The 57,671-nt window shown below is 66.7% G+C and carries 41 protein-coding genes and 1 other RNA gene (1 of these 42 running past the window's edge); 30 read left to right on the top strand and 12 right to left on the bottom strand.

Annotated elements, in window-relative coordinates; translation table 11 throughout:
* Positions 1-931 carry the 3' portion of a hypothetical protein gene (locus LNV28_RS20045; RefSeq protein WP_263520839.1) on the top strand. Its footprint begins 731 nt before the window's first position, so the window shows 931 of its 1,662 coding nt (coding positions 732-1,662); the start codon falls outside the window, past its left edge; it ends in the stop codon at positions 929-931.
* 12 nt (positions 932-943) lie between these two features.
* On the opposite strand, the gene LNV28_RS20040 is transcribed toward LNV28_RS20045, so the two are convergent.
* Both LNV28_RS20040 and LNV28_RS20035 read right to left on the bottom strand, forming a co-directional pair.
* Positions 944-1,948, bottom strand: coding sequence for a tetratricopeptide repeat protein (locus LNV28_RS20040; RefSeq protein ID WP_263520837.1), 1,005 nt, complete (start codon positions 1,946-1,948; stop codon positions 944-946).
* Positions 1,949-2,013: 65 nt separating this feature from the next.
* Positions 2,014-2,970: a LysR family transcriptional regulator gene (locus LNV28_RS20035; RefSeq protein ID WP_263520835.1), complete on the bottom strand. Its 957-nt coding sequence runs from the start codon at positions 2,968-2,970 to the stop codon at positions 2,014-2,016.
* 97 nt (positions 2,971-3,067) lie between these two features.
* Between LNV28_RS20035 and ilvD the strand changes: the two genes are divergently transcribed.
* Positions 3,068-4,768: a dihydroxy-acid dehydratase gene (gene ilvD, locus LNV28_RS20030; RefSeq protein ID WP_263520834.1), complete on the top strand. Its 1,701-nt coding sequence runs from the start codon at positions 3,068-3,070 to the stop codon at positions 4,766-4,768.
* Positions 4,769-4,808: 40 nt separating this feature from the next.
* Here the strand turns inward: ilvD and LNV28_RS20025 are convergent, their stop codons facing one another.
* A complete protein-coding gene (locus LNV28_RS20025) occupies positions 4,809-5,795 on the bottom strand; it encodes a transporter substrate-binding domain-containing protein (protein WP_263520832.1) in 987 nt (328 codons plus the stop codon).
* 180 nt (positions 5,796-5,975) lie between these two features.
* Between LNV28_RS20025 and LNV28_RS20020 the strand changes: the two genes are divergently transcribed.
* From LNV28_RS20020 to LNV28_RS20010, 3 genes are all read left to right on the top strand, one after another.
* A complete protein-coding gene (locus LNV28_RS20020; protein WP_263520830.1) occupies positions 5,976-6,641 on the top strand; it encodes a response regulator in 666 nt (221 codons plus the stop codon).
* A gap of 188 nt (positions 6,642-6,829) precedes the next feature.
* Positions 6,830-9,289, top strand: coding sequence for a response regulator (locus tag LNV28_RS20015; RefSeq protein WP_263520828.1), 2,460 nt, complete (start codon positions 6,830-6,832; stop codon positions 9,287-9,289).
* Complete coding sequence (locus tag LNV28_RS20010; RefSeq protein WP_263569035.1) at positions 9,286-10,623, top strand: diguanylate cyclase domain-containing protein; 1,338 nt, start codon at positions 9,286-9,288, stop codon at positions 10,621-10,623. The genes LNV28_RS20015 and LNV28_RS20010 overlap by 4 nt, the downstream gene beginning before the upstream one ends.
* Before the next feature lie 30 nt (positions 10,624-10,653).
* Here the strand turns inward: LNV28_RS20010 and LNV28_RS20005 are convergent, their stop codons facing one another.
* Together LNV28_RS20005 and LNV28_RS20000 are read right to left on the bottom strand one after the other, a co-directional pair.
* A complete protein-coding gene (locus LNV28_RS20005) occupies positions 10,654-11,961 on the bottom strand; it encodes a DUF1501 domain-containing protein (RefSeq protein WP_263520824.1) in 1,308 nt (435 codons plus the stop codon).
* Positions 11,962-12,016: 55 nt separating this feature from the next.
* Positions 12,017-13,474, bottom strand: a complete 1,458-nt coding sequence (locus LNV28_RS20000) for a DUF1800 domain-containing protein (protein ID WP_263520823.1) — start codon at positions 13,472-13,474, stop codon at positions 12,017-12,019.
* A 269-nt stretch (positions 13,475-13,743) separates the two neighbouring features.
* On the opposite strand from LNV28_RS20000, the gene LNV28_RS19995 reads away from it, so the two are divergent.
* Both LNV28_RS19995 and LNV28_RS19990 read left to right on the top strand, forming a co-directional pair.
* The gene (locus tag LNV28_RS19995; protein WP_263520821.1) at positions 13,744-15,489 is read left to right on the top strand and encodes a DUF885 domain-containing protein; all 1,746 of its coding nucleotides are present in this window, start codon (positions 13,744-13,746) and stop codon (positions 15,487-15,489) included.
* A gap of 119 nt (positions 15,490-15,608) precedes the next feature.
* Positions 15,609-20,438, top strand: coding sequence for an NAD-glutamate dehydrogenase (locus LNV28_RS19990; protein WP_263520820.1), 4,830 nt, complete (start codon positions 15,609-15,611; stop codon positions 20,436-20,438).
* Between the two features lie 281 nt (positions 20,439-20,719).
* On the opposite strand, the gene LNV28_RS19985 is transcribed toward LNV28_RS19990, so the two are convergent.
* The gene (locus LNV28_RS19985) at positions 20,720-21,733 is read right to left on the bottom strand and encodes a sulfate ABC transporter substrate-binding protein (protein ID WP_263520818.1); all 1,014 of its coding nucleotides are present in this window, start codon (positions 21,731-21,733) and stop codon (positions 20,720-20,722) included.
* A 165-nt stretch (positions 21,734-21,898) separates the two neighbouring features.
* The gene (locus LNV28_RS19980) at positions 21,899-22,162 is read right to left on the bottom strand and encodes a DUF1488 family protein (protein ID WP_263520817.1); all 264 of its coding nucleotides are present in this window, start codon (positions 22,160-22,162) and stop codon (positions 21,899-21,901) included.
* 127 nt (positions 22,163-22,289) lie between these two features.
* Here LNV28_RS19980 and acnA point away from each other — a divergent pair, with 127 nt between their 5' ends.
* The 23 genes from acnA to LNV28_RS19865 all read left to right on the top strand — a co-directional run bounded on the left by acnA (position 22,290) and on the right by LNV28_RS19865 (position 53,366).
* A complete protein-coding gene (acnA, locus tag LNV28_RS19975; RefSeq protein ID WP_263520816.1) occupies positions 22,290-25,082 on the top strand; it encodes an aconitate hydratase AcnA in 2,793 nt (930 codons plus the stop codon).
* 142 nt (positions 25,083-25,224) lie between these two features.
* Positions 25,225-25,854, top strand: a complete 630-nt coding sequence (locus tag LNV28_RS19970; protein WP_263520814.1) for a sensor histidine kinase — start codon at positions 25,225-25,227, stop codon at positions 25,852-25,854.
* Positions 25,851-26,534, top strand: a complete 684-nt coding sequence (locus LNV28_RS19965) for a response regulator transcription factor (protein WP_263520812.1) — start codon at positions 25,851-25,853, stop codon at positions 26,532-26,534. The genes LNV28_RS19970 and LNV28_RS19965 overlap by 4 nt, the downstream gene beginning before the upstream one ends.
* A gap of 327 nt (positions 26,535-26,861) precedes the next feature.
* Positions 26,862-28,673 carry an eCIS core domain-containing protein gene (locus tag LNV28_RS19960; RefSeq protein ID WP_263520810.1) on the top strand — a complete coding sequence of 604 codons (1,812 nt, stop codon included), beginning with the start codon at positions 26,862-26,864 and terminating at the stop codon, positions 28,671-28,673.
* Positions 28,674-29,026: 353 nt separating this feature from the next.
* Complete coding sequence (locus tag LNV28_RS19955) at positions 29,027-29,596, top strand: contractile injection system cap protein (protein ID WP_263520809.1); 570 nt, start codon at positions 29,027-29,029, stop codon at positions 29,594-29,596.
* A complete protein-coding gene (locus LNV28_RS19950) occupies positions 29,593-30,420 on the top strand; it encodes a hypothetical protein (RefSeq protein ID WP_263520807.1) in 828 nt (275 codons plus the stop codon). Before LNV28_RS19955 ends, LNV28_RS19950 begins: the two co-directional genes overlap by 4 nt.
* 22 nt (positions 30,421-30,442) lie before the next feature.
* Positions 30,443-32,482: a phage tail sheath family protein gene (locus tag LNV28_RS19945; RefSeq protein ID WP_263520805.1), complete on the top strand. Its 2,040-nt coding sequence runs from the start codon at positions 30,443-30,445 to the stop codon at positions 32,480-32,482.
* Between the two features lie 62 nt (positions 32,483-32,544).
* Positions 32,545-32,621: non-coding RNA, sX9 sRNA (locus LNV28_RS19940), on the top strand.
* 47 nt (positions 32,622-32,668) lie between these two features.
* On the top strand, positions 32,669-33,127 hold the full coding sequence (locus tag LNV28_RS19935; protein ID WP_263520804.1) for a phage tail protein: 459 nt from the start codon (positions 32,669-32,671) through the stop codon (positions 33,125-33,127).
* Positions 33,128-33,132: 5 nt separating this feature from the next.
* Positions 33,133-33,621 (top strand): phage tail protein, encoded by a 489-nt coding sequence (locus LNV28_RS19930; RefSeq protein ID WP_263520802.1) that lies wholly within the window; start codon positions 33,133-33,135, stop codon positions 33,619-33,621.
* Entirely contained in the window at positions 33,618-33,851 is a 234-nt protein-coding gene (locus LNV28_RS19925) for a DUF5908 family protein (RefSeq protein ID WP_263520801.1), read from the top strand. The genes LNV28_RS19930 and LNV28_RS19925 overlap by 4 nt, the downstream gene beginning before the upstream one ends.
* Positions 33,852-33,871: 20 nt before the next feature.
* Positions 33,872-34,588: a CIS tube protein gene (locus LNV28_RS19920; RefSeq protein ID WP_263520799.1), complete on the top strand. Its 717-nt coding sequence runs from the start codon at positions 33,872-33,874 to the stop codon at positions 34,586-34,588.
* Positions 34,589-34,598: 10 nt separating this feature from the next.
* Positions 34,599-36,380, top strand: coding sequence for a type VI secretion system tip protein VgrG (gene vgrG / locus LNV28_RS19915; protein ID WP_263520797.1), 1,782 nt, complete (start codon positions 34,599-34,601; stop codon positions 36,378-36,380).
* A gap of 24 nt (positions 36,381-36,404) precedes the next feature.
* Entirely contained in the window at positions 36,405-36,704 is a 300-nt protein-coding gene (locus LNV28_RS19910; RefSeq protein WP_263520795.1) for a PAAR domain-containing contractile injection system baseplate protein, read from the top strand.
* Between the two features lie 2 nt (positions 36,705-36,706).
* On the top strand, positions 36,707-37,114 hold the full coding sequence (locus LNV28_RS19905) for a gp25 family contractile injection system sheath assembly initiator (RefSeq protein ID WP_263520793.1): 408 nt from the start codon (positions 36,707-36,709) through the stop codon (positions 37,112-37,114).
* A gap of 16 nt (positions 37,115-37,130) precedes the next feature.
* Positions 37,131-41,261, top strand: a complete 4,131-nt coding sequence (locus LNV28_RS19900; RefSeq protein WP_263520791.1) for a baseplate J/gp47 family protein — start codon at positions 37,131-37,133, stop codon at positions 41,259-41,261.
* Positions 41,258-42,148, top strand: a complete 891-nt coding sequence (locus LNV28_RS19895) for a contractile injection system tail -fiber like adhesin (protein WP_263520790.1) — start codon at positions 41,258-41,260, stop codon at positions 42,146-42,148. Before LNV28_RS19900 ends, LNV28_RS19895 begins: the two co-directional genes overlap by 4 nt.
* Complete coding sequence (locus tag LNV28_RS19890) at positions 42,145-44,889, top strand: contractile injection system baseplate wedge protein (protein ID WP_263520789.1); 2,745 nt, start codon at positions 42,145-42,147, stop codon at positions 44,887-44,889. Before LNV28_RS19895 ends, LNV28_RS19890 begins: the two co-directional genes overlap by 4 nt.
* A gap of 17 nt (positions 44,890-44,906) precedes the next feature.
* Positions 44,907-47,915, top strand: coding sequence for a contractile injection system tape measure protein (locus LNV28_RS19885; RefSeq protein WP_263520786.1), 3,009 nt, complete (start codon positions 44,907-44,909; stop codon positions 47,913-47,915).
* Entirely contained in the window at positions 47,899-49,257 is a 1,359-nt protein-coding gene (locus LNV28_RS19880) for an ATP-binding protein (RefSeq protein WP_263520784.1), read from the top strand. The genes LNV28_RS19885 and LNV28_RS19880 overlap by 17 nt, the downstream gene beginning before the upstream one ends.
* Complete coding sequence (locus LNV28_RS19875) at positions 49,254-51,899, top strand: putative Ig domain-containing protein (protein ID WP_263520782.1); 2,646 nt, start codon at positions 49,254-49,256, stop codon at positions 51,897-51,899. Before LNV28_RS19880 ends, LNV28_RS19875 begins: the two co-directional genes overlap by 4 nt.
* Positions 51,896-52,222: a hypothetical protein gene (locus LNV28_RS19870; protein ID WP_263520780.1), complete on the top strand. Its 327-nt coding sequence runs from the start codon at positions 51,896-51,898 to the stop codon at positions 52,220-52,222. Before LNV28_RS19875 ends, LNV28_RS19870 begins: the two co-directional genes overlap by 4 nt.
* Before the next feature lie 64 nt (positions 52,223-52,286).
* Complete coding sequence (locus LNV28_RS19865) at positions 52,287-53,366, top strand: eCIS core domain-containing protein (RefSeq protein WP_263520778.1); 1,080 nt, start codon at positions 52,287-52,289, stop codon at positions 53,364-53,366.
* A gap of 85 nt (positions 53,367-53,451) precedes the next feature.
* Here LNV28_RS19865 and LNV28_RS19860 read toward each other — a convergent pair whose 3' ends face one another.
* The 5 genes from LNV28_RS19860 to LNV28_RS19840 all read right to left on the bottom strand — a co-directional run bounded on the left by LNV28_RS19860 (position 53,452) and on the right by LNV28_RS19840 (position 57,588).
* Complete coding sequence (locus LNV28_RS19860; protein WP_263520776.1) at positions 53,452-54,162, bottom strand: riboflavin synthase subunit alpha; 711 nt, start codon at positions 54,160-54,162, stop codon at positions 53,452-53,454.
* 110 nt (positions 54,163-54,272) lie between these two features.
* Positions 54,273-55,490, bottom strand: coding sequence for an ammonium transporter (locus LNV28_RS19855; RefSeq protein WP_263520775.1), 1,218 nt, complete (start codon positions 55,488-55,490; stop codon positions 54,273-54,275).
* Positions 55,491-55,905: 415 nt separating this feature from the next.
* Entirely contained in the window at positions 55,906-56,292 is a 387-nt protein-coding gene (locus LNV28_RS19850) for a hypothetical protein (protein ID WP_263520773.1), read from the bottom strand.
* Between the two features lie 275 nt (positions 56,293-56,567).
* Positions 56,568-56,969, bottom strand: coding sequence for a hypothetical protein (locus tag LNV28_RS19845; RefSeq protein ID WP_263520771.1), 402 nt, complete (start codon positions 56,967-56,969; stop codon positions 56,568-56,570).
* A 154-nt stretch (positions 56,970-57,123) separates the two neighbouring features.
* Positions 57,124-57,588, bottom strand: coding sequence for a hypothetical protein (locus tag LNV28_RS19840; RefSeq protein ID WP_263520769.1), 465 nt, complete (start codon positions 57,586-57,588; stop codon positions 57,124-57,126).
* Between the last annotated feature and the right edge of the window lie 83 nt (positions 57,589-57,671).

The following is a 57,671-nucleotide window of genomic DNA, read 5'->3' as shown; positions in this document are numbered from 1 at the left end:
CCTGAGCAGCCGCTTGCTCGAAGGCGTGGCTCTTCATCCTCAGCACACGGGACTGATCCACTACCTGAGCCATGCCGCCGACTCGAGCGCCGACGCGCCACGCGCCATCAACGCGGTGCAGAACCTGCAGCATCTGGCACCGGCCTCGCCTCATCTGCAACACATGAGCTCACATCTGCTCGTCAAGCTGGGGCGTTATGCGGAAGCCGTGCAGGCCAACCAGCGTGGGCTGGCAGCGCAGGCCCAACTGGACCAGCAGCTGCAGACGCAGGGCTTCACGGCCGGCATCAACTGGAACCCGCACAACCAACGCTTTCTGTGGATCGCTGCCCAGCTCGGCGGCGACTTCCCCACCGCCCTGGCCATGGCCGAGCAGCTGGCGGCCGAAGCGCCAGACGGCGAATGGGGTGACTTTCTGCGCGGCCTGCCCTGGTTGACCCTGGTGCATTTCGAGCGTTGGCGTGACATCCTCGCCCGCCCGAAGAGCGACGGTGTCAGCCCGCCCCTGTTGGCCCATGCCCGCGGCTTGGCTCGCCTGCGTCTGGGCCTGCTGGCGGACGCGCGCGCCGATGTGGCACTGCTGGAGCACCATCTCGAAGAGGAGTCGCGCAGCGGCCAGGAGCGCAAGCCGGCCCGAGTCGCCTTTGCCACCCTGCTGCTGGCGCCCCTGCAAGCCGAGCAGGCCTGGAGCCGCGGCGACGCCTCGGCAGCATTGGCCACGCTGCGCGAAGCGCTGCGCCTGGAAGCCGACATGAGCCCCAGCGAGCCGCCGCTCTGGGCTGCAAGCGCCCAGCGGTGGTTGGGTCAGATGCTCTTGCGCACGCGGGAGCGGGCAGCCGCCATCGCCACGTTTGAAGCCGACTTGCAGGCCTTCCCGGCCAACCAAGCAGCCAGAGCCGGCCTGGCCGCGGCGCAAGCCTTGCCGCGCTGAGAGCGGCTCAGATCAGCCGAGTTCGGCCAGGCGCTTGCGCACCTCGTCCTGGTTGCGCGGATTGGCTTTCTTGTTGCCAAGAAAACGCTCCAGCACCGTCTTGCCCTGGGCCTTGTCGCCCTTGGCCAGCAGGGCAAAGCCGAGGCGATGGTCGACGGCATAGCGGTCGGCACCTTCGGCCGTACGGGCTCGTTCCAAGGACTTGATGGCTTCGTCGATCTGGCCCGTTTCGCTGAGCAGACGGCCCATGCCGTAATGGCCGGCCGCATGAGCCGGGAAGTCGCGTTGCAGGCGCTCAAAAAGAGGCTTGGCTTTGGCGTACTGTTTCTCAGAAAACAGCTGGATGGCCAGTTGGTAGAGCCCGGCGCGCTGCCCGCTCAGCAAGTCCTTGTCCTCGCCGGCTTTGATGGCGCTGAGCTCGCGCTCGGCCTCGGCCCAGCGCTCTTCCTTGATCTCCACGCGGGCGCGCAGCAGCTTGGCATGCTCGGGCTGGCGGGCCTGAGCGGCGGCCGCCAACTCACGGGCTTTGCTGACGCTGCCACCGGCAATGCCGGGCGCCATCAGATAGAACTGCTGCAGAGCGTCGCGCGCATCAAAGAGCAGAGGATCCAGCTCGACCGCGCGGCTGAGGTTGTCCTTGATCTTGCCGCTGAGGCTGATGGCTTTCATCATGCCGCCGCTCATGGCCTGCACGCCCTGCAGCGAGCCCAGCACATACAAGCATGCGGCCTGGGCCGGCTGACGATCGGCGCAGGCTTGCACCGGCTTGATGGCCGACTCCACGCGTTTGGGGTCGCCCGCCTCCAGAGCCAGCAGGCCCAGAGCCAGCACGGCCTGGCTGTCTTCGGGCTCGGCCTTGAGCCGGGCCTGGGCGGCTTGCTCCAGTTCCGTGCTCTTGCCGGCCTCCAGCCAGTCGCGCCACTGCGGGTCTTTCAGTACTTCGGCCTGGGCAAGCCCGAGGCTGAGTCCCAGGCTCAGGGCCAGCACGCCATATCGAACAGTCTTCACACGCTTCACGGGGGTCTCTCCTGTTGGGGCCTGCGCATTAGAACGAGCGAGAGCGGCCGTGGTTGGCGGGGTATTCACCGAGGACTGAAGGTGGCTTTCGACACTTGCTGCGGCGGCAGGCCAGCGGGCAGCTGAGCCGCCACATGCTCGACAAAACGCCAGACGGCCGGCGCTGCATCGCGCCGCCAGATCAGCCGGGTCTCGCCGCGCGGCATCGGCGGCTGCAGGCCGGCCGGCGGCTGCACGGCACGATAGACCACGCCCGGGCGCTGAAAGCCCTGCATGCTGGCCGGCACCCAGGCCGCACCGATGCCGGCCGACACCAGATTGACGATGGTCTGCATCTGTATGGCCTCCTGCTCGATGCGCGGCTCGCAAGCCTGCGCTCGGTAGACCGCGACGATGGCATCGAAAAGCGAGGGCGCGATGGCGCGCGGAAACATCACCAAGGGTTGGTTCAGCACCTCGGCCAGCGGCAGCTGCTCGCGGCGGGCCAGTGGCGAATCGGCACTCAAGGCCAGCAGCAGCGGCTCGTCTGCGACCTGCAGCGACTCGAAACCCGGCGGCACTGCGCCCAACGCGTGCAGCACAAAACCGGCATCGATCTCGCCGGCCTCGAAGGCTTGCAGCTGAACATCCAGCGTGGCCTCGCGCAGGCTCAGCGCCACATCGGGCACCTGCTCGCGAAAGCCCTTGAGCCAGCGCGGCAGCTCGCCATAGCCCACGGTGGAGACGAAAGCCAGGCGCAGACGCCCGGCGCTGCCGCGAGCCGCCGCCTGGGCCAGCGCCGGTAGTTCCGCCGCCTGGACCAGCAGGCCCTGGGCCAACGGCAGCAAGGCCGCGCCGGCGGGGCTCAGGCTCACCGAGCGGCTGCTACGGATGAAAAGGCTGGCGCCCAGCTCGGCCTCCAGCTTCTGGATGGCCTGGGTCAGCGGCGGCTGGGTCATGTGCAGGCGCTCGGCGGCGCGGCCGAAATGCAGCTCTTCGGCCACGGCAACAAACTGGCGCAGGCTGCGCAGATCCAAGCTCATTGATTCATCCAGCGTATTGATTAAATCTGAATAATATATTTGAAAACCAATCGGCCGTCCGAGATACTGAAGCCACCCCAGCAGGAGACACCACACCATGAGCCAAGACAGCCAGCCCATCCGCTTTGACCGCCGCTCCAAAAACATCACGGAAGGCGTGGCCCGCGCACCCAATCGCTCCATGTACTACGGCATGGGCTATCAGGAGACGGATTTCGGCAAGCCCATGATCGGCGTGGCCAATGGCCACTCGACCATCACGCCCTGCAATTCGGGCCTGCAGAAGCTGGCCGACGCGGCCGTGATCGGCCTGAAGGAAGCCGGCGCCAACCCGCAGATCTTCGGCACGCCGACCATCTCGGACGGCATGGCCATGGGCACCGAGGGCATGAAGTACAGCCTGGTCTCACGCGAAGTGATCTCCGACTGCGTGGAAACCTGCGTGGGCGGCCAGTGGCTGGACGGCGTGATGGTGATCGGCGGCTGCGACAAGAACATGCCCGGCGGCATGATGGGCATGCTGCGTGCCAATGTGCCGGCCATCTACATCTACGGCGGCACCATCAAGCCGGGCCACTACAAGGGCCAGGACCTGAACATCGTCTCGGTCTTCGAAGCGGTGGGGCAATTCAGCGCCGGCAAGATGAGCGAGGAAGACTTCTGCCAGATCGAGAAACGCGCCATCCCCGGCAGTGGCTCCTGCGGCGGCATGTACACCGCCAACACCATGAGCTCGGCCTTTGAAGCACTGGGCATGAGCCTGCCCTACTCCTCGTCCATGTCCAACGTCGAAGACGAGGTGGTCGAGAACACCAAGAAGGCCGCCGCCGTGCTAGTGGAGGCGGTCAAGGCCGACCTGAAGCCGCGCGACATCGTCACCAAGAAGGCCATCGAGAACGCCGTGGCCGTGATCATGGCCACCGGGGGCTCCACCAACGCCGTCTTGCACTTCCTGGCGATTGCGCACGCGGCCGAGGTGGAATGGACGATCGATGACTTCGAACGCATGCGCAAGAAGATTCCGGTGCTCTGCGACCTCAAGCCCAGCGGCCGCTTTCTGGCCGTAGACCTGCACAAGGCCGGCGGCATTCCCGCTGTGATGAAGGTGCTGCTGCAAGCTGGCCTGCTGCATGGCGACTGCATCACCATTACCGGCAAGACCGTGGCCGAGAACCTGGCCGAAGTGCCCGAGCTCTCGACCACGCAAGAGGTCATCCGCCGGGTGGACCAGCCCATGTATGCGCAAGGCCACCTGGCCATCCTGCGCGGCAATCTCTCGCCCGAAGGCTGCGTGGCCAAGATCACCGGTCTGAAGAGCCCGGTGATGACCGGCCCGGCCCGCGTGTTCGAGGACGAGCAGTCGGCCCTGGCCGCCATCATGGCCGGCAAGATCGCGGCGGGCGACATCATGGTCTTGCGCTACCTCGGTCCCAAGGGCGGCCCCGGCATGCCCGAAATGCTGGCCCCCACCGGCGCCCTGATTGGCCAAGGCCTGGGCGAAAGCGTGGGCCTGATCACCGACGGCCGCTTCTCCGGCGGCACCTGGGGCATGGTGGTCGGCCACGTCGCACCCGAGGCCTACGAGGGCGGCGTGATCGCCCTGGTGCACGAGGGTGACCGCATCACCATCGACGCGCATCAGCTGAATCTGGAGCTGCATGTCGACGAGGCCGAGCTGGCCCGCCGCAAGGCCGGCTGGGTCAAGCCCGCGCCGCGCTACACCCGCGGTGTGCTGGCCAAGTTCGCCAAGAACGCCTCCAGCGCCAGCTCGGGCGCAGTGCTGGATCGTTTCGAGTGAGCAGCGCCGGCAGCAGCCGGCTCAGCTAGCCGCTGCGTGCTCAGCGCAGCAGCGGCGCAATCACCCGCTGCCTCACCAGCGGATGCCAGAGCCGGCCGTCTTGACGCAGGGCGGCCAGGGGCAATTCGGGATTGGACAGATGGAACCAGTGCCGCGACGCCAGCCGGGCCTGGGCCAATTCCGCGCCATTGACCTTTTCATGCAGGGCCTCGAAGCTGCCATCGGCCTGCACGGTGCGCCAGCCCTGGCGCAGGCGCTCGGCCAATTCGGGCCGGGCGTGGTTGACGATGAAGCTGTAGGTCGAGGGATAGGCGATCAACCAGTCGCTGAGCACCACCAGGCCCGGTAGCGCATTGACGATGCCGTAAGCCTCATCGGCCGCCAGCGCGAACAAATCAAAACGTTCCCGCTGCAACATGCCTTCGAACACGCGCAAGCGCGGGATCGGCAGCATGTTCCAGCCATTGGACTTGAGCACCGCAGCGTCGGGCCAGTGCGCGACCTGGCCGATGCGCAGGCGTCGGGCCACCTCCACATCCCGCACCGCCTCCAACTCGCGGCGCCGGCTGGCCAGAGCAATCGGCAGGCGCAAGCCATTGAGACCGCGCCGCATGCAGGTGTGAACCGGAATGCCGTCGGCGTCGCGCGCCTTGGAAGTCATGGTGGCCATGACATCGAGCGTGCCGATGCGCAGGTCCAGCATCTGCCGGCTTTGCGTGAGGTTGTCGCGCGGCGGCATGGCCTCCAGCTGGAAGGGGCCGTGGCTGGCTTCGGTCTTGCCGAGCAGCAGGTTGAGCACGGCCAGGCTGTAGGACATCGAACCGTCGCTCTCCAGCGGCAGCTCATGGCGCACCCGCAGCAGCCCCGCGGCCGAAGCCGGCCTGGCCATCCCCAGGCCGAAGCCAAGGCCCAAGCCAGCCACCGGACCGAGCTTCAGCAGCCGCCGCCGTGCCTGGTCCAAGCCTCCAAGCTGTTGAGCCGGCTCTGCCACCTCGCCCTCCGCACCCACTGCATCGCCTGCGTTCATCGTTTGCCTTGTCCTTCATGAAAGCGGCCCTGTCGCACCGCCTTTTTGGCAATTGTCACAGACGCGCCGGAGCCCACATCAGGGTTGACGCGCTAGGCAAGCCCACAGCGTGCCGGAACATAATTCCCCAGTCCCCTGCCAGCGCGGCTGGTCTTGACGGGATAGCGCAGGAGTGAAGCCATGGATTCAGACGCTTCCGCAGCCATTTCAGGGGCTTGCGTGCCCGCAGCCATCCTCATCGTTGACGACACGCCGCCCAATATCGGCTTGCTGCACGCGATGCTGCAGCCCTTGGGCCATCGCCTGTACGCAGCCAACTCAGGCTTGCAGGCCCTGGACCTGGCCGAGCGCATCCGGCCCGATCTGATCCTGCTCGACGTCATGATGCCCGGCTTGGATGGCTTTGCCACTTGCCGGCAATTGAAAGCCCGACCTCATCTGGCCGACGTGCCCGTGATTTTCATCACCGCCTGCAATGACGCTGATCAGGTCGTGACCGGTTTTCAGGCGGGCGCGGCCGACTACATCGCCAAGCCGATCCGGGTTGAAGAAGTGCTGGCCCGCGTACGCACCCAGCTGACGCTGCGCCGCTGCCGGCAGCAGGAGCAAGCCGAGCAGCTGCAGCTGCAGGCGCTGGTCGAGGGCATGCGAGAGGGGCTGCTCCTGCTCGACCCGCAGGGCTGCATACGCTACAGCAACCCCGCGCTGCAACAGCAACTGGGCCACAGTGCCGCCGAACTGCTTTGCCGGCCGCTGAGCAGCCTGCGTCTGCAGCCCGAACTCTTGACTCTGGCGCCACTTCTGAATGGCGAGCCCAGCTGCATCGCCTTGCTGCAGCAGCCCTAAGACACGACATGAGTGCCAAACCAAGCGGCTGGCGGCGCCAAACCCGGCATCGAAAGGCCAGGCCACCCTGAAATTCGGCCCACCGCCCCGGCAGTCGCGATGTCATCTCGCGCCCGCCAGGACGCACCTGCTCGCCAGGCGGCAAAGACCCAGGCGGCACATAGCAACAGCACAGGGAGTGCATGGACATGACGCGACTTTCAAGCGCAGCATCGGACGCGAGCGAACGACCCGCCGAGGCGGGCCAGCAGGGCGATGAGCTGCAAACCTTCGCCGACGACGATCTGTTCGTGACAACAGAGGCCGGCAAGAACCCTGCACCGTGTCTACATGCGCCAGCCCTGCCCCCTTGGCGGATCCTGATCGTCGATGACGATGACGGCATCCATCAGGCCACCTTGCTCGCCTTGGGCCTGCTGCGCTTTCGCGGGCGACCCTTCCAGTTTCTCAGCGCCCACAGCGCCGCCGAGGCCTGCGCAATTCTGGCCAGCACGCCGGACATCGCCCTGGTCCTGCTCGATGTGGTCATGGAAACCGATGACGCCGGCCTGCGCCTGGTACGCATCATCCGCGAGGACCTGAACAACCACCTCGCCCGCATCGTGCTGCGCACCGGCCAGCCTGGCCTGGCGCCGCAGCAGCAGGTGATCGTCGACTACGACATCGACGACTACAAGAACAAGGCCGAGCTGACTGGGCCCAAGCTGTTCTCCACCGTGGTCTGCGCCTTGCGCGCCTATGACAATCTGCACGCCATGGCCGAGCAGCAAGCCGCCCTGCGCGCCTCGCTGAAGACGGTGCAGAACCTGGAGCTGGCGCTCAACGAACATGCCATCGTCGCCGTCACCGAGCGGGACGGTCGCCTGCGCGCCGTCAACGACAAGTTCTGCCGCCTCGCCTGCGCATCGGCCGAGTCCTTGCTCAACAGCCTGCATGCCCCCCTCCTGGAGCGCGCCGCCACCGTGGGTCGCGCCGGCCTGAGTCTGGGCCAATGCCTGGCCGAAGGCCGGGTCTGGCAAGGCGAACTCAGCCATGTGCAGCCCGACGGCTCCCAGCGCTGGGCCGAGACCACGGTCGTGCCATTTCTGGATGAATTTGGCCACCACACCCACAGCGTCGCCGTGGCCACCGACGTCACCGAAGCCCGCCTGGCGCGCCAGCAGATCCTGGAGCTCAACCACGATCTGGAACTGCGCGTGCAACGTCGCACCAACGAGCTGGAAGAGGCCAAGCAGGTGGCCGAGGCGGCCAACCATGCCAAGTCCATCTTCCTGGCCAATATGTCGCATGAGATCCGCACGCCCTTGAATGCGGTGCTCGGCTACGCCCAGTTGCTGAGCCGAGATCCTCAGCTGCCCCAGAGCTTGCGCAGCATCGTCGCGCCGATCGAGAAAGCCGGCGCCCATCTGCTGACCCTCATCAATGACATCCTCGATCTGTCCAAGATCGAAGCTGGCGGCATGAGTCTCGATTCGGTCGAGATGGACCTGGGCACACTGGCCAGCGAGATGGGTGATCTGTTCGCCCTGCGCTGCGCTCAGCGCGGCATCGGCTGGCGCTGCGAACTGCAGCTGCCCACGCCTTGCGTGCTGCGCGGCGACGCCGGCAAGCTGCGCCAGGTCTTGCTCAATCTGCTCAGCAATGCCGTCAAGTTCACCGACTGCGGCGAAGTGCTGCTGCGCATTCGGGTGCTGGGCGACGCGGCGCCCGACACGCCCAGCCTGCGCCTGGAGTTCGAGGTCAGCGACACCGGCCTGGGCATTCCCGAAGCCCAACAGGCGCTGGTGTTCGCACCCTTTCACCAGGCCGAGGCCGGCGAGCAGCGCGGCGGCACCGGCCTGGGTCTCGCGATTTCCTCGCGCCAGGTCGAGTTGATGGGCGGCCGCCTGCAGCTGCAGTCCCGCGAAGGCCAGGGCTCGCGCTTCAGCTTCTGCCTGCAGCTGGCCCGCAGCGATGGCAGCAGCCTGCTGCAGGACAGCGGCTTCGGTGCCCTGCTCAGTCTCAGCGAAGGGCGGGCCCTGAGCGTGCTGGTGGTCGACGACATCGAAGCCAACCGGGATGTGCTGACGCGCATGTTGCAGGGACTGGGCGCCCAGGTCCGGCAGGCCGAGAACGGGCTGCAAGCTCTGCAGCTGCTGCAGGCCCAGCGCTTCGACATCGTGTTCCTGGACATCCGCATGCCGGTGCTGGACGGCATGGCCACCCTCAAGCGCCTGCGCAGCGAGCTGCCGCGGCCACAGCCGGTGGTCGTGGCGCTGACGGCCTCGGCACTGAGCCATGAGCGCGAGACTTTCATGGGCGCCGGTTTCGACGATTTCATCGGCAAGCCCTTTCTGTTCGAGACCGTCCACCAGCTGCTGCGCCGACATCTGGGGCCGCTGTTCGCCAGCGGCGTCACGGCCAGCGACAGTCAGCAAAAGCAAGAGCTGGCGCCTGTCTCGGTCTCTGCAGCCTTGCTGGCCCAGCTGCAAGCCGCTGTGCAGACCGGCTGGATCAGCGAACTGGAGCGAGGCATCGAATGCCTGCTGCAGGCCAGCCCGGCCGAGCAGGCTCTGGGCGAACGCCTGCTGGCTGGCCTGCGTCAATACGATATGGCCAGCCTGCAGCGTGAGTTGCAGTCCGTCCAGGCTGCCGAGCTGCCCGCATGAGCGCCCTGCCCGATCATGGCGCAGCGGCGCTGGGTGAGTCCGAGCTCTTCGGTCACTGCGCGCGCCAGCCGCAGGGCTGCTCCCTGCTGATCGTCGACGACACGCCGGCCAATATCGGCGTGCTGCGCACCCTGCTCAAGCCCAGGGGCCACCAGATTTTTGCAGCCACCTCGGGCCAGGGCGCCTTGGACATTGCCGCCCAGGTGCCGCTGGACCTGATCCTGCTCGATGTCTGCATGCCCGAGATGGACGGCTTCGAGACCTGCCGCCGATTCAAGGCAGCAGCACACAGCCGCGACATCCCCCTCATCTTTGTCAGCGCCCGCACCGACAGCTGCGATGTGGTGGAAGGCTTCAGCCTGGGCGCGGCCGACTACATCAACAAGCCCGTGCGCGTCGAGGAAGCGCTGGCCCGCATCGACGCCCAGCTGCAGCTGCGCAAGCATCTGCAGATCCAGCGCCAGCAGGCCGAACGCATGCGCGCCATCGTCAACCACATGGCCGAGGGCCTGCTGCTGATCGATGGGCACATGCTGATCCACAAGGCCAATCCGGCCGCCGAGCATCTCTTCGGCTACGGGCCCGGCCAGCTGTGCGGTCAGTCCCTGCACCAGCTGCTGCGCCAACAGCAGCAGGAGGAGCAGGGCCTGCGCTTGCAGGCGGGTCGACAGGAACTGCAGGCACTCAAGCGTGGCGGGGACTGCCTGCACATCGAGTTGAATCTGAGCCCCCTGCCCGGCCAGCCCGATTTGCAGATCGCGCTGTGCCACGACATCAGCCAGTACAAGCGCTCAGAACAGAGCTTGCGCCGCCTCGCCGAAGTCGATGCCCTGACCCATCTGGCCAACCGCCGGCATTTCGACAGCTGTCTGGAGCTGGCGTGGCGGCAGGCGACGCAGAGGCAGACGCCTCTGAGCTTGCTGCTGCTCGATGTCGACCATTTCAAGCAATACAACGACAGCCTGGGGCACCAGGCCTGCGACCACTGCCTGCAGGAGCTGGGGCAGCTGCTGCAGGCGCAGGCCGGACAGGCCGATGCACCCACAGGCACCCTGGCCGCGCGCTATGGCGGCGAGGAATTCGCCGTGATCCTGCCCGGCGATGCCGCACTGGCGGTCCGCTGGGGCGAGGCCTTGCGCACAGCGCTGCTGGCCCGCCAACTGCCCCACCCGGCGTCTTCTGCCGGGCCATGGGTGACGGTCAGCATCGGCTGTGCCAGCCGGGTGCCGCAGGCCGACAGCCGCATCGCCGATCTCTTCAAGGCCGCTGACCGGGCCATGTACGAGGCCAAGAGCCTGGGGCGCAACCGGGTCGTCCAGGCCTTGAGACCTTGAGTGTGCGGCGGGCCTTAGCCCCTCAGCGGATCAGGCCCTCAGCAAGGCCAGCGGCTTGCCGCTCTCCGTCGCAGCCCAGTTCGGAAACACCTGCGCCAGGCCGGCGTCCGACACACCGAGATGGCGCTGCAGCACGGGCGCCAGCACGGCGCGGAAATCGGTGCTCACCGCCAGATCGCGGCCCTCGGCCAGCGCCGCCGTCTCCAAGCCCGGCCATTCGCCCAGCACCTGTCCCCCCGCCACAGCACCGCCCAGCAGCCACATAACGTTGCCGCGGCCGTGGTCGGTGCCGCCGGTGCCGTTCTCCCGCACGGTGCGGCCGAATTCGCTGAGCACCACGACCACGGTGTCGCGCCAGCTCTCGCCCAGGCCTTGGGCCAGCGCCTCCAGGCCCTCGGCCAGGCTGGCCAGCTTGTTGGCCAATTGGCCCTGGGCGGCGCCCTGGTTGACATGGGTGTCCCAGCCGCCGACCGAGGTGAAGGCCAGCTGGGTCTGCGGGTCGCGGCCGACCAGCTGACCCAGGCGCCGGGCATCGGCGGCGAAGCTGCGGGCCGAAGCGGCACCGCGGTCGGCGCTCTCGGCACTGGGCGCGGGCGATGTCATGGCCGAAGCCGAGGCCGCCATGGCAGGCTCGCTATCGCTCGCCAGGCTGCGCTGCATCTGGCTGCGCCCCTCGGTGGTGTTCTGAAAGGTGCGCGCCAAGCTCGGGTCACCGGCATAGAGCTTGGCCAGACCGGCTTGCAGAGCCGGCTGATCAATGGCTTTGCGCTCAAGCGCGCGCGGGCCCAGGCCCAGTGTGGCCACGGCCGCCGGCCCGGCCAGGATGCGCGGCGGCGTGGTGCCCATATTCAGCGCCCGCGTTGGGCCGGCGCTGCCGGGCAGTTGGGCGATCAGGCGGTTCATCCAGCCGTCCGGCGTGCTCTTGCGGCCGGGCGTGCCGGCCTCGAGATAGTCCTGCGCATCGAAATGCGAGCGTGTCGGGTCGGGTGAGCCACTGGCGTGCACAAAGCTCAGGCTGCCCTGCGTCCAGAGCGGCATCAGGCGCGCCAGGGCCGGATGCAGACCGAACAGCGAATCCAGACGCAGCGCACCGCCTTCCGCGCCGGGCTTGGCCAAGGCCAGACTGGGCCGCGCCACGGCATAGGCGGGGTCGCCCCAGGGCGCCAGCACGCTCAGCCCGTCCACCGCGCCGCGCAGCAGGATCACGACCAGTTTGCGGCGCGGCGCGGCACTGCCCTGCACCGGCCCCTGCCCCGGCCCGGCTTGGGCCCAGGCGGGCAAGCCCAGGGCCAGACCGGCCAGACCGTGATTCAAGACCCAGCGACGACGTGAAAGCATGGACATGGTCATGGACAGCAACTCCTGAAGATGGCGAGTGAATCAAAAGGCGCGTTCAGCGGCGCATGAAGTCCGGGCTGCCCAGCAAGAGGGCCAGCTGCATCTCGGCCGGCTCGGCCGCGACCACGGTGCGTGTGGCTTCACCAAGCCAGGGGCCCAGGCTGCGCAGCAAAACCGGGCCGCGCCGCGCTGAACGGTCCACGCCGGCCGTGCGTTCGTTCAAGCGGCTCAGCCACTGGATGCGCTGGGACAGGGCCTCCGGATTCAACCAGGCCGAGGCGACATTCTTGTAGCCGTCCGGCGTGGCCGCGCCGTAAAGCGGCATGCCGGCCTGGGCCAGCGCGCCAAGCAGGGGCTGCACATCCTGCGGCTGCGCGTCGAGCACGCGCAGGGTCGAGAGCAGGAACTGATAGGGGGTCTTGAACTTGCTGTGCAGATGCTCGCGCTGCCAGAAATGCTCGCTGCTCAGCAAGGTCTGCACCCAGGCCCGCAGATCGCCGCCGCTGCTCAGGAACTTGGCACTGAGCTCGGCGACCAAGGCTTCGGGCGGCTCGTCGGCGACAAAGGCCTGGGCCAGCTTGCGGCTCAGATGGCGGGCGGTGGCCGGATGGCTGGCCAGCACATCGAGCGCCCATTCGCCCTCGGCCTGGCCGCGCGCCGTGACCGGCCGGCCCAACCACTGTTTGGGGCCGGTGTCATGGCGGCGTGCGGCGAACTCGAACAGCTCGCCCGTGCCTCGCCCTTGCGGCCCACGCACATCGACCGTCCAGCCAGTCAGCATGCGCGCCAGCTCGGTGACGTCTGTCTGGCTGTAGCCGCCGTCCACGCCCAGGGTGTGCAACTCCATCAGCTCGCGGGCATAGTTTTCATTGAGCCCGCGCGGCCGCGCCACTTGTTCGTCACCCAGACGAGCGGGCGGGCGGAAGCCCGGCGCGACGCTCTGAGCGTTGTCCAGGTAGAACAGCATGGCCGGGTGCTTGGCCGTGGCCCCCAGCATCTGGCGGAAGCGGCCCCAGAGATGCGGGCGTATCGCCTCGCGCTCATAGCTGCCGACCAGGGCCGCCACCGGGCCCTTGCCGGCGAAGACATTGAAGTGGTTGAACCAGAACTCCAGCAACTGCTCTTCCAGCTGGGCCGAGCTGTGCAGGGCGCGCAGCAGGCGTTGCTCGGCCGCCTGCGCCAGGATGGGGCGGACCAACTCGCGGCGGGAAGCTTGCTCGGCTGAGGGCGCACTGCTGGCCGAAGCCGCAGCTTGCAAGCGAGCCAGTCGCCGTGCCTCTTGGTAGCGATCCAAGAGCTGCGCCTGGCTCAGCCCCAGTGTTTCCAGCCCCTGGAGCCGGGTCTGCACGGCCTCAGGCAAGACCTGACCCCCGGCGCTGCCACGCAGCTGCTTGGCCAGAAACTGCTCCAGCCAGGCCTGGGGGCCCAGACGCTGAAGGTCCTGCAGCTCGGCCGAACGCGGCCCATAGCTCAGGCGCGACAAGGCATGCCAGGCGCGCTCTTCTGCGCTCATGGGGTCGGCAGCAGGCCTCTGGGGCTGAGCAAGGGCTGGCCCCTGCCCGCCTAGAAGTCCGCCCAGTCCACTCAGCGCCATCAGGCCGCCGCTCAATCCAGTTCGTCTCGTGATCATCTGCAAAGCACTCCTGCGACCAGCCGGGTTCAGGCGCCCATCATCAGGCCGGGACGGCCCCGGCTCTTTGTCTGCTTTGCAAAGTTCTGCAAGCCAGGCGCAGCGCGGGCCTGGCATACGATGACGCATCGCAACGCCATGCCCGCCCCGTCATGTCCAACACGCCCAGCAACTCCGCCCTCTTGCAAGAACGCCTGCATGCCCTGTTCGAGCGCTGCTGGGAACGCGAGCTGGCCGAGAACCCGCTGCAGGCCAGCTATATCGGCGACCCACGCTACAACGCGCTCTGGCCCGATTTGTCCGAGGAGGCGCAGGCGCGCAGCGAGGCCGACAACCGCGCGGCCCTGGCCGAGCTCGATGCCATCGAGGCGGCCGGTCTGCCCGACAGCGAACGGCTCAACGCCCAGCTGTTCCGCCATGAACTGCGCGCCCGGCTCGATGTCCTTCCCTTCCAGCCACTCGCCTGGGCGATCTCCGCCCGCGAAGGGCCGCAGGCCCTCAACGAAGTGGCCGAGCTGATGCCGCTGGACACGGCGGCCGACTTCGAGGTCTGGCTGCAGCGCCTGCGTGGCCTGCCGGCCTATCTGCAGCAGTACGGCGAGCTGCTGGAACGCGCCGCGGCCAGCGGCCGCACCCAGCCGCGCCTGCTGATGGAACGCGTGCTGCCCCAGCTGGACTGCCAGTGCGTCAACGAGCCCGAGCTGAGCCCGTTTTTCAGCGCTTTCCGCCAGCTGCCGGCGCGCATCGCGCCCGAGGAGGCCGAGGCCCTGCAGGCCGAAGCGCGCCAGGTGATCGCCGAGTCCGTGCTGCCGGCTTACCAGCGCTTTCGCAGCCTGTTTGCCGAGCTCTACCTGCCCGCCTGCCGCGAGAGCGTGGGCATCTGGGACAGCCCGGACGGCGAGGCCTACTACGCCAACCGCATCGCCTTCCACACCAGCACCACGCTGAGTGCCGAGGACATCCACGCCATCGGCCTGGCCGAAGTGGGGCGCATCCAGGCCGAGATGCAGGCGGTGATGGACGAGCTGGGTTTCGAGGGCAGCCAGCCCGAGTTCTTCGAGCAGCTGCGCAGCGACCCGCGCCACTACTGCCAGAGCGAAGACGAACTCTTCTGCGCCTATGTGATGGCGGCCAAAAAAATCGAGCCCGAACTGCCCAAGCTCTTCGGCAAGCTGCCGCGCATGCCTTACGGTGTGAGGCCGATTCCCATGAGCAGCGCGCCCAACACCACGGCGGCCTACTACAGCGCCCCGTCCGATGACGGCCGCCGCGCCGGTTACTACTACGTGAACCTCTACCGGCCGGAGATGCGGCCCAAGTTTGAGATCGAGGTGCTGACCAGCCACGAGGCCATGCCCGGCCATCACCTGCAGCTGGCCCTGGCTCAGGAGCTGGGCGAGCTGCCCAAGTTCCGCCGCTTTGCCGGCTACAACGCCTACCTGGAAGGCTGGGCGCTGTACAGCGAGCGCCTGGGCTATGAGCTGGGGCTCTACCAAGACCCGTATTCGCGCTTCGGCCAGCTCAGCTACGACATGTGGCGCGCTGTGCGCCTGGTGCTGGACACCGGCCTGCATGCCATGGGCTGGAGCCGCGAGCAGGCCATCGACTACTTCCGCCACCATGCGCCCAAGAGCGAGCTGGACATCGTCAACGAGGTGGACCGCTACATCGGCTGGCCCGGCCAGGCCCTGTCCTACAAGATCGGCCAGCTGCACATGCTGGCCCTGCGCGCCCGGGCCGAGCGGGCGCTGGGCGAACGCTTCGATCTGCGCGCCTTCCACGACATGCTGCTGGACAGCGGCGCCCTGCCCCTGGAGCTGCTGGAGCGCAAGGTCAGCGACTGGCTGGCTGGGCTGCAGTTTTCCAGCGAGACGCCGAAAACCCTGAAGTCCGTCTGAGCCGGCAAGGCCTGACCCTGCGTCTTCTCAAACCGAGAAGCCTCGCTTGCTGGTTAAATGGCTGTCGCAATGCCCAGGCACACTGGACACACAAGCATCCTTCCAAGGAGACAAGAGCAATGACCGACCCCCAAGAAGCGCTGCAAAGCGAACGCATCGACACCGTGCTGGCCCTGGCCGCCAGCCGCCCGCTGGCCGCCGAGCAAAAGGGCTTGATCGAGAGTTTCGGCCGCGAGTATTTCGCCCGCCTCGACCCCGAAGACCTGCTGGCCCGCACGCCCGAGGACCTGCTCGGCGCCCTGCTTTCGCATCTGCAGTTCGGCGCCAAGCGCCTGCCCGGCCAGACCCTGGTGCGGGTGCAGAGCCCCTCGGTCGCCGAACATGGCTGGGCCTCGCGCCATTCGGTCATCGACATCGTCAATGACGACATGCCGTTTCTGGTCGACACCACGACCATGGAGATCAACCGGCAAGGCCTGACCCTGCACCTGATCATCCACCCCATCTTTGCCGTCGAGCGCGACAGCCAGGGCCAGCTCAAGGCCATCGGTCCGCGCCGCGAGGGCGAGACCGGCGGAGCCCGTGAGTCCTGGATGCATATCGAGGTGGACCGCATCATCGACGTGCAGCAGCGCCAGGAACTGGTGGCCGGCCTCGAGCGTGTGCTGGCCGATGTGCGCACCGCCGTGGAAGACTGGAAGCCCATGGTGGCGCGCCTGCGCCAGGTCATCGACGAAGTGCGCGCGGCGCCGGCCAGCCTGCGCGCCGCCCATATTCAGGAAAGCGTGGCCTTCCTGGACTGGCTGGCCGACGACCACATGACCCTTCTCGGCTACCGCTGCCACGACCTGGTCTTCGATGAAGGCAAGGAAGCGCTGAGCCTGCAGCCCGGCAGCGGCCTGGGCCTGCTGCGCGAGACCGCCGAGGAAAAGCTCTCCAGCAGCTTCTCGCTGCTGCCGGCCAATGCCCGCGCCATGGCGCGCGCGCCCGAGCCGACCGTCATGGTCACCAAGGCCAACACCCGCTCCACCGTGCACCGCGCCGGCTACACCGATTACGTCGGCGTCAAGCGCTACAACGCCGCCGGCGAGGTGATCGGCGAGCACCGCTTCATCGGACTCTTCACCTCCACCGCCTACAGCGCACGGGTGTCGGAAACGCCCATCCTGCGCAGCCGTGTCGGCGCCATCACCACGCGCGCCGGCCTGCCGCCGGGTGGCCATCTGGCCAAAGCCTTGCAGCACATCCTGGAGACCTACCCGCGCGACGACCTCTACCAGATCTCCGACGACGAGCTCTACGAAACCGCCCTGGGCATCCTCGCCTTGGGCGAACGCCAGCGTCTGCGCCTGTTCGTTTGCCGCGACCCCTTCGAGCGCTTCTTCAGCTGCCTGGTCTATGTGCCGCGCGAGGCCTATTCCACGGACATGCGCATCAAGTTCCAGCGCATCCTGATGCAGGTCTTCAGCGGCACCAGCGCCGAGTTCGATGTGCAGCTCAGCGACGCCGTGCTGGCCCGCATCCACTTCACCGTGCGCACCACACCCGGCCAGGTGCCCTTGTACGAGCGCCGTGACATCGAGGCCAAGCTGACCGCCGCGGCCCGCCGCTGGGACGACGATCTGCGCGACGCCCTGATCGACGCCGAAGGCGAGGCGCGCGGCCTGGAGCTCTTCAAGCGCTGGGGCGCCGGTTTCCCGGCCGGCTACCGCGAGCGCGTCAGCGCCCGCGCCGCCGTGCCCGATGTGCTGAAGATCGCCGGCCTGAATGGCGACAACCCGCTGGCCCTGGCCCTCTACCGCCCGCTGGGTGGCGAGGCCGGCAGCCTGGGCTTCAAGGTCTACCGCCGCGGCGGCGCCGTGGTGCTGTCCGACAGCCTGCCCATGCTGGAACACATGGGCGTGCGCGTGCTGGGCGAGCACAACCACCGCATCGCTGACGCCGCGTCCGCCGACGCCGGCGACGGCGCCGACAGCGTGTCCCTGCACGACTTCCAGCTGCAGGCTGCGGTGTCCGACGAGATCGACCCCGAGGCCCTGTCCAAGCTGTTTGAGGACACCTTCGCCCGGGTCTTCCGCGGCGAGGTCGAGAACGACGACTTCAACCGCCTGGTGCTGCGCGCCGGCCTGGCCAGCGACGAAATCGTGGTGCTGCGCGCCTATGCCAAATACCTGCGCCAGATCGGCTTTGCGCTCTCGCAGGCCAGCATCGAGGCCACCCTGGCCGCGCACCCGCGCATCGCCCGCATGCTGGTGGGCCTGTTCAAGCTGCGCTTCGACCCCGAGGCCCATGACGCCGCTGGCGCGACGGCACAGGTCAACGGCATCGAGAAGGCGCTCGAGAAGGTCTCCAATCTGCAGGAAGACCGCGTGCTGCGCCAGCTGCTGGCCCTGATCCTGGCCACGCTGCGCACCAATTTCTGGCGCACCGGCGTCGGCCACTCGGGTGCACCGGGCGCACGCCGCAGCTTCGTCAGCTTCAAGCTCGACTCGGCCAAGGTGCCGGGCCTGCCCGAGCCGCGGCCGCTGTACGAGATCTTTGCCTACTCGCCGCGCTTCGAAGGCATCCACCTGCGCGGCGGCAAAGTCGCCCGGGGCGGCCTGCGCTGGTCTGACCGGCCGGACGACTTCCGCACCGAGGTGCTGGGCCTGGTGAAGGCGCAGATGGTCAAGAACACCGTCATCGTGCCGGTGGGCAGCAAGGGCGGCTTTGTGCTGAAGAAGGCGCCGCCGGCCAGCGACCGCGAGGCCTTCATGAAGGAAGGCGTGGCCTGCTACCAGGACTATCTGCGCGCCCTGCTGGACTTGACCGACAACTACGCTGGGGGTCAGGTCGTGCCACCACCGCAAGTGCTGCGCATAGATGAGGACGACCCTTACCTCGTGGTCGCCGCCGACAAGGGCACGGCCACCTTCTCCGACTACGCCAACGCGGTCAGCGCCGAATACGGCCACTGGCTGGGCGACGCCTTTGCCTCGGGCGGCTCGATCGGCTATGACCACAAGGCCATGGGCATCACCGCCCGCGGCGCCTGGGAATCTGTCAAGCGCCATTTCCGCGAAATGGGCCTGGACACTCAGAGCCAGGAGTTCACCGTGGTCGGCGTGGGCGATATGTCGGGCGATGTGTTCGGCAACGGCATGCTGCTGTCGCCGCACATCCGCCTGGTGGCCGCCTTTGACCACCGCCATGTCTTCATCGACCCCAATCCCGATGCGGCCAAGAGCTTTGCCGAGCGCGACCGCCTGTTCAAGCTGCCGCGCTCCAGCTGGGCCGACTACGACGCCAGCCTGATCTCGGACGGCGGCGGTGTCTGGGCCCGCTCGGAAAAGTCGATCCCGATCTCGCCGCAGGCGCGCGCCGTGCTGGGCATCGAGGCCGAGCGCCTGGCGCCCACCGAACTGCTCAGCGCCATCCTCAAGGCGCCCGTGGACCTGCTCTACAACGGCGGCATCGGCACCTACATCAAGAGCAGCGGCGAGAGCCATGCCGATGTCGGCGACCGCGCCAACGATGCCTTGCGCATCAACGGCGCCGACTTGCGCTGCAAGGTGGTGGCCGAAGGTGGCAATCTGGGCTGCACCCAGCGCGGCCGGGTCGAGGCGGCGCTGCACGGTGTGCGCATCAACACCGATGCGATCGACAACTCGGCCGGCGTGGACACCTCGGACCATGAGGTCAACATCAAGATCTTGCTGGGACTGGCCACCGGCGACGGCGAGATGACGGCCAAGCAGCGCAATGCCCTGCTGCCGCAGATGACCGACGATGTCGCCGCATTGGTGCTGCGCGACAACTACTTCCAGACGCAAGCGCTGTCCATCGCCGGCCGTCAGGGCGTCAGCCTGATCGACTCTCAGACGCGCTTCATCCGCTATCTGGAACGCAATGGTCAGCTCAACCGCGCCATCGAGTTCCTGCCCACCGACGACGAGATCAAGGAACGCAAGGCCCGCGGCATCGGTCTCACCAGCCCGGAAATGGCCGTCCTTCTGGCCTACAGCAAGATGTGGCTGTCCGATCAGCTGATGAGTTCGGACCTGCCCGAGGACGCCTGGATCGGCAGCGCCCTGGCGCGCTACTTCCCGCCCCTGCTGCGCGAGAAGTTCGCGGCCCTGATTCCGCGCCACCCGCTCAAGCGCGAGATCATCGTCACCCATGTGCTGAACAGCATGCTCAACCGCGTGGGTGCGACTTTTGTGCACCGCCTGAGCGAATCGACCGGCGCCAAGCCCGCGCAAATCGTGCGCGCCTACCTTGCCACCCGAGAAGTCTTCGGCTTCGTGCCCCTGTGGCTGCAGATCGAGGCCCTGGACAACAAGGTGCCCGATGCGGTGCAGGCGGAGCTGATCAACGAACTGGGCCGCTTGGGCAGCCATGCCACCACCTGGTTCCTGCGCTCACGCCGCCTGGCCGAGCCCATGGAGCAGGTGTTCCAGCGCTTCACACCGGCCGTGGATGCCTTGCGTGCCCGGGTGCAAGCCCAGGCCCTGCAGTCGCCGCGTGCCGAAGCCTGGGTGGCCGCCGGTGTGCCGAGCGAGTTGGCGCAAGCCGTGATCACGGCCGAGGCCTTGTTCGCCGCCCTGGACATTGCCGAGATTGCCGACGCCACCCAGCAGCCCCTGGGCGAAGTGGCCGATGTGCATGCCAGCCTGGGCGAACGCCTGGGCCTGGCCCGCCTGCGCCAGCAGATCGACGCCCTCCCGACCGACAGCTACTGGCAGACGCAAGCCAAGGCTGCGCTCGGCGACGACCTGGCCGGCCTGCAACGCCAGATCGCCCACGATGTGCTGAGCCATGCCGGTGAGCAAAAGCTGAGCGCCTGGGAGCAAAGCAACCAGGCCGCGCTGGAACGCGCTCAACGCCTGCTGGCCGAGCTCAGCGAAGCCAAGGGTGTGGACCTGGCCATGCTGTCCGTCGCCCTGCGAGAGCTGCGCAACCTGGCTTGAGCGTTCTTGCGACCACGATAAAACCCCGCCTGAGCAAGCAGCCCAGGCGGGGTTTTCCTTTCCGGTAGGTCCAATCAATAGGGGCACTGCTCGCGGCAAGTAGCGGTCGTTCGCGTGCGGCTGAATACGGACGCAGAGTGCGCAGAGGACCGCAGAGGTCGCAGAGAGAAAGGCAGCATTTTTGGTCTCAGCGTCCTCTGCGGTCCTCCGCGGGCTCTGCGTGCTGAAACTTCGTTGCGAACGACGGCTCCGTGCCGCTAGCAGCCTACAAACCTAAGGTCTCAACGCCCCGGCGTGAAGATCTGGTCGAACACGCCGCCGTCATCAAAGTGGGTCTTCTGGGCCGTGCGCCAGCCGCCGAAGAGCTCGTCGATGGTGAAAAGGTTGACCTTGGCGAACTGCTTGGCGTACTTGGCGGCCACCTTGGCGTCACGCGGGCGGTAGTAATTCTTGGCGGCGATTTCCTGACCCTCCGGGCTGTAGAGGTAGTCCAGATAGGCCTGGGCCTGCTTGCGCGTGCCCTTCTTGTCGACGTTCTTGTCAACTACAGAAACCGGTGGCTCAGCCAGCACCGAGAGGCTGGGCGTGACGATCTCGAACTTGTCCGGGCCCAGTTCCTTGACGGCCAGATAAGCCTCGTTCTCCCAGGCGATCAGCACATCACCAATGCCGCGTTCGACAAAGGTGGTGGTGGAGCCGCGCGCGCCGGAGTCCAGCACCTTGGTGTTGGCGTAGATGCGCTTGACGAAAGCCTTGGCCGATTCGGCATTGCCGCCCGGCTGCTTGAGCGCAAAGCCCCAGGCGGCCAGGTAGTTCCAGCGGGCGCCGCCCGAAGTCTTGGGGTTGGGGGTGATCACATCCACACCGCTGCGAGCCAGATCGGGCCAGTTGTTGATGCGCTTGGGGTTGCCCTTGCGCACGAGGAACACGATGGTCGAGGTGTAGGGGCTGGCATTGTTGGGCAGGCGCTTCTGCCAGTCCACCGGGACCAGTTTGGCAGCATCGTGCATGGCATCGATGTCATAGGCCAGGGCCAAGGTGACGACGTCGGCCTCCAGGCCGTCGATCACCGAGCGCGCCTGCTTGCCCGAGCCGCCATGGGATTGCTTGATCGTCACCGTCTCGCCGGTCTTGGCCTTCCATTGCTTGGTGAAGGCCGCATTGAACTCCTGGTAAAGCTCGCGGGTCGGGTCGTAGGAGACATTGAGCAGAGTCGTCTGTGCCTGAGCAGGAATGGACAGCAAGCCCAATGCAGCCAGGCTCAGTGCGTTGAAGGAACGGCGAAACAAGGTCATGGCAGGTGCAGCGGGAAAGCCGAAGGTTTGCGGATCAGGCCACTGTAGAAAAACCGCGGCTCCGAGCGAAGCAAAGATTTCGACCTTGCTTATGCGCAAAACGAATGTCAGCGCCAAAACAGCAGCAGCAAGCGTCGTTCAAGCCGCCGCAGCACCGCAGCGAGATCAGGGTGCCGGCAACTCGCGCAGGTCGGCTTCGCGCAGAAAGACCGGCGGGCGCGAGCCCAAGGCTAGGCGGCGGTGCACGGCAGCCTGCAACTCGGGAATGTGGCTCAGATAGGTGGCCAAGGGCTCGTCATCGACCCGATGGGCCTGGTAGCGGTGATGCAAGGCCTCGCGGCTGACGCTGGCACCCACCTCGACGCCGGCGACCTCGACCCAGAAGCGCACGCAACCGGAGTCGCTATGGAAAAACGCAGTTGTGCTCATGGGCTCAGCGTGGCGGCAGCCCGGGCAACCGTCTGTACGCCAGCGCACCAGGCATGGCGAGACTGAAGACGCTGCGCCCTGTCATCAATCGAGCCCACAATCCAACCATCTTCCCAAGGAGGCTGCGATGACCGAATCTGACCCGAACGTTCGCCCTGCAACGACTCACCCCTTCGCCAGCACGGTGCGCCACTTCCAGTTCGGCAAGGCGCGCAGCGGCCGGCTCTACTCCCTGCCGGCCCTGGCCGAGCAATTCCCACAGATCGATCGCCTGCCGGTGAGCCTGCGCATCATGCTGGAGTCCTTGCTGCGCCACTGCGGCGAGCCGGGCGTGACGCCCGAGCATGTCGCCCAACTGGCGCAGTGGCAGCCGGTGTCGGCGGAACCGCGCAGCCTGGAGATTCCCTTCCCCGTGGCCCGCGTGGTGCTGCAAGACTTCACCGGCGTGCCCCTGCTGGCCGACCTGGCCGCCATGCGCGATGTCGCCACCGGCCTCGGCCTGCTGGCCAAGAACATCGAGCCTCTGGTGCCGGTGGACCTGGTGGTGGACCACTCGGTCATGATCGACCACTACGGCAGCGCCGATGCGCTCGACCTGAACATGAAGCTGGAGTTCCAGCGCAACCGCGAGCGCTACCAGTTCATGAAATGGGGCATGCAGGCCTTTGACACCTTCCGCGTCGTGCCTCCCGGCTTTGGCATCGTCCACCAGGTGAACCTGGAATACCTGGCCCGCGGCGTGCACAAGAGCGGCCCCAAGGACGCCGATGGCGCCAAGCTCTACTACCCCGACAGCCTGGTCGGCACCGACAGCCACACCACCATGATCAACGGCATCGGCGTGGTCGGCTGGGGCGTGGGCGGCATCGAGGCGGAAGCCGCCATGCTGGGCCAACCGGTCTATGTGCTGACGCCCGATGTGGTCGGCTTCGAGCTGCGCGGCGAGCTGCGCGAAGGCGTCACCGCCACCGACCTGGTGCTCAGCGTCACCGAGATCTTGCGGCGCGAAAAAGTGGTCGGCCAGTTCGTCGAGTTCTACGGCCCCGGCGTGGCTCGCCTGAGCGTGCCCGACCGCGCCACCATCGCCAATATGGCGCCCGAGTACGGCGCCACCATGGGCTTCTTCCCGGTGGACGACAAGACCCTGGACTACTTCCGCGGCACCGGCCGCACCGGCCGCGAGATCGCCGCCTTCGAGGCCTATTTCCGCGCCCAGGGCCTGTTCGGCATCCCGGGCACGCCCGAGGCCTCGCCGCAGCTTCAGCAGATCGAATACAGCCGCCGCATCGTGCTCGATCTGGGCCAGGTCACGCCCTCGCTGGCCGGCCCCAAGCGGCCGCAGGATCGCATCGAGATCACCCATCTGAGCCAGCGCTTTGCCGAACTCTTCAGCTCGACGGACAGCGCCAGCGGTTTCAACCAGCCGGCCGAGAAACTCACGCAGAGCTTCCCCACCCGCAGCGGCCTGGCCCTGCGCAACGGCGATGTGCTGATCGCCGCCATCACCTCCTGCACCAACACCTCCAACCCCAGCGTCATGCTGGCCGCCGGCCTGCTGGCCAAGAAGGCCGTGGAAGCCGGCCTGCGCGTGCCAGCCCATATCAAGACCTCGCTGGCGCCGGGCTCGCGCATCGTCACCGAATACCTGCAAGTGACCGGTCTGCTGCCCTATCTGGAACAGCTGGGCTTCAATGTGGCGGCCTATGGCTGCACCACCTGCATTGGCAATGCCGGCGACCTGACGGCCGAGATCAACGAAACCATCACCGCCAATCAGCTGATCTGCGCCGCCGTGCTCTCGGGCAACCGCAATTTCGAGGCCCGCATCCACCCCAACCTCAAGGCCAACTTCCTGGCCTCGCCGTCCCTGGTACTGGCCTATGCCCTGGCCGGCAATGTGCAAGTCGACCTGATGACCGAGCCGGTGGGCCGCAACAGCGAAGGCCGCGACATCTTCCTCGGCGACATCTGGCCGCACAGCGAAGAAGTGCAGGCCCTGCTCAGCCAGGCCATGAACCCCAAGGCCTTCCGTCGCAACTACGAACAGGTCCAGAGCAAGCCCGGCAAGCTCTGGAAGCAGATCGAAGGCGTCGTGGGCGACAGCTACGACTGGCCGGCCAGCAGCTATATCGCGCGACCGCCCTTCTTCACCGGCTTCGCCCTGCCGGCGCCCGAGGTGTCTGACGGGCAGGCCAGCATCCAGGGCGCCCGCATCATGGCCTTGTTCGGCGACTCCATCACCACCGACCACATCTCGCCGGCGGGTTCCATCAAGGCGAGTTCACCGGCCGGGCTCTACCTGCAGGAGCAAGGCATCAAGGCCGTTGACTTCAACAGTTACGGCAGCCGGCGTGGGCACCATGAGGTGATGATGCGCGGCACCTTTGCCAATGTGCGCATCAAGAACCTGATGCTGCCGCCAGGGCCTGACGGCCAGCGCGTCGAAGGCGGCCTGACCCTGCTGCAACCCAGTGGCGAAACACATCCCATCTACGACGCGGCCATGAGCTATCTGAAGGCCGGCGTGCCCACGGTGATCTTCGCCGGCGAGGAGTACGGCACCGGCTCCAGCCGCGATTGGGCCGCCAAGGGCACGGCTCTGCTGGGTATCAAGGCCGTGGTGGCGCGCTCCTTCGAACGCATCCACCGCGCCAATCTGGTCGGCATGGGTGTGCTGCCCCTGCAGTTCATGCCCGGTGACAGCTGGCAAAGCCTGGGCCTGCGCGGCGACGAGTTGATCGACCTCGTGATCGAAGGCGAGTTGGTTCCCCAACGCCCGGTGCAGCTGCGCATTCACAGCAGCAGCGGTGATGTGTGCATATGCACAGTGCTGCTTCGCATCGACACGCCGATCGAGGTCAGCTACTACCGCCATGGCGGCATTCTTCCCTATGTACTGAGGGGTTTGCTGGCTGGCTGAGGGGCCTAACGAGATCGCGCCAGCAAAGCCGACAGAGCGGCCGCCTCCCACGCTTCGCAATAGCTTACAGATTGACCCCAGGTCAGTGCAGGCCATAGCATCAGCCGGCTCTTGCAACACGCCTCTGACCAGGGAACCGGAAATGACGCATCTCGCCACGGCCACCTGCCCGACTCCGTTCTGTCCCAGGGTGACAGAGCTGGCACGCCATCTCCATGATGAGCTGTCGCAGTCCTTGGCCTTTGCCTTGCTGCGCCTCGACGAGGCTCAGGGGCGCGGCGATCTCAGTGCGCTCAAGAGCGCACGCAGCGCAGTGCGCCAGGCCCTGCAAGCCTCGCGGCAGCTGCTGCAAGGCCTGCCCACCGCAAGTGCGGGGCAGGACCTGGCCGCAGCCCTGCGCGCGACCCTGGACACTCTCAAACAAGAGCAAGAAGGCAGCCGCCAGCTGCACTTTGTGAACGAGGGCGTGGTGCCTGAACTGAAGCCCGAAACCCATCAGGTGCTGCTGAACGCCACGCGCGAGCTGCTGGTCAATGCCTGCAAGCATGGCGGCGACGGAGCGATCGAGGCGCGAGTGTCTGCCTGCGCGAACCGCCTGGCGATCACCGTCAGCAATGCCAGCGGCAGCGTCGGCAAACGAGCCGAGGCCTGGATGTCCTCCGGCCGTGGCCTGAGCCTCACGCACACCCGCTTGCACAGCATCGGTGCACGCCTGCGCTGGCGCCAGGCGGCCAGCCAGGTGCAAGCCCGCATCACCTGGAGCTCATCATGAGAGTTCGCGTGATCATTGCCGATGACCACCACCTGGTTCGCGAAGGCCTGGTGGCACTGCTGGAACGCGAAGTCGACATTGAGGTCGTGGCACAAGCTCGCGACGGCATGGAGCTGGTCCGGCTGGCCCGCACGCACAACCCCGATGTGGTGATTCTGGATGTCGCCATGCCGCGCATGAATGGCATCGAGGCGATCCGCCGCATTCGCGCCGAACCCTTGTCCTGCAAGCTGATCTGCTTGTCCGTGCATGCCGAGACCCAGCAGGTGGCCGCTGCCCTCGAAGCCGGCGCCAACGGCTATGTGCTCAAGGAAAACTCTTTTGACGAGCTCGCGCGTGGCGTCAGGCGCGTGATGGCCAATCAGCTCTTCCTCAGCGGCGAGCTGGTGGGCGAGATGCTTCAGCACCGCAGCGCATCCGAGGCTGAGCCCGAGTCGGCCGGCCACGGCCACTCGATCTCCGCTCGCCTGACACCGCGCGAACGCGAAATGGTGCAGCTGTTTTCCGAAGGCTACTCCGCCCAGGAAATTGCCTCCCAGCTGCACCTCAGCGCCAAGACTGTGGCGACCCATCGCGAGCATGTGTTTGCCAAGCTGCAAATCCAGGGCATCGCCGAGCTGACGCGCTTTGCGCTGCGCGAAGGGCTGAGCACGCTGGAGACGACAAGGCCGCGCGTCTGACCCTCAATTGCAAGGCGCTTGCCTCTGGCACACAGGGGAGTCGAGAGGACACACATGAAGAAGGCTGCTGATCAGGCGCTCGAGGGTCCACAACGCCAAGCCGCTGCAGGCCCTGCGGCCCCGTCCCGGGTCCATGCGCAGTTGGCAGTTCCATCAGCGCGGGCACTGCAGAAGACCGAGCCGAGCATGCCTTCTCAAGCCCGAACAAGCTCGGCGCACGACATAGGCAGCAGTCCGCGCATCCATGCTCAGCGCCTGCAACTGCGCGCTCTCACTGCCGCGCAGCCAGGGAGCGCCTCCGCCGTAACAGGGGACGGTCGTTCAGGCTTGCCCGCGGATCTGAAGCAAGGCATCGAAGCGCTCTCCGGCATGGCCATGGACAGCGTCAAGGTTCATTACAACTCAGCGCAGCCCGCGCAGCTGAACGCTCATGCGTTTGCCCGGGGCAGCGACATCCACCTGGGCCCGGGCCAGGAGCAACACCTGCCGCACGAGGCCTGGCATGTGGTGCAGCAAGCGCAGGGCCGCGTGCCGGCAACAGTGCAAGCCCGGGCCGGTATGCCGCTCAATGACGATGCCGGCTTGGAACAGGAGGCCGATGTCATGGGGGCCAAGGCCATGCAGGCCTCAGCCCAGACCAGCGCTGCGCCGCAAGGCATCCGCGCTGCGAGGACCCATGCTCAGACCCCGGTACAGAGAGTCGTGATCTTTGGAGCCCATCTGGAGTCCGGCCCTAAGCCATGGACTTTGGGCGCCGCTGAGGACTTCCCAGGTTTTGCCGGCTTGTCTGAGGCGCAGCAGCGGGAGCTGCGCCGCTTGGTTGCGGATCCGGAACGACATGATTTCGACAGCCCTGCCAGCCTGCTCGAAACGCTTCAAGACCACCCTTTGGCCCCCGACCTGCAGCCACTGACTGCACAGGTGCTCGATTGGCTCCGGGAACGCAATCCACTGGCTACGGTCGGCGATCTGCTGGAAGACAGCGACGATTCCAAGGCCGTGTGGGCACGCTACCGGGAACAGCATCAAGAACGCGGCGAGGCCAACGAAATCATGCTGCGCTCCATCCTGGGTGGCTATGAGACCCACCGCAGCGGCATGTCGGGCTCCATGGTGCGCCCTTCCCTGGTCACCGACCCGGTGGCCGCCGAGCGAGGTGGGCAAGCCTTCAACCAGGCCTATGGACCCGAGACCTTGGCACTGCTGCTGAAGCAGTACCACCTCAGCCCCATCGAAGCCAAAGCACTCCAGGCCTACACCTCGCCCAACAAGAAAGAACGTGACAACCCCAACTACATGGGCGGGGAGAGAGATCCGCGGGACTGGGCGCCATTTGCAAACGGCTGGGAGGCGCTGGAGAGCGCCATGAGCAAGATCCCATCGCTTGGTGAACTCGGCATCGAACTGACCACCTATCGAATTCCGCGTGCGCCCACCAACGAACGCGACACCGACGAACCTGCGATCTACCGCAACATGCGGCCGGGGACTCATATCGCCCATGGCCACGAGGCCATGCCGGGCGGGCAGCACCACTACATGTCAACCGCCCTGACCTACAGCGTTCATTTCAGCGGCGCCGAACGGGGTGGAGCGGTGGGCATCACGGGCAGATCGGGCCGCTACATCAATCCCTTTGGCGTCATGTCCGGCTCGGTGGACGGTGGCGAAATCCTCTACCCGCCGCATGTGAACACCAGCTACGAAGGCTCCAACCCCTTCGGCGTCAGCACGAATTCCGGGCCGCGCCCGGTCTATCACTTTCGCGAAGTGACTGCCCCACAGGTGGGCGAGGACAGCGTCGAGGACAACCGTTTCTCGCAAGTTCGCCACCCCTCAGGGCTGCCTGTCAGCCACCATCGCTTGCTCCGAGTCCTGGACACCCTGCCCGACGATGTGCTTGAGCTCTTCCACGCCGCAAGAGATGCCTCGGGGATTGACGGCCCCATCATGTACCTGTCGACGCCGGAGCTGCTGCGGCTGAACGATGCGTTTCGGCTGGCCATGTTGGATGCACTGGAGCAAAGGGGCTCGGAACAGGTGTTCAATGCCCGCTTCCATTTGAACGAGCAAGGCGACCTCGCCTACCTGCCTCTCGAACGCCTCATTCGCCTGTGCGACAGAGTGCTGTCGAACTGAGCGACTCCTGGTCGCTGCGCTCTCTGTGTTGTCGCTGCGCCGCCATCGCTCAGCGGCCATGTTTGGACTTCCGCACGGCAGCTCACCCCGGTCTTTGCCACGAGCCCGCTGCAACGATCCCGCGCCTCCGTCGAGCTGCCGCGGGCAAGCAATCAGCAAAATTCCTAGGCACAAACCCGCGCCAGGCAAGACCTGACCCCATGGTTGCGCGCCTGGCTGCATTCCGGCCAGGGTTTGCCCGATCGGCAAAAATCTGATGGCAAATCAGCTGCGCTCCGATGGTGGCTTCGAGGCCGCGGCACTACCCTTCTTCGAACCGGTGCCATGGGGGCGCCGCCTGGCCTGGACGCACCATGATCGATGCCGCACTGACACAGATTGCCGGTCAGCTGAACCAGCATCTGCGCCAGCGTTTCCAGGTCAGCGAGGACCTGGCGGTGCTGTCGAATCTGCATGAGCAGAACGGCAGTGCGGTGCCCATCGTCGCCAACAAGCTGGTGATCTTTCTGGCCGGCGTGGAACGCGACACCATGGCCCATCGCGCCACGCCCACGCGCGGCATGAGCCACGAACTGCGCCAGCAAGAGCCGGTGTTCCTGAACCTGCTGATGATGTGCGCGGCCAATTTCAGCGGTGCCAACTACCCCGAGGCGCTGAAGTTCCTGTCCGGCGCGATCGGCTACTTTCAGGCCACGCCGGTCATCGATCACCACAATGCACCCAACCTCGATGCCAGGCTGGAACGGCTGATTCTCAATATCGAGAACCTCAGCAGCTCGGAGATGCACAGCCTTTGGGGCATCCACAGTGGCCGCTATTTGCCCTCGGTGCTGTACCGGGTGCGCATGGTCAGCGTGGACGGCGAGCAGATCGTCGGCCGCGATACGCCGATCCGTGTCAGCGATGTACGGGGTCTGTCATGAGCCTCAGCTTGAGCAGCGACGCCGCCACCGATCATGGCCGCCAGCGCCTGCGCGAGCCGCGTGCGGCGGAACAGTTCCAGCTGCTGCTGAGCGTCGGCTTGCAGCATGACTACGGCGCCAGCGCCTTGAGGGGTCTGAGCCTTACGCCCAGCCAGGCCACCCGCGATCTGTGCCGCCAACATGGCCTGCTCTTGCGCAGCGAGGCCGGCGGCCTCAGCCTGATCGGCGCTCAAAGCGCCCTGCCCCAGCTCTGGCAGGCGCAGCGCGACGAGGGCTGCGACTACCTGCTCTCTTGGCGCCTGGACGGCGGCGCGCCGCTGTTCGCTTTGGCCAGCGACGAACACGCAGCACGCCACCTGCTCCTGCCGCTGACACCCCATTCGGCCCTGGACCAGGACTGCGAGACCTGGTGCGCCGGCCTGGGTCGTCGCGAACTGCTGCGCATCGCCAGCCGCCGCTGCCCATGGAAATACCTGCTGCTGGGCGACTGGGCCGAGCTCTGTGCCAGCGGCCAGATCGATGACCTGATGCTGAGCATGAGTCCGGCCCTGTCGTCCCTCTCAGAAGGCAGCGAAGCCCTGCGATTCCAGCGCGACGCCGCCCAGGAAACCCTGCCTGACGGACGCCTCGCCTGGGTGTTCCGCAGCCCCGAGGCCTTGCCGCTGGCCGAGCGCAGCAGCAGCCGGGTCGCCTTGAGCGACGCCAGCAGCACCCCCGCGCGTGTCCTGATGGACGCGCTTCCCCATGGTGCCCCAGGCAGCCTTCGACGCGAAGTACGCGCCGGCAGCACGCAATGGGTGACCGAAATCTTCCTCACCCGATGACGACTCAACCAGGAGAATCGAGATGGCTGTAATGAAGACGCCGGGCGTCTATATCGTCGAGAAAAACGCCTTTCCCAACTCCGTGGTCGAGGTGGCCACGGCGGTGCCGGCCTTTGTCGGCCACACCGAGTTCGCCGACAACCACAACACGCCCTTGTCGCTGCGGCCCTGGCCGATCAGCTCCATGGCCGAGTACCACCAGTACTTCGGCGGCCCGCCGAAGCCACGCTTCGAACTGAGCGAGGAAAGCGACCCGCTGAATGCGCAGTTCCAGGCCTTGAGCGAGCCCGACACGCCCACCAGCAAAAAGGGCTACAAACTGGCCCAGGTCAAGGGTGTCAAGGGCGGGGACTTCGGCCTCTACAGCGCCCTGCGGCACTTCTTCCAGAACGGCGGCGGCCGCTGCTATGTGGTGTCCATCGGCAGCTACAAGCAGGAGCTCGACCCGGAGCTGTTTCAAAAAGGCATCGATGCCTTGAAGAAGGAACAGGAGCCCACCATGGTCCTGGCCCCTGAGGCGGTGCGCTTCGAGGACGCCAACACCTGCAAGGACATTCAGCAGGCCATGCTGAACCACTGCGGCTACGAGATGAAGAACCGCGTGGCCATTCTTGACGTCTACAACGGCGACAAGCCGCGCGAGTACCCGCCCGGCGATCCGGTCGCGAAATTCCGCGACAGCCTGGGCATCAACTTCCTCGACTTCGCCAGCGCCTACTACCCCTGGCTCAACACCTCGGTGGTGAGCGAGAAAGAGATCGACTACCAGAACATCGACAGCAACAGCCTGGACCTGCTCATCACCCTGCTGCGTGCCGAACTCAATCTGCCCACGGCGCGCCCGGACGACAGCAAGCCCAAGCAGCAATCGTTGTGGGACGAAGTGGCCAAGCTGAAGACCGACTTCACACCCGTCGTCATCGACGAGGCTCGCAAGCAGCGTGACGAGGCGGCGGCCAAGGTGGCGGCCGCTGCGGCGGCCAAGGCCAAGGCGTCGGCCGAGGCCGCAGCCAAAGCCCGAACCGAGGCGCGCGCCAAGGTCGAGGCCGATGCCAAGGCCGCGAACAAGACCGCCGAAGAGATCAAGGAGGCCTTGGCCACTTTTGACAAGGCCAACCCCGCACCCCAGGCCGCACCAGCACCAGCACCAGCACCAGCGCCAGCACCCGCGCCCGCCGACGCTGCTGCCGCGAAGGCAGAGAAAGAGCGCAGCGAGGCACGCGCCAAAGTGGAGGCCGATGCCAAGGAGGCCGGCAAGAGCGACGAGGAAGTCGGCGAAGCGTTGAAAGCCTTTGACGAGGCCAACCCCGCGCCCGCGCCCAAGCCAGCCGGCGATGCCGACGCCAAGAAAGCCGTCGACAACCCGCTCGGCAGCGAGGCCCTGGAAGCCGGCGTGAAGGCGCGCCGCGATCTGCTGAACAAGACCTTGCTCAGCGTCAGCAATGTCTACAAGGCGGTGCTGACCGAGGTGCGCCGCCAGCTCAATGTGCTGCCGCCCAGCAGCGCCATGGCTGGCATCTACACCATGGTGGACAACACCCGAGGCGTCTGGAAGGCACCGGCCAATGTCAGCCTCAATGGCGTCATCTCACCGACCGTGAGCATCTCGCACGAGCAGCAGGAAGACCTGAACGTCAGTGCCCAGGGCAAGTCCATCAATGCCATCCGCAGCTTCATCGGCGAAGGTGTGCTGGTCTGGGGCGCGCGCACGCTGGACGGCAACAGCCTCGATTGGCGCTACATCAATGTCCGGCGCACCATGATCATGCTGGAGGAGAGCTGCCGCCTGGCCGCCAAGGCCATGGTCTTCGAGCCCAACACCGCCAACACCTGGGTCACCATCAAGAGCATGGTGGCCAACTTCCTGACCAGTGTCTGGAAGCGCGGCGGTTTGATGGGTGCGGTGCCCGAAGACGCGTTCAGCGTTCATGTGGGGCTGGGTGAAACCATGACGCCCAACGACGTGCTCGAAGGCATCTTGCGCGTCACCGTGCTGGTCGCCATGGTGCGCCCGGCCGAGTTCATCGAGATCACCTTCCAACAGCAAATGCCTAAATCTTGAGAGGCAGTGTCCTTTCTACTGCGCGACCGCCATGCGTCGTTGGCTGGATGCTCGGAATCCTCACGTACAGCTCGTACGTTCCGGTTCCTGCGCTCCGTCCGCCTCGCCTGGCAGCCGCTCGCTACGAAAGTACCCAGCCTCTTGGCGGAACTACACGCACAGCAATTGAGTTAACGGAGAAACACCATGGCTGACGACGGCTCCAAGCAATCCACCAATGTCTGGCCACTGCCCAAATTCCACTTCCAGGTGAAGTGGGATTCGGCGGTGATGTCCTTCGAAGAGGTCTCCGGCCTCGATGTCGAAGCCCAACCGATCGAGTACCGCCACGGCGACAGCCCGGTGTTCTCGGCGATCAAGATGCCGGGCTTGAAAAAGTACGGCAATGTCACGATGAAGAAAGGCGTCTTCAAGTCGGACAACAAGTTCTGGGACTGGTTCAACCAGATCAAGATGAACACCATCAAGCGCGTGCCGGTGACCATCAGCCTGCTCGACGAAGAAGGCAAGCCCACCATGGTGTGGACGCTGACCAATGCCTGGCCGACCAAGGTCACCGGCACCGACCTGAAGTCCGAGGGCAATGAAGTGGCGGTCGAGACCATCGAGATCGCCCACGAAGGCCTGACCATCGCCAACGGCTGAGGCCCATGAGCGCCCTTGCATCGCCCCTGAACCAGGCGCTCGAAATGCTGCAGGCACCGCCTGTGGCCTTTCATTTCTCGGTCATTGTGGGCACACAGCCCCAGTCCGTCGACAGCTCCTTCCAGGAGGTGTCGGGGCTGACCCAAAGCATGGAGACCGAGGAGCTGCGCGAAGGCGGTGAGAACCGCTTTTGCCACCAGCTGCCCCAGGGCATCAAGCAGGGTCGCTTGAGCCTCAAGCGCGGCGTCGCGACGGTCACTTCACCGTTGATGCTGTGGTGCAAGGAAACACTGGAAGGCGGCTTGACACGCCCCATCCTGACCATGCCGGTGCTGGTGCGGCTGAAGGGCGCCGATGGCCTGCCCCTGCGGGCCTGGCTGCTCGACAACGCCTACCCGGTCAGCTGGGAGATCGAAGCGTTCTCCTCCACCAAGAACGAGCTGGCCATCGAGCAGATCGAGCTGGCCTACACCACGAGCATGCGACTGCTATGACGCTGGAAGTCCGACAACTGCTGCTCAAGTCCACCGTCAGCGACGATGAGTCGGACGACGAGGCCAGCCCCTCCAGCCCCTCCAGCGCCGCGGCCAAGTCCGCGGCCGGTGGCTGCGGTGGTGGCGGCGCGGGCGAGGACTGCGAGGACCGCGAGCAGTTGAAGGAAGAGATCCTGGCCGAATGCCGGGTCTGGCTGCTGGCGCAGCTGCAAGCGCTGCGCGAGCGCTGAAACCGAGGCGCAGACCCACCATGTCCGTGCTCTCTTCCGCGCTGTCCCTGTCCGGCACCAAGCAGGCCCTGTCCATCACCCGCTGCGAGATCGATGACAAGACCGGCATCGTCACGGTCGACTCGGGCAGCCAGTACAAGCTGGTGATCAACCCGTCCGAATTCAGCCACGAGCGCACGATTTGCTACAACACCAAGCGCAGCCTCGGCCAGTCCAGCAATCCGGTCAAATTCAGCGCCATCAACCCCGACAAGATCAGCTTCTCGGTGGTGTTCGATGGCACCGGTGTGGTGCCTCTGCCCCTGGGCTCCAGCGCCCCGCGCGAGGTGGCCGACCAGCTCGATGCCCTGGGCAAGATCATCTACACCTACAACGGCGGCAAGCACGAGCCCAACCATGTGCAGCTGCTCTGGGGCACCCTGATCTTCTACGGGCGGCTGCAGAGCATCTCGACCGCCTACAGCTTGTTCAAGCCCAGCGGCGCGCCGCTGCGGGCCAAATCCGAGTTGGTCTTGCTGGGCTTTGTCTCGCAGCAGCTGGGGCGCTTGGCGGCCAATCGCTCCAGCCCCGACCTGAGCCATTCGGTCGAGGTGCGGGAGGGCGACACCCTGCCCCTGCTGTGCCAGCGCATCTATGGCGACAGCCGCTACTACACCGAGGTGGCCCGCTTCAATGGTCTGCGCGAGTTCCGCCGACTGAAGCCCGGCCTGCGCCTGCACTTTCCGCCGCTGGGCTGATGGGGGCGCCATGAGTGACAGCGATTCCAACGACGGCGTGCTGCGCCTGATCGTCAGCTGCGACGGCCAGGAACAGGAAGACCTGGCCATCATCAGCTGCAGCATCCGCCATGCGCTCAATGCCGTGCCCTGGGCCCGCCTCGTGATCGCCGACGGCGACATGCCCGAGAACAAAAGCCCGCTCAGCGACGGCGCCCTGTTCAAGCCCGGCGCACAGATCGAGATCCGCGCCGGCTATGCCAATGATGATGCGCTGGTGTTCAGCGGCATCGTCGTGCGCCATGGCTACAAGATCACCGGCAACAACTACAGCCGGCTGCTGGTGGAATGCCGCGACAAGGCCTGCAAGCTGACCCTGGGCCGCAAGAGCGCGAACTATGTCGACCAGACCGACAGCGCCATCATCTCCAGCCTGATCAGCAATGCTGGGCTGACGGCCGATGTCGACAGCACCTCCATCACCCACAAGGAGCTGGTGCAGTACTACTGCAGCGACTGGGACTTCATGCTGGCGCGTGCCGAGCTGCTGGGCCTGGTGGTGAACGCCGCGGCCGGCAGCGTCGGCGTCAAAGCGCCTGAAGTGAGCGGATCACCGGTGCTGACCCTGACCTGGGGTGACAACCTGTTCGAGCTGCATGCCGACATCGACGCCCGCAGCCAGTGGACAGCCGTCCAGGCCCAGGGCTGGGATCCGGCCCAGCAAGCCCTGGTTCAAGGGGCCTCGGCCGCACCGCCTACGCTGAACAGCCAAGGCGATCTGGACAGCGCCAGCTTGGCCGCCGTGGCCTCGCCCGACACCTTGCTGCTGCAAAGCCCCGCCAGCAGCGACAGCGCCCTGCTCGACAGCTGGGCCAAGGCCGTGCAGCTCAAGGCCGGCCTGGCGCGTGTGCGCGGCCGCATGAGTTTTCAAGGCACGGCCGTCGCTCTGCCTGGAACGCTGATCACCTTGGCCGGCGTGGGCACGCGCTTCAACGGCGATGTCTACGTCAGCGCCGTGCAGCACGAGATGGTCGACGGCAACTGGGTCAGCGAAGCCGAGTTCGGGCTCGACCCGAGCTGGCATGTCGAGCGCCCCGATGTCGTGGCCCCCTTGGCCAGCGGCCAGCTGCCCGGTGCCAGCGGCCTGCAGATCGGCGTGGTCATGAAGCTCGACGCCGACCCCGCCGGCGAAAGCCGCATCCAGATCAAGCTGCCCAGCCTGAGCAATGCCACCGAAGGCATCTGGGCCCGTCTGCTGCAGTTCCACGCGTCCAACAGCTTTGGCGCCTTCTTCCTGCCCGAGGTGGGCGACGAGGTCCTGGTCGGCTATCTGAACGGCGACCCCAGCAGCCCGGTCGTTCTGGGCAGCCTCTACAGCAGCAAGCAAGTCAGCCCCTATGTGCTGGAGGCGGCCAACAACACCAAGGCCATCGTCACCCGCTGCAAGCACAAGATCGAGTTCAACGAAGAAGACAAGATCATCACCGTCACCACGCCGGCCAACAACAAGCTGGTGCTGGACGACAAGGACAAGAGCATCCTGATCCAGGACCAGAACGGCAACAGCATCAAGCTCAGTGAGAGCGGCATCGCCCTGGACAGCCCCAAGGACATCAAGCTGACGGCCAAGGGCGGCATCACCTTGGACGCCGTCAATGCGATTTCCATCACGTCCAAAGCCGACGTCAAGACCGCCGGCCTGAACATCGCCTGCGAGGCCCAGGTCGGCTTCAGCGGCAAAGGCAGCGCCACGGCCGAACTCAGCGCCTCGGGCCAGACGACGGTCAAGGGCGCGATGGTGATGATCAACTGAACCCCAAAAAGAGCGCCCGACACCATGCCACCCGCCGCCCGCCTCACCGACATGCACACCTGCCCCATGGTCACACCGGGCTTGCCGCCGATTCCGCATGTCGGCGGCCCGGTGATCGGCCCGGGCGTGCCGACCGTGTTGATCGGCAAGCTGCCCGCGGCCGTGGTTGGCGACAACGCGGTCTGTGTCGGGCCACCGGATGCCATCGTCAAAGGCTCGGCCACCGTGCTGATCGGCGGCAAGCCGGCGGCCCGCATCGGCGACACGACCGCACATGGCGGCGCCATCGTGCTCGGCTGTTTCACCGTCATCATCGGAGGCTAGCCATGAGTTTTCTCGGTCGAGGCTGGAGCTTCCCGCCGCGCTTTGATGGCAGCAAGCGCCTGGTCATGGTGGAGAACGAGATCGACATCGAGGAGAGCTTGCGCCTGCTGCTGGCGACCCGCTGCGGCGAACGCGTGATGCAAGCCGCCTACGGCACCACCCTGCACCGCCTGGTCTTCGAAGGCGCCAGCGAGCAATTGCTGACGGAGCTCAAGGACATGCTCAAGAAGGCCGTCCTGTTCTTCGAACCGCGCGTCGAGGTGCTGCAGATCGAGGCCCATATCTCCAGCGAGGACTGGGGCTGCTTGCAAGTGCTGCTGGACTACCGCATCCGCAGCACCAACACCCGCCACAACCTGGTCTACCCGCTCTATCTCGATCAAGCCAGCAACCCGGTCAGCGCAGGCTGAGCAGCAAGGCCCCACCATGCACCCCGGAACCCAACAGAACGAACGCCTGGCGCCGCCGCTCGACCCGGCGCTGTCGCCGCCGTTCCTGCGCCCCGACGAGCTGGACCTGGCGACCCGGCTGCGCCTGACCCTGGAGTTGGCGCGCCAGCTGCGCTTTGTCGACGACATGGCCCTGCACCAAGGTCATTGGGGCGAGGTGCTGGATCAGGATCTCAGCCTGCTCCTGGCCGAACTGGCCAGCTCGCCCGGGATTGCTGAAGAAGCCCGGGTGATGGGCGTCTGGCCGCGTCTGTCGGAGCGGCAGCAATGGCACTACTGCCGCCGCCTGGCCGAGCAGCTGGAGCGTTGGTGCGCGCGCATGGAGCTGCACGCCAAGGCCCAGGCCACCGAGCCCGGCGCCAGCCCGGCCGCAGCCCGCTTGTTGCAGCTCTTGCAATCCCAGCTCGACGGCGATCTGGGCCGCCTGCAGGTCCAGCTGCAACCCCATTTCGGCGTCGGCGGCGAGGCCCCGCTGCCGCTCTTGGGCGCGCGGATGGGCCCCAGCACCAAGGCCTCCAGCACCTCGGCCTCCGGCCCCACCTTGAGCACCAGCGCCCTGGCCCGCGCCCTGCGCCAATTCTGGTTGGGCCTGTGCCGGACGCGCCGCCAGCTGGCCCTGCTGGCCGCCGAGCTGCTGCCGGCCAGCTTGCAGCAAGGTGACCATGACCCTGCCATGGGAGCACTGCTGGCCTTCATCCAGCTGCTGCAGCTCAGCCGCTCGCCGCTGGACCGCTTCACCGACCGCCTGACCCAGTTCTACTACCGCGACAGCCTGGGCTTCCAGCCGGCCGTGGCCCGCGCCGATCGCGTCCATGTGCTGCTCGAGCGGGACCCGCGCCACGCCCGGCCCGTGCTGCTGCCGCAAGGCTGCCTGCTGATTGGCGGCAAGAACGAGCGAGGCCAGGCCCTGCACTACCGCGCCGAACAGGAGCTGCTGCTGAGCACGCTGAAGGTCGAGCAGCTGCTGTCGCTGCGCCTGCACAGCGACGCCCGCATCTCACCCGAGCACCAATTCGCCTTCGCCACCGAGGCCCATGCATTGCAGCTGCCCGCCCCCACGCCCGAGCAAGCCGCACTGCCGCGCGCACGCGCCTGGCCCCTGCTGGGCGGCGGTCCTTGCATCGGTTTCGGCGAGGCACGCCAGGGCTTGGCCCTGGCCTCGCCGCTGCTGCAGCTGCGCGAAGGTGAGCGCGAGATCACGCTGGAGCTGCAGCTGAGCCATCCCCTGGGGCAGGACAGCCTCTTGCAGCAGGCCGTCGGCGAAGAGATCGCCGCGAACGCGACACTGGAGATTCATCAGGCGCACTGGCAGCGCATCTTTGAACGCCTGGCCCTGTTCGAAGGCCTGCCCCTGCCCAGCGCCCCCAGCCAGGCCGAGCAAACCGACTTGCACGCACAGCGCCTGCGCGAGCTCGGCCGCCGAACCGCACGCCATGGCCGGCGCCAGGCCGCCTTGAACGCAAGCCGCGAGAAGCCCAAGACCGTCACCGGCGCCTGGCTCAGCTTCCTGCTGGCCCTGTGCCTGGAAAGCCACAAGCCCGATACCTTGCGGCCCCGCATCGGCCGCCTGTTCGTCGTCTGGCTCAGTGTGGGCCAGGAGGATCTGAGTGCGCTGGACCTGCGGGCCCTGCGCCGCCATGCCCAGCGCGTGCTGGGCGACAACGCCGGCCCCACGGTGCAGGTCGACAACCCCTTGTCCCTGATCTACGGCAGCCAGCCCATGGAGCGTTCGCTGATCTTCGACCGCGTGTTTCGCGGTCTGTGGTTGGCGCAACTGAGCAGCCAACAAGGCTGGCTGGCTGTCCCCGAGGTCTATGCCCAACGCGTCGACCTGCGCAGCGAGCGGCCCAAGGACGCAGGCGGCCGGCTGCAGCTGCGCATCTCGCTCGGCGCGGGCGCGCCGCCGGTGCAGGCCTGCACGCCGGCCCTGCACGGCGCCGGCTGGCCGGCCCTGCCGGTGCTGCAGCTGCGCATGTCGGGCCAGACGCGGGTGTTCGGCTGCAGCCTGCTGCAACAGCTGGCCCTGGAGTCCGCCCGGCTGCAGGTGCGTGTCAGCGGCGTGCGCGAAATGACGCTCTACAACCAGCTCGGGCGGCTGGACGCCAGCAAGCCTTTTCTGCCCTTCGGCCCCCTGCCCGACCGCTCTTCCTACCTGATGTTCTCCAACGCCGAACTGAGTGCCAAGCCCATCAGCGAGCTGAGCCTGCAGCTGCAATGGGCCGGCCTGCCCAGCCAGGGCATGGCCGCACATTACGCGGTGTACGCGGCCTATGCGGACGCCGCCGGCAGCGGCGGCGCCAAGGAGCGGGGCGCGCGCGCGCAGCGCCGCTGGGACGAAAGCAGCTATCTGGTGCGGCCGGCCTTGCTGTCCGGCGGCCACTGGCAGGAGGGCGGCGAACTGCTGCGCTTGTTCGCCGAGCGCGGCCCTGAGCAAACCCTGAACCTGGACGGCAAGGAGCTGCAGAGGCTGCACCAACCGCTCAGCGTGCCCGGGGCCGCGGCCGACTACACCCTGAGCAGCCGCCAGGGCTTCTTCCGCCTGCAGCTGCAAGGCGCCGAAAGCGCCTTCGGCCACACCCTCTATCCGCGCCTGCTCAGCGAACGCCTGACCCAGAACAGCCGCATCAAGCGGGCCGAGGACCAGCTCCCCCTGCCCCAGGAACCCTACACACCGCGCCTGGAAAAAATCAGCCTCAGCTATGCCGCCGAGGAGCACATCGCCGCACGCCAGGACCGCGGCACCTTGCCGGGTCAGAGCCATGCCAGCCAGCTGCTGCAGCTCTGCCCCTTCGGCCTGCAAGCGCTGCAGCGCGGTGGCGCCGATCAGCGCTACCACCTGCTCGCGCATTGGCCCTGCGGCGCCCAGCTCTATATCGGCCTGAGTGGCACGGCGAGCGCGGGCAGCCTGAGCCTGCTGTTCCAGCTGCAGGCGGAAAGCGCCGCCGAATCACTGGGGCGCCCGCGGCCTCAGCTGAGCTGGGCAGCCTGGTGCGGCCAGCAATGGCGCGAACTGGAACCCTACCGCCTGCTGCTGGACGAGACTCAAGGCCTGCTGCGCACCGGCATCATGGTGCTGGACCTGCCCGAGGGCATGAGCGCCGACTGCCCGGAGCTGTCGGCGGCACCGGGCGGCCCTCTGCTGTGGCTGCGCCTCACAGCCAGCGGCGAGCTGGGCCGGCTCGCCCCCATGCAAGGCCTGTGGGCCCAGGCCATCAGCGCCCGCCGGGTGACCAGCCATGCGGCCGGCATGGCCGTGGAGCTGCCCGCCCAAAGCATCCACGCGACCCAGCCGGCCATTGCCGGCCTGGCCAGCGTGCGCCAGCCCCTGCCCTCCTTCGACCTGCGCGAGGCCGAGGACGAGGCCCAGCTGCGCACCCGCGTGGCCGAGCGCCTGCGCCACCGCGACCGCGCGCTGACGCCCTGGGACATCGAGCGCCTGGTGCTGCAGGAATTTCCCCAGGTGCAGAAACTGAAATGTCTGCCCTTGGGCGCCCAAGGGCAAGGTCGGCAGCAGGTGCTGGTGGTGGTCGTGCCGGCGCTGCCGCCAGGGCGCGAGATCGACGGCACCGAAGCGCCGCGCCTGGATGCCGCCATCCTGGATGAGATCACCGCCTTCCTGCGCCAGCGCGCCGTGCCGGACCTGCCCCTGCTGGTGCGCAATGCCGTCTACGACCGCATCCAGGTGCGCTGCCGCCTCAAGCTCAAGGCCGGCGTGGCGGCCGGCGAGCGCCTGCGCCAGCTGCATCAGGCCTTGCGCGACTACCTCTCGCCCTGGCGCCCCGGCGGCATCACCACGCGCTTTGACTGGCAGGTCCGCGCCGACGAGATCGAAGCCCATCTGCGCGCCCAGGCCGGGGTCGACAGCGTCGGCGAGGTCTCGCTGCTGCACATCATTCGCAACGACCGCGGCCGCTACCGCCTGGCGGACAGCGCGCGCGGCTCGAACCCGAATCTGATCCGGCCCTCCAAGCCCTGGAGCCTGGCCCTGCCGACACGCAAGCACCTGCTTGAACTCAGCGACAGCGTGCCACGCACGGCGCCGCGAACCACCGGCTTGGCGCGGTTGGCGCTCGGCAGCAGCTTCATCATTGGCGGGGCACAGGCATGAAGCAGCTGGAAAACCGCAAGACCCTGAAGAAGCTGTTCAGTGACGGCGCCCTGCCGACCGAGCATGACTTCGCGGCGCTGATTGACTCCATGCTCAATATGAGCGACGAGGGCTTCCGCAAGACGCCGGCCAATGGCGAGGAAATCTATGCGCCGGTCGGCCACCATGCCCTGCTGAGCTTCTATCGCGATCAGTTCCCGGAGACTGCGCTCTGGCGCGTCGCCCTGAGCCCCGCCACCGACCGCCTGCAATTCAGCAGCGGCGACCAGGCCAAGCCCTTGCTCGGGCTGACGGCGCCCGAGTCGCCCAAGCCTGGCCTGCGCCAGCCCAAGGACGGCGAGGTGGACCTGGACAACCGCCGGGGTCGGGTCGGCATTGCCTGTGGGGACCCGCGCGACACGCTCGAGGTGGCCGGTGTCATCGCCAGCACCGGGCGGCGCGGTCGGCACGCCACCGCCACACGCATCGCCGCCGATGGCCAATGGCATGAGGTGATCGGTGGCCTGCAAGGCTGCCAGGGCTTTGAAGTCGTCGCCGGAGCGGGCGGCTCGGAGGGCAAGGGCCACTTCGGCCTGCTGCACGCGATCGCACTGAGCGCCTTCAACCCCAGCTTCGGCCTGCTGGCCTGGTGGCGCCGCCGCCGCGGCATCCGCCAGACGAAAGCCTGGTGGGGCCGGCGCTGCGACCGTCTGGAGCTGCGTTGGCATGGCGGCAGCGGCCGCGGTGGCAGCTACAGCCTGCAGATCCGCACCGGCTGCGATTTCGGCCCGGATCAGGTCATCCAGGTGCAGCTGACCCAACTCTGGTTCGATCAAGAAATGGCCCAGTGCAAGCAACCCAAAGACAGCGGCGACGCTGAGGCGGACACAGCACAGGACAAGCCATGAGCATGCCGCCGCCGCTGTTGCAAGCCCTGGCCCCGCCGGCCCAGGGCGTGCTGCCGCAAGAGCGGGCCCTGGAGGCACCGCAGCGCCTGCCGCGCCTGCCCAGCAGCCGCGAGCAGCACGACCCTTTGGGCTTTGATGCCCTGCGCGAAGCGGTGATCCAGCTGGCCCAGGGCGCCAGCCGCTCGCAATGGACCGACTTCAATCTGCACGACCCCGGCGTGACCCTGCTCGAAGCCTTCTGCTTCGGACTCAGCGAAGACATCTACGCCAGCCGGCAAAGCGTGCCCGAACTGCTCGGCCTGCTGCCGGACATGGACCCGGGCATCGACAAGGAACCGGGCCGCCCCGCCGACCTGTCGGCCATCAGCCCGAACGCGTTGGCGCGCCACGCGCTCTACGGCCCGCGCGAGGCCCTGCCATGCCGGCCGACCAGCGCCAGCGACTACCAGCGCTGGCTCTACGACCTCTGGCCCGAAGCCCGCCATCTGCGCATGACGCCGCTGCGCGACCGGCACGGACGCCGCAGCGGGCTCTGGCATCTCTCGCGCCAGGCCCAAGTGGCCGACCAGGACGATCGCGAGCAAGCCCTGGCGCAGACCCGCAGCTACTGGGCACAGCGCAATCTGGGCGAGGACCTGCTGGACGCACAGCAATTGCTCAAGCCGCGTTGGGTCCGGCTGCGCTGCCGCGTGCGCAGCGACGGCCGGCGCGATCTGGCCGAGCTGCTGGCCGAGCTGCTGGCCCGCTGCGACGACTACATCGCCGCCCGGCCGCTGCGCCACGCGCTCGATGAGCTGCCCGACGCCGAGCACAGCGGCCCACTGATGAGCCAGGGCTGGGTCAACAGCGTGGAACTCGAACGCTGCCAGGCCGAGGAGCTGAAGTTCAATGACCTGACCCTCTACCTGCGCGAAATCCCCGGCCTGGCCGACATCGATGAGCTGCGCCTGGAAGAAAGCGCCGAGCTGCGCGAGCACAGCGAACTCAGCAGCCAGGACTTCGGCCTGCCGGAAGGAGCCCCGCCGCCGGCGCTGCTGCAGGACACCGACAGCCTGCCCATGCGCGGCCCAGGCTGGGCGCTGCGCCTGGCTTGGCCGGCCTCGGCCCAGGATTTGGAAGGCTGGAACGTCAGCGGTCAGGGCAGCAGCGATCAGCTGCCTTTGCAGCAGCTGTGGCAACAGCTGGAGGACGTGCGCCGCACGCCGCGCCGCCAAGCCCTGCCCGGCCTCCCGGCCGCGCCGACCCGGGCTGCGCGTGAGCCCAGTGAAGCCGAAGCTGCCGCCTATGTGCCCGCCAGCAGCCACCTGCCCGAGGTCTACCGCCAGCCGGGTCGACAGGGCGCCAGCCTGGAGCTGCAGGCCGGCGGCCGCGGCCAGCAGCAGCAATGGCAGGCCTATCTGAGCCTGATGGAGCAGTGGCTGGCCCACAGCCGGGCCCAGCGCCAGCATCTCGGCGAGCTGTTCGACATCGGTCACGCCAAGGGGCCCAGCTACTGGTGGGACCTGCCCGGCAATGCCCAGCTGTCCGCGCTCGAAGCCGTCGCCCTCGACCCGCACGCCACCGCCGCGCGGCCGCAATCGCCGGCAGCTCAGGAGGGCCTCTACCTGCAGCCACGCGAGCAGATCGAACGCGATGTGTTCGCCGCGGCCGACGAGGCCGTCGAGCGGCGCTCCCGCGTGCTCGATCAATTGCTCGCCCTGCACGGGGAGCAGCTGGACTTCCAGGCTCTGCAAAGCCTGCCCTGCTACTGGTCGGGGCCCAGTTGGCAAGGCCACCTGCTGCGCTGCAAGCAGCGCTATGCCCGCCAGCTGCTGGCCCGCACCCGCGACCGCCACGCGGCCTTCGACTACAGCAAAGCCCTGCTCGGTAAGCGCAAGAATCGCTGCGCCTTGGTGGAGCGACTGGCCCTGCAGCTGGGCATGGCCCACCCGTTCCCGCGTCGCCTGACACAGACGCTGCGCGTGCTCGAACTGCAGCTGCTGCCCGAAGACCGGCGGCCCGAGGGCGAAGTGCCCGCTCTGGCGGCTGACGGTGAATACCAGGCGCTGCATCTGCTGCCGGGCAGCCGGCCACCGCGCCGGGGTGCCGAGCTGCGCGAGTTGTGGCAAATGCTGCGCAGCCGCCTGCCCGGCTTGCGCCAGGCCCTGCCGCCGGCCCTGCTGCGCAGCGCCGTTCAAGCCGATCGCTTCATCTTGCGACGCCAGCCGTCGCAGCTCTGCCTCTGCCTGGGTGGCGAGCGGCGCGATCAGCGCTGGACCTTGGCCCGGGTCGCCTCGGAGGCGCAGGCGCTGCAGCTGGCCACCGATCTCCATCTGCTGGCCTGCGCGCTGCAGCGCCACGCCGAAGGCCTGCATCTGGTCGAACACCTTCTGCTGCGGCCCGCGGGCCAAGCAGCTGCCACCTTGGCCGCCTTTCACCGTCAGAAGATCAGCCTGATCCTGCCCGGCTGGACGGCTCGCGGCGCCGACCCGCGCTTTCAATCGCTCTGTCAGGAGACCTTGTTGATGGCGGCGCCGGCCCATCTGGAAAGCCGCAGCCTGTTTCTTGACGCCCAGGAGATGGAGCGCTTCGAGCAGCTTTACGAAGAGTGGCTGGACGCGCGCCGGGCGCATTGCGAGGCGCAGACGAAGCCAGGCCAGAACCTTGACCGCGGCCACGAGAACAAGACCACAGGCACCCAGCTCAGCGCCTGTGCCGCGGCCCTGAGCGGTTTTCTGCAGCCCTTCTGGGTCAGCCACTGAAGCGACACGGGCCCGCCATGAACCACAGCCATCGCATCGAGACGCTCAGCTGGGAGGCCCGATTCAGCCATGCCCGGCTGGCCCATGCGCAGCAAGATCGCCTGAGCGAGTTCATCCACAAGCACGCACTGCCGCGCATGGCGGAGCGCTTCGATGCCCTCAGCCCGCCGGGCGAGGTCTGGGCCCTGGATTGCCTGGAGGTCGACATCGGCCGCCTGCGCATCCAGGACAGCCCCAGCCAGTGGCTGCGCCAATTCGACCTGGCGCTGCAGCGCAGCCTGGCCAGGCTGAGCGAACAAATCCCGCCCAGGGCCGCCCTCGCACCGTGGGCCGACAGCAGCCCCGACGCCGAGCCGCCGCGCCGGCTGAGCAGCGCCGGCCATGAGCTCGGGCAGTTCCTGCACTTTCTGCAGCATGGGCTGCTGCCTTGGGGCATGCCGCTGCGCTCGGCTCGCGACCTCGCCGGCTGGCTGGAGCGCCTTGCTCTGCACCATGGGCCGCGGCTGTGGCAAGCCCTGCAGCAGCTGATGCCACCCGAGCCTGTGCTGGCCCGACTGAGCCTGATCGCGCCGCATGCCGGCCTGCAGGCCTTGCTGAGCGTGCGCCACCGCGAGCTGGCCGAGGCCATGCTGCTTTTGGACGACAACTGGCTGCTGCCGCTGCAGCGGCGCGGCCGCCTCAGTGCCTACCAGGTGCAAAGCCTGCAACAGCGCCTGCGCGTCGCAGGCCTGCATGCGCTCTGGGGCTTGAGTGGCGGTGCCCTCGGCGGCGCCCGCCAGCGGCGCCTGCTGGCCGCCCTGCAGGCCAGCCATGCCGAACTCTTGGGCCCCGGCTGGATGTCGCTGCGACGGGCGCTGCGGGGTCAGGTCTTGCCCCGCCCAGCAGGCTCGGAGCTCGCAGCCGCCATGCTCGCGGCCCTGTTGGGCGACCCGGACCAGGTCGACGCACAGACGCAGGCGGACGCTGACTCCGGCGGCTCGGCCGGCGGGCCCGGCCGGCCGCCCTCGCGCCTGGGCCAGGCCGCCTTGCGCCGCATGCAAGAGCAGGTTCAGGCCTGGGCCACGGGGCGGCCGTCGGCAGGCAGCTCGGCCCACATCGGCCGCAGCCTGGCCGAGCTGCACCGGCAGGCCCCCGCCGCCTTGCGCCAGGCCTTGCTGGAACAGCTGCGCCCACGCAGCGGCCGGCGCGCCTGGAGCCTGGCCCTGCCGGTCGAGCACAGCTGGCCCCTGCTGGCCTTGCTGGCCGGCCCGGGCGCAGACAAGGCCCCGGCGGGCCCGGAGCCACTCACGCGGCCAGCCCCGCCGCAATGGGCCGACTCTTTGCGCCAGACCGCACTGCAGCTGCTCAAGGCCTGCCCGGCGGCCGAACGACCGGGGCTCAGCGCCATGCAATCGCTGCTGATGGAGGCCAGCCTGGCCCACCTGCTGGAGCATGGGCGCCTGCCGGCCACGCACAGCGCCTGGCTGAGCCTCTGGCAAGGCGCCTGGGCGCGCTGGCAAGGTTCGGGTGACGCTGACACGCCAGCACCTCAAGCGCGCGATCGATTCAAGCGCGCGGCCGGGCCGGCCTTGCAAGCCGCGGCCAGCTTGCCCCTGGCTTCCGATGGCCCTAACTCCACAACACCGCTGAGCCGTCTGCAGGCCCTGCCCTGGCTGCCGACGCTGATCGCGCGCTGGCAAGCACCCAAGACCCAGCCTTCAGACGAAGCGGCGGCACCGCCCTGGCCGGCTGCGGCCTTGCGCCGTTGGCTCTGGCAGGAGGCCGAGGCGCTGAGCGCGGCGATGTTGCACCAAGCAATCGCAGTCCCCATCCCGCCCGCCAACCTGGAAGCGCATTGGCGCCGCCGCTGGCAGCAGCTGCACGACAGCAGCATCCAGGGGAACGCAGCGAAGGAATTGGCGACCTCGGCCCACTCGAAGCCCGGACTTGAAAACCAGCTGCGGCAACTGTGGCTGCAATGCCAGCTCAAGGCCTATGGCACGGCGCAGCGCCTGCGTCTGGCTGAATTGCTGGAGCAGCCGGCGGCCTGCCAGCAATGGTGTGCCCAGTTCGAGCCCGCTCAGCGCTGGCAATGGCTGGCGGCTCAGTTCGGCCCGGGAAGCGCCGAGGCCTTGAAGGACTGTATGGCAACGATGCGCGCAGAGCCGGCAGCACCCGCGCCAGAGCTGGCTCGCGACACTGGTCCAGCAGTCGCTCCAAGCGCCACAGCAGCACCGGCCGCGGATCCGCTCTGGTCGCTGCTTTGTGAGCATCTGTTCGTGCTCGCCGGCACCCCGGACGCGCCAGGTTTCCGCCGCCATGTGCAAGAAGCCGGACGGTCCAATCGGCGGCCTCGACCTCCAAGAGTGGCGCCCCATTCAGGCCACGAAGGCCAGGCCGGTACTGCACATAAGTCCCAGAGTTCAAACGCCACGGCCATCAGCGCCAAGGCGAGCGCTCCAGCGCCTGTGCGCCCAGCCCCGCCGGCACGGCCTGCGCCTGCCACAACACCGCCAGGCCCCTTGGCCGCGCCGATCTGGGTCGAGGACGCCGGCCAGGTGCTGCTCGCCGCCTATGCCGAGCGGCTGTTCAAACACCTGAGCTTGACCGAAGGAGGGCAGTTCGTCGATGCCCCGGCCCAAGCGCGTGCAGTCTTGTGTCTGCAAGCCTTGGTGCGCGGTGATGCGCCCAGCAGCGAGCCGCTCTGGCCGCTGTCCAAGCTGCTCTGCGGTCTCGCGCCCACCGACCTGCTGCCGGCCTGCGATCCGCTGACGGCCCAAGAGCAGGCGCTGCTGAACGACTTGCTGACCGCGGTCATCAGCCATTGGAAGGCCATCGGCAACACCTCGGTCGCCGGCCTGCGCGAGAGCTTTCTGCAGCGTGAGGGTCGGCTCGAGCGCCAACGTGCCGAGCACGGCGAACCCGCCCCCTGGCGGCTGAAGGTGCAGCCGCGTGCTTTCGATATGCTGCTCGACCGCCTGCCCTGGGGCTTTTCGATCATCAAACTGCCCTGGATGCAAGGAGTGCTGCATGTGGAATGGCGCTGACACCGCCCATGCTCAAGCTCTGAGCATGGAACTGGACTGGCTGGACACGCTGCTCGCGCAGCGCTTGGACCAGTTCTTCAAGCAGACCCCGCTGGAGGTGGGCGAGCCCGCGCCGACCCTGCCGGCGGACAGCGAACTGGCCCGCGTGCACGCCGAGTTGGCCGAGCTGCAAGGCCTGCCGGCCCTGAGCCGCGAGGAGCGCCTGCTGCTCGCCCTGGCCCTGGTGCCCCATCTGCGCCCGGCGGCCCTCGACCTGCTGTTCATGCGCAACCAGAACCTGGAGCGCGGCTTCACCGAGTTCGGCGGCATCAAGAGCCAGAACCATGGCGGCTTCATGCCCACCGGCGAGACGGCGGCCTTCCTGATCGCTGGTGAATCATTGGCCCGGCGCTTTGGCCTGCTGGCCCTCTTCGACCCCGGCCATGGCTTTGCCCGCCGCGGCCTGCTGCGCCTGGAGCCGCCCCCGGCCGGCGAGCCCCAGCTCAGCGGCTTGCTGGCCGCCAGCCCCGAGGCCCTGCAAAGGCTCAGCACCGGCGTCTGGCACAAGCCGGACTACAACGCCCAGTTCCCGGCCAAGCTGATCCACAGCAGCCTGACGTGGGACGATCTGGTGCTGGCGCCCGAGGTGCTCGATGACATCCGCCAGCTCAGCGCCTGGCTGACGCATGGCCGCACGCTGATGCAGGACTGGGGCCTGGCGCGCAGCCTCAAACCCGGCTACCGCACCCTGTTCTATGGGCCACCGGGCACCGGCAAGACACTCACCGCCACGCTGATCGGCCAGCAGGCGAAGCTCGACGTCTACCGCATCGACCTGTCCATGGTGGTGTCCAAGTACATCGGCGAGACCGAGAAGAACCTGGCCCGCGTGTTCGACCAGGCCGAGACCCGCAACTGGGTGCTGTTCTTCGACGAAGCCGACGCCTTGTTCGGCAAGCGAAGCGCCGCCAGCAATGCCAACGACCACCACGCGAATCAGGAAATCGCCTACCTGCTGCAGCGGGTGGAAGACTTTCCCGGCGTCGTCATCCTGGCCAGCAATCTGCGCGGCAACCTCGACGAAGCCTTCTCGCGACGCTTTCAGTCCATGGTCTATTTCCCCATGCCCGACCCCGAGCAACGCCTGCGCCTGTGGCGCGGCATGCTGGCCGGGCAACACCTGGCCCCCGATGTGCGCCTGGACGAAATCGCCCAGCGCTATGAACTCTCCGGCGGCTCGATCGCCAATGTGATCCGCCACGCCGCCTTGAGCGCCATGCGCCAAGGCCGCCAGCAGGTGCGGGCCAGCGAGCTGCGCACCGGTCTGGCCAAGGAACTTCGCAAGGAAGGAAGAACGCTGTGAACCCCGCCCACCTGAATGCCCCGGCCAAGGCCACGTTCCCGGCCACGGCACGCCGCGGCCTGCGCCTGCTCGGGGCGGCACTGCTGGGCCTGTGCTGCCTGGGCAGCGCTGCACGCTTGGCCACCGAGGCCGAAAGCAACACCCCGGCCGCTGCCGCCAAGCCGGCCAGCGCCGCGGACGGCGCCGCCACCAGCAGCCCGGTCAGCCCGCAAGCCGAGAGCCACAGCCAGCCACTGCCCGCCGAGGCCAGCGCCCAGTGCAAGGCCAGCAGCCCGGAAGCGAACTGCTGCTGCGCCGGACAGCCGGCACTGCAGCTGGACCTGCCCCCGGTGCGCCTGCCCGCCGCCGTCGTCGGCAAGGCCTACAAGCACGTCTTGAAAGCCAGCGGCGGCCAGCCGCCCTACCGCTACCGGCTCACGGGCGGTACGCTGCCCGAGGGCATCAAGCTGGACGAGCAAGGCCTGCTGTCCGGCACCGCCCTCAGCGCACAGCGCCATCCGCTGAACATCAGCGTCAGCGACGCCCAGCAGCGCCAGGGTCAGCAAAGCTACATCCTGAGCGTCATCACTGCGCCCCCAGGCAAACAATCAGCGGCCGCCTCTGCTGCTTCCGCGTCCAGCCCCGCCGCCTTGAAGGCACTCTCGCTCAACGATGCCCAGGCCAAGGTGCCTGCGCCGCGCCGGCCCCAGGTCGAAGTCTTCAAGCTGGCCCAAGCAACGCTGGACCTGCTGCTGCCCACACCCGGCCCGGAGGAAGAGGAACAGCTGAAGCTGGAGGCCGCCAAGCCCAGCGAAGACGCCGGGGGGGGCGACGGCATGCGGGTGGAGGCCGCTGCGGCACCAGCACCGGTCGCAGCCGCCGCATCTGCGCCCGCTGCCGATACCGGCCCGCCGGCCCCGGGGCCGCTCACCGAACCGCAAATTGAGCAGCTCAAGCAGCTGCTGACGCCCCTGATCCAGGTCGAGTTTCCGAACCGGCAATTGTTCGAGGCGGCGCTCGATGCCCAGCTCTGCCAATTTGTGGCGGAGCTGACGCGCGTCAGTGCCAGCAAGCAGGGCATCAAGCCGCCACCCGCGGCCGAGTTCGCCCGGGCCTGCCCGCCCAACAACTGGCCGCAACGCCTGGAGGAAGCTCAGAAACACAGGGCCTGGGTGGCCGCCGAGCCGGCCAAAGCCCTGGCCGCCGCCAGCCGCAAAGCCGCCACCACCGACATCAGCTGGCAGGAGCTGGCCCCGACCATCATGCCGCCGGAGCTGCGGGCCTGGCTGGTCGAACGCAGCGGCCGCAAATACCCGCTCAGCTTCGACAAGAAGATCAATTGGGACGGAGCGGGCTGCGGCTGCGTGCAGGACGAGATCGGCAGCCAGATCTACGGTTTTTTCCCCGAATGGTGGTCTGGCGACAAAGCCCAGCAGGTCGACTTCAGCCGCCTGCACCGGATCAGCGTGTTCGGCCTGGCCATCAACGACGACGGCAGCCTCGCCGTGCCCGAGCATGCCATGCAAGGCGCCACCGATTTCGTCCGGCAGGCCCGGGTTCACGGCACCGCGCTGGACCTGACCCTGTACCGCAATGACTGGCTGTTCCTGAAGAATGCCGACAGCAACGAGCGCGCCAACACCATCGAACGCATGATTCGCGAGGCGCCCGGCCGCGCTATGGCCGTGATTGACCGGCCGCTGAACGACTGGCGCTCGCGCCTCTACGGCGTGCTGCCCGGTCTCGGCCATGCCACGCGCATGGGCGACGGCCTGACCCTGTTCCTGGACGAGCTGCCACCGCGCGAAGACTTGGTCTGGCGCAGCCGCTTCGATGCCTATTACAAAAAGCTGGTCGAAGCGCTGATCACGGCCCTGCGCCAGGGTTCGCGTGACTACACCCTGAACCTGGTGATCAGCGACCGCGAGCTGGCCCGCCCCGGCGCCTTCGAGCTGAACAATCTGTTCGACTATCTGCGCCAGGCCGAGGAGCCGTCGCTGCTGCGCGGCCGCATCCACGCGGAAACGGCCGAGTACAAGAGCAACACCAACGTAACGCTGCGCTTCATCGTGCTTCTGTCCGAGCCCAGCGGCGACAGCAAAAAGGCCTTGCGCGTCAAGCTGGATCAATCGACCGCCATCAAAGGCGGCGACCGCCGCATCTTTCTGCGCAAGCTGATCCCCCTGGTTTCGCCGCGCAGCAAGGGCGGCCAGCAGTTCGCCGACGACCTGATCTACTTCGATGACAACTACGGCGGAGTTGCCTTCTGGCCCTTGCCCATCAAGGAAGTCTCGACACCGGTCGACTTCAGCCAGAACTTCGACACCGCCTTTTTGACCGGCTCGATCAGCGACTTCAAGCTGGCCCTGCGCGGCTGGGTCTGCGAACACCGCTGGCCGCTGCGGGCCGTCTTTGAGCTGCTCTTGCTGATCGGCGCCGCCTGCGGCTTGGCCATGGCCCTGAACTGCGCCTGGCGGGCCCGCTGGGGCCGCTATATGCCGCTGGGCGCCCTGCCGCCGCTGGCCGTGGGCAGCCTGCTGTTTGCTTTCGACCCCGGCCTCAAGCCCCTGCGCGAGAGCCCCTTCCTGCTTTGGACCCTGCTCGTCGCGGTGACGATCTGGGCGGTGTTGGCGATGCGAAGAACCCAGGTGGAGAAACCATGACAAACCCAGGCAAACAAAGACTCAGCAGCCCGGTCCGCGCGGCTGCGCCGCTGCAGGCTGCCGCTGCCCATGCGGGTGGGCTGAGCGCCGACGCCAGCAGCCCGAGGCAGGCGGCGCAAGGGGCGCAGATCGCGCAGCTGCAGAGCGCCAGTCCGGTGGCCCAATTGGCCGGCGGCAAGAAGCATCACGATCCGGAAAAGAAGAAGCACCTTGCCAAAGGTGTGGGCAAGAAACAGAACGAAACCTCGGCCAGGGCTCTAGCGATCAAGAAAGCCAGCCCGACGCCCATGACCAACAAGGAAGCCAAGCGCCAGGCCAAATGAATCCGAGCTTGGCTTGAGACTGCCTAAGACGCAAGTCAGCCCGTGCTTCTCTGGAGCAATCACGATGCGCAACAAACAAACCGTTCACCAACTGTTCACCACCAAGCCGGCGGCCCCCCTGCGCTGCCCCGCCGCCGACACCGACAACAGCGTGACCCAGAATGGCGGCAAAGCGCCACTGGTCAGGTCAGACAGCCCAAGGCAGTTGAAACAAGGTGAGCGGGTGGCCCAACTGCGCAGCGGGGGAGAGGCTGCGAATGTGACGCCATCGCGAGGCGGCCTGCCCGATGGTCTGCGACAGGGCATTGAGTCGCTGTCAGGCAAGGACATGTCTGGCGTGCGTGTGCACCGCAATTCCGGCAAGCCGGCGGCGCTGCAAGCCCATGCCTATGCGCAAGGGCAGGACATTCACCTGGCACCGGGGCAGGAGAAGCACTTGCCCCATGAGGCATGGCATGTGGTGCAGCAAGCGCAGGGGCGTGTAAAACCAAACACGCTGACGCGCACGGGAACGCCCATCAACGATGACAAGGGGCTCGAAGCCGAGGCGGATCGTATGGGCGCACAAGCAGCTCAGCGCAACGCAAGCAAGGCCGAGCCTCCGTCGCTGGCCCAGCTCAGCACGAGCAACGCAAGCATTCAAAGAATGATGCGAGAGGATGATGACGAGAACGAGGAAGAGATAGAAGACGAATGGGTCATGACCCCTGAAGAGGTCGAAGAAGTCGCCATCATGGTTATCGAAACTGGCGACAGGCTTGACAGGGAAACTTATGGAGAGAAGAACCTGGCTCGAATTGGAAGGAGGGTTGCTCAACTTCAAAAAGACAGCAGCAACGCCAAACTCTTTCAACAAGCCTTGGATGGCATGGAAACCAGATCAAAGATGAAAAGTTGGACGATCAACGGCTTGACTTATCACGTGAACCTGACGACCGCAACCTCGCATGTATCGCGAGAAGGCAGCCCGATGATTCATTACTTCTTTGAGGGCTCCGGAGAAGACATAGCCGACAAGCAACCGACCAAGGAGGAACGGGGCTCCCACGTCAAGAAGGGCGAGGTGAACACCAAACTCGTGTTCTCAAATCTCCCAGCGATCATCCAGGAATTCGTCAGGACGCACTGGGCGAGCATTACTTAGACTTGGGTGCACGCGCCCCTGCGGCTTGATTGCACGAAAAAGAGTGCAAGCCAACTATCATCAGGCACCCTTCACCGTCACAGGCCTAGAACTTCAAGGGTGCGGGCAATTCATCAATGCTCCGCCCTTGCGAGGCCAACCAAGCCTCCAGCGCCGGCAGCAGCGGCCCCAAACGCTCATCCACAGCGGCACGCACCGTGTCCACCATGACTTGGGTCTGGCGCTCGATCTCGATGTGCAGGGCTGCGCCCACACCCTTTTCGGCGAAGGTGGTCATGCGCAGGGTTTCGGGGATGAGCCAGACCTCGAACCAGCCCGAGCCATCGCGCTCGCGGCCGGCTTCGGCCACGGTCAGGCTGGCGCCGTTCACTGCGATGTAACCCTTGGCGAAGATGTAGCGCATCCAAGGCGCGGGCACGCCGATGCGGATGACATGGTTGTTCTCGGGCTGGCGGATGGCCTGCACCGTGGCCATGAAATCGACATGGCCGGACAGCGGGTGGCCGCCGATCTCGGCGCCGTCACGCGCGGCGCGCTCGACATTGAGCCGGCTGCCCGACTGCAGCGCGCCCAAGGTGGTGAGGTTCAGGCTTTGCTGCATCACATCGAAGTCGGCGCGGTCGGCCGCCTCGTCCAGCGCGGTCACGGTCAGGCAGACGCCGTCTGACGCGACGCTGGCGCCGATCTCCAAGCCTTGGCAGAAGCCGGGCGGGAACTGCAGGGTGAAGCTGCGCAGACCGGGGCGGTCTTGCAGGGCGGCCACCTGGGCCACGGCTTGAACAATGCCAGTGAACATCGCGAATGAAGTGCTGAAAGAAGACAAAGAGCCTGGGCCCAAAACGCCACCACCGCCCGAAGGCGGTGGAAGACAGGAACTGGAGCCAAATTGGAAGGCTGGGCGTGAGCTTACCAGCTGACCTCGCGCTCCGGCGTGGCACCGATTTTGTGGATAGAAAGGTCGGCACCGTCGAACTCTTCTTCCTGGCTCAGGCGCAGGCCGACAAAGCGCTTGAGCAGGCCGTAAACCACAAAGCCGCCGGCCAGGGCCCAGGCCACGCCGGCCAGGGTGCCGATCAGCTGCGACCAGAAACTCACCCCGCCCACGCCGCCGCCGGCCTGGCTGCCGAAGATGCCGCAGGCAATGCCGCCCCAGGCACCGCAGAGGCCGTGCAGAGGCCAAACGCCCAGCACATCGTCGATCTTCCAGCGGTTCTGCGTCAGGGTGAACATCTTGACGAAGATGTAGCCGGCCACCGCGCCCGTGATCAGCGCGCCATGCGGGTGCATCACGTCCGAACCTGCGCACACGGCCACCAAGCCGGCCAGCGGGCCGTTGTAGGCAAAGCCAGGGTCGTTGCGGCCGGCCAGCACGGCGGCCAGGGTGCCGCCCACCATGGCCATCAGCGAGTTGACGGCCACCAGGCCCGAGATCTTGTCCAGGGTCTGCGCGCTCATCACATTGAAGCCGAACCAGCCCACCGCCAGCACCCAGGCGCCCAGGGCCAGGAAGGGAATGCTGGACGGCGGATGCGCGCTGATCGCGCCGTCCTTGCGGTAGCGGTTCATGCGCGGGCCGAGCAAGAGCACGGCGGCCAGCGCGATCCAGCCGCCCACCGCATGCACGACCACCGAGCCGGCGAAGTCATGGAACTCGGCGCCGAACTGGGCCTTCAACCAGGCCTGAAAACCAAAGCCCTGGTTCCAGACCACGCCCTCAAACAGCGGGTAGATCAGGCCCACGATCACGGCCGTGGCTGCCAGCTGCGGGCCGAAGCGGGCCCGCTCGGCAATGCCGCCGCTAATGATGGCCGGAATCGCCGCCGCAAAGGTCAGCAGAAAGAAGAACTTCACCAGCTCATAGCCATTGCGCGCCGCCAGGCTTTCGGCCCCGGTGAAGAAGTGCACGCCGTAGGCCACGGTGTAGCCCACCAAAAAGTAAGCCACCGTGGACACCGCGAAATCCACCAGGATCTTGACCAGGGCATTGACCTGGTTCTTCTTGCGCACCGTGCCCAGCTCCAGAAAGGCAAAGCCCGCGTGCATGGCCAGCACCATGATGGCGCCGAGCAAGATGAAAAGCGCGTCCGCGCCCTGCTTGAGTGAAGAAAGGGAGGAAGAGTCCATCGGGCTGGCTGGGTTGGGGTTGTTCTGCTTGCTTGCTTGCTGGATTGCTTGCTTGCCTGTCTCTTGACCTGGCCTCTTTCGCACCATCGGAGGGCCAGACGCACCAGATCAGCAAGAACAGTGCCCAAATTGGCGCAGGCCAAGCCCGCAGAGTGCGCACCAAATGGAGGCACCAAGCGTCATTTCGGGGCGGCAGCGCACCAGAGATGAGCGCGGGCGATGAATGAGTGGATGGGACGAGGGCTGCGGCTGAGCCGGTGATAGCGGCTGAACCTTCAGGCCTGTGCAGCCCGGCTCTTCAGCAGACCAGTCTGAGCAAGAATCCGCGAGCGGCCCTGTGCCACGCCAGCGGGAAGCCGGGCAAGCCTCACGGCGTGCCCACTGAGGACGTCTACGCAGCGCCCCACCTGTTTACTTATTGCTTGCTCGCGGACCAATACGACAGAAAGTCTCGCCCGGTGGAATGGGTCAGCCCTTCCAGGCGCCCGCCCGACAGCACCGCGGAGTGGTTGTAGGGGCCGGAGCCATCGGCGGTGACAAACGCGATTCGCACGGCGCCCCAGCCGGTGTTCAAGCGCCCATGGCTGATCGGCGAGCCGTAAAACGTCCCACTGAAGGTCTTGCCTTCCACCTTGCTGACCACGAACTCCTGAAAGTAGGGGTCTGCATCCGGTGTGGGGCGAAGGTCGACTTTCCAGGTACCGACCAGTTCCAAGGGCTGCGGCTTGGAGGGTGGCTGAACTGTGGAGCAAGCGATCAGCGCTGCAACTGCCAGACCGACCATCAAGATGGAAGTACGCATGAGTAGCCCTTGAAATGAAGCAGGTGGGGTGCGGAAGGCCTAGTGCTTGCAGCGACCGGCTAAAGCACTGACCGAGCAGCCGACGCGAGCTCTTTGGTCAGCAAGAAAACAATCCCTCAACTAGCTTGACGATCCGACTCCATCCGATGCTCCACCTGTGATGGAGAGCTCAACGTTTGAAGTAACCAGCGCGGAACGGACTGGCAGTATTTGGCCCAGAGTGAAATGGCGGGCCAAATGCTAGCAAGCCGTGTAGAGACCGGTTGCCTGAAGGGTTAGGTAGAACTGCGTGCCGAACGTCGCTGAGTAATGAGGTATGTAGCAAACAGCACGACCATGATCGTGTCTACGACCACGGCGACGCCAGCTTGATACTGAAGATACGGCTGGCCTAGACTGAGGACAAGAGCGATGAACACCAGTTTGCTGGAGCAAGCTACCAGCAGTGCGACGGTACGTGCCTCCTCCCGAAACGCGCCGTAGATGAGAAGAACACCTACTAGACCGATTAGCGCGCCCCAGTTTCTGACGACGATCTGTGCGACCGGCCCATCGAGCGATTGTCCGAAATTCGAGACTAGTGCCGCCTCAGGTGCGACTAACGCATAGAACATGGTGCAGGTAAGTAGGCCGGCTACAAACATCACCCATTTAATTGATCGCGAAAGCAGTTGCATTGAATCCTTGGTCGTGAGGGTCGAGAAGTGGCTAAATTGTGCAGCCAACGTTGAAGTTGAGCCGCGAGCGACGGCTGGGCACGGAAGGCCCAGAATGAAATATGGGCCTGAAGTGACCAGCCGTTGCGAGTCGGCTCGAACGACCGGTTAGCTGTCATTCTCTGGCCGCAACAAGTTCAGAGAGTAGCGACAGCTGACGGATTGGAAATGGGTGTTCCATCCACTTTCCTAGGTAGCCCTCTTCGCCGTGCTCAGCGAGAACCGCAGCGGCAGCCCGTTGCACAGCAGCAGCAAATACAAGTGGGCGGCAAGTGGTCGAAAGTAGTACCTTTCCATCTGCATTCGGCTTGCATCCCCAAAGATCCTCGAATTCCAGAATCTGAATTTGAATCTGATTGGGTTCAGTCTGTTCGATGACCCACCTGTATTCGCCAGGCTCTTCGTCGAACCCGAACGAAATGGACGCAAATCCTGAGAGTGCACTAAACGCGGCGACAACCAAGTTCCCCAATGCATCCGAGAGATACGAGGCCGAGACGCTGCACGATTCCTCTCCATCTTCGATGGTGCACTTTGACCAGCCGGACCCGACCAGCTCGTACGTGATTGAAAGTTGCATGACAGCTAACGAGGCTGTCCAATAACCCGATATCCCCAACCACCCGCACTACTCTGGGCGTGTGAATGTCGGCGAAGGCGAGT

It is taken from the genome of Paucibacter sp. DJ2R-2 (assembly GCF_025717675.1).
Classification (GTDB): domain Bacteria; phylum Pseudomonadota; class Gammaproteobacteria; order Burkholderiales; family Burkholderiaceae_C; genus Paucibacter_A.
The sequence above is the reverse complement of the archived record's forward strand: the minus strand, read 5'-3'. Positions and strand labels throughout refer to the sequence as shown.

What these genes read in the sequence shown, in the direction of transcription:
- LNV28_RS20035 (WP_263520835.1), bottom strand. Translation starts at nt 2,970, where the DNA reads ATGAGCTTGGATCTGCGCAGCCTGCGCCAGTTTGTTGCCGTGGCCGAA.
- ilvD (WP_263520834.1), top strand. Translation starts at nt 3,068, where the DNA reads ATGAGCCAAGACAGCCAGCCCATCCGCTTTGACCGCCGCTCCAAAAAC.
- LNV28_RS20025 (WP_263520832.1), bottom strand. Translation starts at nt 5,795, where the DNA reads ATGAACGCAGGCGATGCAGTGGGTGCGGAGGGCGAGGTGGCAGAGCCG.
- LNV28_RS20020 (WP_263520830.1), top strand. Translation starts at nt 5,976, where the DNA reads ATGGATTCAGACGCTTCCGCAGCCATTTCAGGGGCTTGCGTGCCCGCA.
- LNV28_RS20015 (WP_263520828.1), top strand. Translation starts at nt 6,830, where the DNA reads ATGACGCGACTTTCAAGCGCAGCATCGGACGCGAGCGAACGACCCGCC.
- LNV28_RS20010 (WP_263569035.1), top strand. Translation starts at nt 9,286, where the DNA reads ATGAGCGCCCTGCCCGATCATGGCGCAGCGGCGCTGGGTGAGTCCGAG.
- LNV28_RS20005 (WP_263520824.1), bottom strand. Translation starts at nt 11,961, where the DNA reads ATGCTTTCACGTCGTCGCTGGGTCTTGAATCACGGTCTGGCCGGTCTG.
- LNV28_RS20000 (WP_263520823.1), bottom strand. Translation starts at nt 13,474, where the DNA reads ATGAGCGCAGAAGAGCGCGCCTGGCATGCCTTGTCGCGCCTGAGCTAT.
- LNV28_RS19995 (WP_263520821.1), top strand. Translation starts at nt 13,744, where the DNA reads ATGTCCAACACGCCCAGCAACTCCGCCCTCTTGCAAGAACGCCTGCAT.
- LNV28_RS19990 (WP_263520820.1), top strand. Translation starts at nt 15,609, where the DNA reads ATGACCGACCCCCAAGAAGCGCTGCAAAGCGAACGCATCGACACCGTG.
- LNV28_RS19985 (WP_263520818.1), bottom strand. Translation starts at nt 21,733, where the DNA reads ATGACCTTGTTTCGCCGTTCCTTCAACGCACTGAGCCTGGCTGCATTG.
- LNV28_RS19980 (WP_263520817.1), bottom strand. Translation starts at nt 22,162, where the DNA reads ATGAGCACAACTGCGTTTTTCCATAGCGACTCCGGTTGCGTGCGCTTC.
- acnA (WP_263520816.1), top strand. Translation starts at nt 22,290, where the DNA reads ATGACCGAATCTGACCCGAACGTTCGCCCTGCAACGACTCACCCCTTC.
- LNV28_RS19970 (WP_263520814.1), top strand. Translation starts at nt 25,225, where the DNA reads ATGACGCATCTCGCCACGGCCACCTGCCCGACTCCGTTCTGTCCCAGG.
- LNV28_RS19965 (WP_263520812.1), top strand. Translation starts at nt 25,851, where the DNA reads ATGAGAGTTCGCGTGATCATTGCCGATGACCACCACCTGGTTCGCGAA.
- LNV28_RS19955 (WP_263520809.1), top strand. Translation starts at nt 29,027, where the DNA reads ATGATCGATGCCGCACTGACACAGATTGCCGGTCAGCTGAACCAGCAT.
- LNV28_RS19950 (WP_263520807.1), top strand. Translation starts at nt 29,593, where the DNA reads ATGAGCCTCAGCTTGAGCAGCGACGCCGCCACCGATCATGGCCGCCAG.
- LNV28_RS19945 (WP_263520805.1), top strand. Translation starts at nt 30,443, where the DNA reads ATGGCTGTAATGAAGACGCCGGGCGTCTATATCGTCGAGAAAAACGCC.
- LNV28_RS19935 (WP_263520804.1), top strand. Translation starts at nt 32,669, where the DNA reads ATGGCTGACGACGGCTCCAAGCAATCCACCAATGTCTGGCCACTGCCC.
- LNV28_RS19930 (WP_263520802.1), top strand. Translation starts at nt 33,133, where the DNA reads ATGAGCGCCCTTGCATCGCCCCTGAACCAGGCGCTCGAAATGCTGCAG.
- LNV28_RS19925 (WP_263520801.1), top strand. Translation starts at nt 33,618, where the DNA reads ATGACGCTGGAAGTCCGACAACTGCTGCTCAAGTCCACCGTCAGCGAC.
- LNV28_RS19920 (WP_263520799.1), top strand. Translation starts at nt 33,872, where the DNA reads ATGTCCGTGCTCTCTTCCGCGCTGTCCCTGTCCGGCACCAAGCAGGCC.
- vgrG (WP_263520797.1), top strand. Translation starts at nt 34,599, where the DNA reads ATGAGTGACAGCGATTCCAACGACGGCGTGCTGCGCCTGATCGTCAGC.
- LNV28_RS19910 (WP_263520795.1), top strand. Translation starts at nt 36,405, where the DNA reads ATGCCACCCGCCGCCCGCCTCACCGACATGCACACCTGCCCCATGGTC.
- LNV28_RS19905 (WP_263520793.1), top strand. Translation starts at nt 36,707, where the DNA reads ATGAGTTTTCTCGGTCGAGGCTGGAGCTTCCCGCCGCGCTTTGATGGC.
- LNV28_RS19900 (WP_263520791.1), top strand. Translation starts at nt 37,131, where the DNA reads ATGCACCCCGGAACCCAACAGAACGAACGCCTGGCGCCGCCGCTCGAC.
- LNV28_RS19895 (WP_263520790.1), top strand. Translation starts at nt 41,258, where the DNA reads ATGAAGCAGCTGGAAAACCGCAAGACCCTGAAGAAGCTGTTCAGTGAC.
- LNV28_RS19890 (WP_263520789.1), top strand. Translation starts at nt 42,145, where the DNA reads ATGAGCATGCCGCCGCCGCTGTTGCAAGCCCTGGCCCCGCCGGCCCAG.
- LNV28_RS19885 (WP_263520786.1), top strand. Translation starts at nt 44,907, where the DNA reads ATGAACCACAGCCATCGCATCGAGACGCTCAGCTGGGAGGCCCGATTC.
- LNV28_RS19880 (WP_263520784.1), top strand. Translation starts at nt 47,899, where the DNA reads ATGTGGAATGGCGCTGACACCGCCCATGCTCAAGCTCTGAGCATGGAA.
- LNV28_RS19870 (WP_263520780.1), top strand. Translation starts at nt 51,896, where the DNA reads ATGACAAACCCAGGCAAACAAAGACTCAGCAGCCCGGTCCGCGCGGCT.
- LNV28_RS19865 (WP_263520778.1), top strand. Translation starts at nt 52,287, where the DNA reads ATGCGCAACAAACAAACCGTTCACCAACTGTTCACCACCAAGCCGGCG.
- LNV28_RS19860 (WP_263520776.1), bottom strand. Translation starts at nt 54,162, where the DNA reads ATGTTCACTGGCATTGTTCAAGCCGTGGCCCAGGTGGCCGCCCTGCAA.
- LNV28_RS19855 (WP_263520775.1), bottom strand. Translation starts at nt 55,490, where the DNA reads ATGGACTCTTCCTCCCTTTCTTCACTCAAGCAGGGCGCGGACGCGCTT.
- LNV28_RS19850 (WP_263520773.1), bottom strand. Translation starts at nt 56,292, where the DNA reads ATGCGTACTTCCATCTTGATGGTCGGTCTGGCAGTTGCAGCGCTGATC.
- LNV28_RS19845 (WP_263520771.1), bottom strand. Translation starts at nt 56,969, where the DNA reads ATGCAACTGCTTTCGCGATCAATTAAATGGGTGATGTTTGTAGCCGGC.
- LNV28_RS19840 (WP_263520769.1), bottom strand. Translation starts at nt 57,588, where the DNA reads ATGCAACTTTCAATCACGTACGAGCTGGTCGGGTCCGGCTGGTCAAAG.